The following is a 57,671-nucleotide window of genomic DNA, read 5'->3' as shown; positions in this document are numbered from 1 at the left end:
GCACCTTCCGTGCCGATAACGACCTTTTCGCCATCTGCCATGGCAGATCCAGCCATGAGCACGAAAACGGCAGCCGATGCGGCGGCTGCCAGCCGTCTGGAAATACGCATGATAGTCCTCTCTGTTGGCCGACATCCGGTTTCTTGTTCTTCACGGATGCCTATCTTGACCGGGGCGCTTGCCTCCGGTTGGGGCGATATTCGTACTGTTTTCCCGCAAAAATCAACTGGAAAGCGACGGTGCCCACCGGGAAAAGGATTTCGACCGGAGATTGCAGCGGTCATGCTCGCGACGAACATGAACGGCACGTTCAGCGGCGGTTAATCTTGCTTTGGCTAGGCCTATTGCGGGAACCGATCAGAGGTTCGGGCGTTGCGTTGGCGGCTCTTGAAGCGGGCAACACAAAAAAGCCGGAACCTTGGAACAAAGCCCTTGAGAATTCACGCCTGTCTCTGTTGCCGAACCGGCTGTCCGGTGGGTAACAGTGGCGGGTAAGGGACCTCCCAGGACGAGGAAGGAAGATAATGTCGATTCGATCCAGACTATTCGCGACCGTGGCGCTGCCGGTGCTCTCGGTGTCGCTTGCGGTGCAACCAGCCCTTGCCGACAGCCTGATGAAGCCGTTCGAGGTGGCGCAGGAAGGGAGTGGCCAGCCGTCCGAGGAAGAGCTGCTTCTGCAGCAGCGCCAGGCCGAAGAGCAGCAGCGCGCAGCCGAAGAACAACAGCGGGCCGCAGAGGAGCAGCAGCGCGCGGCAGAAGCCGAAGCGCAGCGCCAGCAGCAAGAGCAGCAGGCTGCCGAACAACAGCGTGCCGCCGAAGAAGAGGCTGCCCGCCAGGCGGCCGAGCAGCAGCGTGCTGCCGAGGAAGAGGCCGCACGCCAGGCCGCCGAACAGGAGAAAGCTGCCGAAGCGCAGCGGGCTGCAGAAGAGGAAGCCGCACGGAAACAGCAGGAACAGCAAGCGGCAGAGCAGCAGAAGGCGGCCGAAGAAGAGGCTGCCCGCCAGGCCGCTGAACAGGAAAAGGCTGCTGAAGCCCAGAAGGCTGCGGAACAGGAAGCCGCCCGGCAGGCTGCCGAGCAGCAGAAGGCCGCTGAAGACGAGGCCGCACGACAGGCCGCCGAACAGGAAAAGGCTGCAGAAGCTCAGAAGGCAGCCGAGGGCGAAGCCCAGCAGAAGGCCGCCGACGAGCAGAAGGCCGCTGAAGACGAAGCCGCCCGCCAGGCTGCCGAACAGCAGAAGGCTGCCGAAGCAGAAGCTGCACGCCTGGCGGAGGAAGCCAAGAAGGCTCAGGCTGGCGAATGCGTCGTGCCGGAAGGCCAGGACCCGACGACCGCTTGCCCGCCGGCTGGTGGCGAAGCAACGACCGGCCAGCAGCCAGCAACCGAAGGTCAGAATGCCGGCGAACAGCCTGCTGTGACCGAGGAACAGAAGGCAGGCGAACAGCCGCCGGCAACCGACGGCCAGAATGCCGGCGAAGCCGTGGCACCCGCTGTCGAACCGCAGACGGGCGAGGGTCAGCCGGTTCCGGGTGCCGAGCAGCCGGCGACGGCTGAACAGCAGCCTGCGGTCCAGCCTGTCCCGGAAATTGTCGAGACCCGGACCGAGGAAGAAAAGCAGAAGATCGCCGACGATCCGGCCGCGAGCGACGAGACCGTGGTCCTTCCGGTTGAAAACGGCGCCGCCGTTCTCGACAGCGACAAGGACGCCGACAATGCCGGCGGCAACAAGTCGCGCGAAGACCGCCAGAAGCAGCGCGAAGAACTGCGCGCGCAGGAGGAAGCCGTGCCGGCGCCGACCGACGACGCCTCTTCCCAGGCGCAGATGCCGGCCGCAATCCAGGCAGACCTGCCGCAGAAGATCGAGGCGAACCTGGCCGAGAAGGGCACACGCGTCGAGGAAGTGCCGGTGTTCGCCGTTCCCGAGACGACCAACATCGTCAACAACACCATCATCAACAACACGGTGATCAACAACAATACGACGGTCAACAACGTCACGAACAATGTCACCAATGTGAAAGTGGTGGAGGAGATCGACAACCGGATCATCCTCGGTGTCGGCGACCAGATCTTCGTTCGAGGCGACGACCGTCCGCGCCTTCGTCGTGACGCGGAAGAGACCTTCTACGACCAGCTGCCGCGCGGCCGGACCCGCGAAACCATCGTGCGCCCGGGCGGCTACCGGATCGTGACGATCTATAACCGCTATGGCGACATCCTGCAGCGTTCGCGCGTCGATCGTGACGGCAACGAATACCTGATGATCTACGCGCCCGAGCGTGACGAAGGTCCGCGTCCGGCGATCATCGACGTCGGTTACGAATTGCCGCCGATGCGCCTGCGCATCCCGGTTCGCGAATACATCGCCGATGTCTCCGACGACCCGGGCCGCGACTATTACGATTTCCTGGCCGAGCCGCCGGTGGAGCGCGTCGAGCGTGTCTATTCGATCGACGAGGTCCGTCACTCCGCGCGTCTGCGTGACAAGGTCCGTCGCATCGACCTCGACACCATCACCTTCCCGACGGGCAGCGCCGAAGTGTCGATGTCCCAAGCCAAGACCATGCGCGGCGTTGCTGCTGCCATGGAAAAGGTGCTGGCCAAGGATCCGGGCGAAACCTTCTTCATCGAAGGTCATACGGATGCCGTCGGCTCCGACCGGTCGAACCTGGTGCTTTCAGACCAGCGCGCCGAATCGGTTGCCTCTTTGCTCACCGAGGTCTACGGCATTCCTGCCGAAAACCTGGTGACCCAGGGCTATGGCGAGCGCTTCCTCAAGGTGCGCACCGATGTCGCCGAGCAGCAGAACCGCCGCGTGACCATCCGCCGCGTTACGCCGCTGGTTCGTCCGGTCGCCCAGCGCTAACAGGTTCGAGCCAGGCTCGAGCGCCTGCGTAAAATGCACGAAACCCGCCTTTCAAAGGGCGGGTTTCTGCCGTTTCATCCTTAGACTTCTTTACCGGATTGCCATGAAAACCGTCTCGATTCTGTTCGCCTCGCTTGTCCTGCTTGCCCCGACTGCCCATGCGGCGCCGGCGCTCGTGGAGCCGGACCTACGGCTTCCGAGCAACCCCGCCGGCAAGGACCAGCCGCCGCGCGTGGCGTTGACGCTCGATGCCTGCAGCGGTGCCACCGACATGCGCATCCTCGGAACGCTGATCGAAAACCGCATCCCGGCGACGATCTTCGTGACCGCGCGCTGGTTGAAACGCAACGGGCTGGTGGTCGAGGTGATGAAGGCGCATCCGGATCTCTTCGAGATCGAGGATCACGGCGCGATGCACGTGCCGCCGATCGACATCAAGGTTTCCGTCTATGGGCTGGCGGCTGCCGGCTCGAGTGCTGCCGTTGCAGCTGAAGTCGAGGGCGGGGCGGCGGCGATCAAGGCGCATGGTCTTGCGGCACCGCGCTGGTTCCGTGGCGCGACGGCGAAATACACCCATACCTCGATGAGCCAGATCCGCGAGATGGGCTACCGCATCGCCGGCTATTCCGTAAACGGTGACGGCGGCTCGCTGCTGGGCGCGGCCATGGCCGAGAAGCGTATCCGCAACGCCCGGGATGGCGACGTGATCATCGCCCACATCAACCAGCCGACGCACGCCGCCGGCGCCGGCGTCGCGCGCGGCATTCTCGACCTCAAGGCCAAGGGCTACAGCTTCGTCCGCCTCAACGACATTCCCGATGAGATGACGGTCGGCGCCACCAACTGACGCCGACCAATACGACCTCCACCGCTACGGTTGGAGGCGCGCGCCGCTCTCAGTTGCCACTCCCGTTGCGCTGCAAGCCGGTCACGCGCTCGACAAAATCGGCAATCGAATTGGTATCGTCGAGGCCGAAGACCGGCAGGATACTGTCCGTGACCGGATGATCGGTAGCGATGGCACAGATGTGCGGATCGCTCGGAGCCAGCGGCTCACGGTTTGCCGATTCCAGGCGGCGCGCCTCGATCTTCGGGATCGGCTCGCGCTTGTAGCCCTCGACCAGAACCAGATCGCAAGGTGCGAGCCGGGCGATGATGTCCTCGAAGCTCGGCTCGGGGGCGCCACGCAGCTCATGCATGATCGCAAAACGGGTGCCGGAAACGATGGTGACCTCGTGGGCGCCTGCTTCCCGATGACGGAAACTGTCGGCGCCGACCTTGTCGATATCGAAGTCATGGTGGGCGTGCTTGACGGTCGAGACGACGAAGCCCCGTTGCGTCAGTTCGGTGACGAGGCGCACCATCAGGCCGGTCTTGCCGGAATTCTTCCAGCCAGCGATGCCAAATAATCTCGTCGCAGTCATCCGCCATTCTCCCCAAGGACACGCAGCCATTCTTCCGCCTGCAGCAGGTCATCCGGTGTGTTGATGTTGAAGAATGGGTCGAACGATCCACCGGCTGTGTCTGCCATCGGGAAATCGACCGTGACAGATGGATGGCGCTCGATGAAGGCACGCACGCGGCGTTTCGGATCCGTCGTGACCCATTGTTCGAGATCGTCGGCGAGCGAGACGGGCCAGAGCGCAAAGAGCGGATGCAGGGCGCCACCGGATGACGCCACGGCAATCTGATCGCGCGTCGTCATCGCCTCGGTCAATCGCTGGCTGAGGTCTTGCGGAAAGAACGGTGTATCCGTTGGCACCACGAGAACATGGGTTGCCGCGGGCGTCGTTGCCGCAACGTGACGCATGGCCGCCAGGACGCCGGCAAGCGGCCCGAGAAAGCCGGGGACGGTATCGCCGATCACCGGATTGCCGTCGATCGTTGCCTGGCCTGCGCCGTTGAGATTGACTGCGATATGACCGGCCTGGGGCTCAAGCCTCCCGATGATCCGCGCAAGCATCGTTTGTCCGCCAAGGTGCAGCGCGGGTTTCGGCCGACCCATGCGACGGGATAGTCCGCCGGCAAGGATAACGGCCGGCCATGCCGGGTGTGTATGCTCTTCCGTCTCTGCTTGTGGCATCACGGTGCGATCACTCCTATTCGAGCGGCCCCGTCACCGCGCTTCGGGCGACGGGCGTCTTTCCTCGCCGGCTCTCGCGGTAGAACGTGTAGAGGCCCGAGCCGACGATGACGGCGACACCGACCAGCATCCATGCATCCGGCTTTTCCGAGAAGAAGAAAATTCCGATTGCGATCGCAAAGAGCAGGCTGGTGTAGCGGAAAGGCGCGATGACGGAGATGTCACCGCCACGCATGGCGAGCACGATCGTCTGGTACCCGACCATCAGAAGCAGGCTGGCGGCGGCAACGTGGATGATTGTGGTCGAGGACATCGGCTGCCAGCCGCCGAGCGGCACGATCAATGCCGCGCCGACCAGGGTCGTCACCAATGCCGTGGTCACGGTGATGTAGAGGGAGGGAATGTCATAGTCGATGCGGCGGGTGCAGAGATCGCGCGTCGCGGTGCAGAAGACGCAGGCGACCACCGTGAGTGCGGCCGGCGTGAAGCCTTCCGGTCCGGGACGAAGCACGATCAGCACGCCGATGAAGCCGGCGAAGATGGCGGTCCAGCGTCGCCAGCCGACGGGTTCGCCGAGAAACACGGCGGCGCCGAGCGTGACCGCAAGCGGAAGCGCCTGCATGATCGCCGAGGCATTGGCGAGCGGGATCTGGCCAAGTGCGGAGATATAGGTGATGGACGCCAGCGCCTCCATGACGATGCGCAGGATGATGACCGGCTTCATGATGGTGCGAAGTGGACGAAATGCGCGGAAGTGCCTGGCGATGACGATCACCATCAAGGTGGTCAACAGCCCGCGCACGAACATGATCTGGCCGACATTCATCGCCCCGGTCACCGATTTCACAAGGGCGTCGTTGCAGGAAAAGGCGACCATCGCCAAGCACATGAAGACGATGCCGCGGAAATTGCTGGAGGATTGCATGCTGGCTGTCCTGCGGCGCCGGATCGGGCGGGAACCTGACGGCGGATGGGGAAGGCGAATCCGTTGCCGGATGTCGCATACCGTTTAAGCATCGGCTGTCATTTTGTGCAAACACCAACCCGCCGAGAGGCGATTTTTCTTCCATCGCAAGTAAAACAGTGTCTTGCCGGTCAGATCAACCGATCGAAGACTATGGCGGCCTCGAAAGCGGGGCTATTAGGCGCCGCTTCTATTCGCTGAATCTTAAGTTTCGCTGCCTATCGTCCCGATGATTCCGCTTCCAATCGCATGATGCGATCGGTAGATGGCGTGCGCCAAAACCTTGGTGGTGCGCCATTCCAGAGGTGTCGGTCGAGGCCTGGGAGGTGCTTCTGCCGATATTTCACCATGCTTCCAGCAAGAAGAAGCCACCGCGCGGACATGTCTCTCATAAGAATAATCTGGGGTCCGCAATGTCTTTCATCGATCGTCTGCTACAGCGCCTGCGCATCGTCACCAAGGTTCTGCTCTTCGTGGTTCCGCTGGTGGCGCTGATTGCCGGTATCGGTCTCGTCGGCTTCTTCACTGCGCGAACGCTCAACGGTCATATGACCGTGACGCGCGAAACCATCAACAATCTCTCGGATTTCCAGGCTCTGCGCAGCGCGCTCCAGGGCTTTGCCGATGCGCCGAGCGAGGAGACGAGAGGGACCCTCAGTGCCCAGGTCGACGAGCAGGAGAGCGGGGTTCGTGCGCTTGACGGGCTGCTGACGCGTGAGGCAGACAAAACAGAAATCGTCTCGGTGCTGTCGCTCGGTGATGCGATGCGCGCCCAGACCGACAAACTGTGGTCGATCAAGGTCGAACAGGATCAGGTGACGGCTTCGCTCGAGGCGGCGCTCACCGAAATGACGGCGCAGGGCAACAGCGCCTACAAGCAGATCGATATCATCCGCAAGGAATCGGGCGAGAAGGAAGCCTTCGCGAAGGCGCTGCTCTTCGACGCTGCCGCCTACCAGGGCGTTGCCGAGCGGATCAAGAAGTTCCGCCTGCCGGTAACGATGGCGGCCAGTGCCGACGCCAAGATCGATCAGGCCGGCAAGCTTTTGCCGCACCTCATCAAGCAGATCGAAGAAGCGGAAAAGATCGCCTCCGAGAAAGTTCAAAAGCCGATCGCCGAGCTGAAGGAACTGGCGCTCAAGGTCCAGGCGATCCTTGCCGGCGCTGACGACAGCGAAACCAAGAAGAACGCGCTGGTGCCGATCCTCAGCAAATTCTCAAAATACGAAGCCGATTTTGGCAAGGAAGCCGCCAAGAATTCCGACACGGCCGCCAAGCGCTTCGTCGGCATGGATAGCGAAATCTCACAGCTGAAGACGCTGATCGCGCTGATGGGCGACACCTTCAAGGGGCTCGACAGCACCCGACTGCACATCAGCGAACTGCACCGGAAGCTCGACGCGGAAAGCCGCGATCTGGTGATGGCCGATATCAATGCCGTCCGCGACAGCGCCGGCAAATTGTCCGAACTCGGCGGCAAGAATGCAGCGCTTCGCGACCTGCCGGCCAAGCTCAAGCCCTCGCTCGATAACATCGACAAGGGTACGGCGGCCCTCATCGACGTCGGCGGGCGATGGCAGGAAGCCAAGGCCGAGGCATCGACGCTGGTGGCTGGCGCGAGCGCGACACTCGAAAGCTTCGTCAGCAGCGCCCAGGAAGCCGGCAAGGCGGACAGCCAGCGTTCGGCCGACATGTCGATCGTGGCGATGGTGGCGGGCACGCTGCTGGCGATCATCGGCGGCCTGATGCTGGTCGAAACCCTGCGTGGTCCGCTGAAGCGCGTCACCGAGACGATGACCCGGCTTGCCAATGGCGATCTCGATGTGGCGATCGAAGGCCGCAATCGCGGCGACGAGATCGGCGACATGGTGCGTTCGGTGGCGGTGTTCCGCGACAATGCGGTCGAAAACGTCCGGCTGGGACGCGAGGCAGAAGCCGCCCGCACGCTTTCGGCAGAGGAGGAAGCCCGCCGGGCCGAGGAACGCGCACGGATCGAAGCCGAGCAGATGCAGGCGCTGAACGCGCTTTCAGACGTGCTGGCGGAGCTTGCCGCCGGCAACCTCGAGGAAGGCATGGCGGAGGACCTGCCGGCCGACTACGTCATCATGGCGCGCACCTACAACAATGCGGTCGAGGCGCTGCGCGCCACGCTGAGCGACGTGCGTATGGTCACCGGCGAGATCACCGGTGGCACCAGCAACCTTTCTGCCTCGGCCGACGATCTGGCTCGGCGTACGGAGCAGCAGGCAGCCGCTCTTGAGGAAAGCTCGCGTGCGCTTCGCCAACTCACCGAGATCGTCCGCTCGACGGCCGACAGCGCACGCAAGACAACGGTTTCGGTCGACGAGACCAACTCCTATGCCAAGCATTCCGGCCAGGTGGTCGCCAAGGCGATCGACGCCATGGCGGAGATCAACCGCTCGTCCGAGAAGATCAGCACGATCATCAGCGTCATCGACGAGATCGCCTTCCAGACGAACCTTTTGGCGCTCAATGCTGGCGTCGAGGCGGCGCGGGCAGGCGAAGCGGGTCGCGGCTTTGCCGTCGTCGCGCAGGAGGTGCGGGAACTCGCCCAGCGGTGCGCGGGTGCGGCGCGCGAGATCAAGGGGCTCATCTCCGAAAGCTCGGCACAGGTCAGAAGCGGTGTGGCGCTGGTGCAGGAAACCGGCAATGCGCTCACCGTCATCAATGACCACATCGACACCATTCACCAACTCGTCAGCAACATCGAGGCTGCGGCTGCCGATCAGTATACCGGCCTCAACGAGGTCAACTCGGCGGTGCACGAGGTGGAACTGATCACCCAGCAGAATGCGGCGATGGTGGAGGAAAACACCGCCGAGATCCACGGTCTGCGTCGGCAGGTCGAGGCACTCAACGAGAAGATCGAGCGCTTTAAGACGGGTACTTCGACGGTGGGCAGCCATGGTTATGGGCGTGGTTACGGGGCGCATTACGCCGCTTGAAGTGGCTCCGGCGCATCACGCGTCGGCAGCCCCTCACCCTAGCCCTCTCCCCGCAGGCGGGGAGAGGGGACGTGCCCCGCGAGGGGTCTTGGGTGATCTTGGGTCATTTTCTACTCCGCCGATCACACGGCCTCTTCCGTCGCGCTGTTCGCGCTTGACCGACATCTCGCCTCCTTGCCATCAAGGGCTCAGGGCTCAGGGCTCAGGGCTCAGGGCTCAGGGCTCAGGGCTCAGGGCTCAGGGCTCAGGGCTTAGGGCTCAGGGCTCAGGGCTCAGGGCTCAGGGTGGAGCGGCAGCGCTGCCACAGGCGTCCTTCGCCCCGCTGGCGGGGAGAAGGTGCCGGCAGGCGGATGAGGGGCAATCACAGATCGAGTGCATAATGGCCGCTCAGCCGCCGGTGACGCTCATGTGGCGGGCAACGGCCGGGCGGTTGTGCTCGCGGTCGATGATGAAATCGTGGCCCTTGGGCTTGCGGCCGATCGCTTCGTCGATCACCTGGCCGAGATAGGCGTCGTCGTCCGAGGACCGAAGTGCCGTGCGCAGGTCTGCGGCATCGTTCTGGCCGAGGCACATGTAGAGCGTGCCGGTGCAGGTCAGCCGGACGCGATTGCAGCTTTCGCAGAAATTATGGGTCATCGGCGTGATCAGCCCAAGCCGGCCACCGGTCTCTGCGACCTCGAGATAACGGGCAGGCCCGCCGGTCTTGTAGGCGATGTCGGACAGCGTGAACTGCTCTTCGAGCTTTCGGCGCATGTCCGATAGCGGCATGTAGTGATCGGTGCGATCTTCCTCGATCTCGCCCATCGGCATGGTCTCGATCAGGGTCAGGTCCATGTCGCGCCCATGCGCCCAGCGCATCAGATCGGGGATCTCCGCGTCGTTGAAGCCCTTGAGCGCCACAGCGTTGATCTTGACCTTGATGCCGGCGGCTTGCGCAGCGTCGATACCTTCGATCACCTTGCCGAGATCGCCCCAGCGGGTGATCTGGTGGAATTTTGCGGGGTCGAGCGTGTCGAGCGAGACGTTGATGCGGCGCACACCACATTCGGCCAATTCGGCGGCGTGTTTCGCGAGCTGCGAACCATTGGTCGTCAGCGTCAACTCATCAAGCCGCCCGGCCTCGATCTCGCGGCCGAGTTCGCGCACCAGAAACATGATGTTCTTGCGCACCAGCGGTTCGCCGCCCGTCAGCCTCAGCTTGCGCACGCCCTTGGCGATGAAGGCGGAACAGAGCCGGTGCAGCTCTTCCAACGTCAGAAGGTCCTTCTTCGGGAGGAAGGTCATGTGTTCCGCCATGCAGTAGGTGCAGCGGAAATCGCAGCGGTCGGTTACGGATACGCGCAGATAGGTGATCGCCCGGCCGAACGGATCGATCATCAGGGCGCTTCTGTCGACGAGCGCCGTAGCGCCGCTTCTCACTATCGCTGCAGTGTTCACACGTCTTTCTCCCAGCGCCTTCAATGTCGTCACCAAACGTGGTCGCGTCAAGGCGCATCCTGTCGCAAAGTGTTGATTGCAAAAGCCGGGTAATTCTCGGCAAGCGATTCTTCCGATAAGCGTGGCTTGAAAACAGGAGCAGACACCATGAGCGACATCTGGCCGACGGAACTGCGCGTATCGAAAGATCGCCATCGCCTCGTCGTCGCCTTCAACGACGGCGCATCCTTCGATCTTTCGGCGGAGATGCTGCGCGTGCTTTCGCCGTCGGCCGAGGTGCAGGGCCACGGCCCGGGCCAGCGGGTGACCGTGCCCGGCAAGCGCAATGTGCAGATCATCTCGATGCAGCCGACGGGGAACTACGCGGTGCGCATCGGCTTTGACGATTTTCACGACACCGGCATCTTTACCTGGACCTACCTGCGCGAACTCGGGGAGAAGGGCGAAGAGCTGTTTGCCGCCTATGAACAGGAGCTGGCCGACAAGGGCATGTCGCGCGATAAGACCGAAAAGCCGCGCTGAACCACTTGAAAAGGAGACGGTCTGTTGGCTGGTGCATCTGAAGCGAATGACCTGACACAAGTGGTCGTGCTGTTGACTGCCGGCGTCATCGCAGTGCCGCTGTTCAAGCGCATCGGGCTCGGGTCAGTGCTCGGCTACCTCTTTGCCGGACTTGTGATCGGTCCATTCGGGCTGCGCTTCTTCACCGAGCCGCAGGCGATCCTGCATGTGGCCGAACTCGGCGTGGTGATGTTCCTGTTCATCATCGGGCTCGAGATGCAGCCGTCAAAACTCTGGAGCATGCGCAAGGACATTTTTGGACTTGGCGCAGCGCAGGTGCTCGCCTGCATCGCCGGCTTGACGATGGTCGGCCTGGCGCTCGGGTTCCAGCCCATTCCCTCCTTCATCGCGGGCACCGGCTTCGTGCTGACGTCGACCGCGATCGTCATGCAGATGCTGCAGGAGCGTAATGAGATCTCGACGCTGAAGGGCCAGCGCATGATCGCGATCCTTTTGTTCGAAGACCTGGCGATCGTGCCGCTGCTGGTGATTGTCACCCTGCTTGGCGGCAGCGGTGCTGCCACCGACGCTTCGGAGCGCTGGATGGCCGTCGCCATCGCATTTGCTGCGCTCCTCGCACTCGTGATTGCCGGTCGCTACCTGCTCAATCCGCTCTTCCGGCTGTTGGCGGCCGCAGGCGCGCGCGAAGTGATGACTGCGGCGGCGCTGCTCGTTGTCCTTGGCTCGGCGCTGGCGATGCAGCAGAGCGGGCTGTCGATGGCGATGGGCGCCTTCCTTGCCGGCGTTCTGCTTTCCGAGTCCGCTTTCCGCCACCAGCTCGAGGCCGATATCGAGCCGTTTCGCGGCATTCTGCTCGGCCTGTTCTTCCTTGGTGCCGGTATGGCGATCGACCTTTCGGTGATTGCCGCCAACTGGCAGATTGTGGTGATTTCGGTGCTCGCCTATATGGCGCTGAAGGGCGTGCTGATCTATGCGGTCGCCCGTCTGCTGCGCGCCTGCCACAGCGAAAGCCTGGAGAGGGCGGTGCTGATGGCGCAGGGCGGTGAGTTTGCCTTCGTGCTCTATGCGGCTGCCGTCTCTGCCGGCATCATCGATGCGGAAGCCAACGCGACACTGACGGCAACGATCATCCTGTCGATGATGCTCACCCCGGTCGCGATCTTCATCCATGGCCGGCTGGCCAAGCCGGAAGCGCCGAGGACGGACGACCTCGAAGTGCCTGAAAATGTCGAGGGCACGGTGCTGATGATCGGCTTTGGCAGGTTCGGGCAGATCGTCAGCCAGCCGCTGCTGGCGCGCGGCTACAAGCTGTCTCTGATCGACAAGGATGCGGACTTCGTGCGCGACGCCTCCAACTTCGGCTTCCGGGTCTTTTACGGCGACGGATCGCGCAGCGACATCCTGCATGCGGCGGGCGCGGCCACGGCAAGGGCAATCCTCATCTGCGTCGACGACAAGGCGGCGGCGATCAAGATCGCCCACACCGCGAAGCAAGAGTTTCCGTTGGTGCCGGTGCTGGCGCGCGCGTTCGACCGCGGCCATGCCATCGACCTCCTGCATGCAGGCGTCGACTTCGAGATCCGCGAGACATTCGAATCGGCGCTCGTCTTCGGCACTGAGGTGCTGAACGTGTTGGGCGAGGATGCGCAAACCGCAGCGGATGTGATCGAAGAGTTTCGCGACCTCGACAAGGAACGCTTCGCGCTCGAAACCATCGGCGGCATCTATGCCGGGCGGCAGCTGATCCGCGGCAACGCACAACCGTCGGACATCATCGCCTCAAGGACCGCGCGCGTGCGGGCCGAGGCGGAGGCGCGTGAAGAGCAGGAAGGCTCGCCCGGCTAACCAGCCGGGTTGACGTCAAGCGAGCTCGCTTTCGTCCTTCAAGAGGAGGGAGATCAGCCGCTCCATCGATTGCGCCACGACCTCGCATTCCTCGATCGGCGCGTCCTCCATCAGCTTATGGATGAGGCCGGTCTGAACCTCCATCGCCTCTTCGGTCAAGGTGCGCCCTGATGGCGTCAGTGACAGTCGCAGGACGCGCTTGTCCTTGTCGTCGCCACGGCGCTCGATCAGGCCGCGCTTCTCCAACTGCGGCAGCAGCATGCTCATGTTCGACCGCCCCACCAGAAGCTTGCGGGCAAGCTCCTGCTGCGAGATCCCATCGAAGCGATAGAGGTTGATCAGAATGTCGAGATGCGGCGTCTTGATGTCGAGATGCGCGAGCGAGCGCGTCATCGTCTGCTGCATCAGCTGACAGGCGCGGGCAACGGCAATCCAGCTGCGAAAACGCGGGTGGTCCCAGGGGAAATGATGCTGTTCGTTCGTCACTTGATTTTTGTTCATCGTTGTACAATAATGTTCAGCATTGAACATATTAAGAGATTCTCACTATGGCATCCTTTGCGATCAAGGTCATCCGCCATGCACTTGCCGGCGTGTCGGCCATTTCACCCGAGGCAGCCGGCCGGCTGGCCTTCAAGCTGTTCACCGTGACGCCAGGGCGCAAGCCGAAGAATGCCAAGGAACGTGCGGCGCTGGCCGCTGCTGCCCCCGTGATCGCCAAGGGCAAGCCGGTGACGCTGTCCTATGCCGGCGGGTGGGTCATGGCCCGACATTTTGTGGGCCCGCGCAATACCAAGCGCGTACTGCTTGTCCACGGCTGGGGATCGCGCAGCGACTATCTTGCAGCGATGATCGAAGGGCTGGTTGCCGGCGGCGCCGAAGTGGTGACGCTCGACTGGCCGGGGCATGGCGCTTCGCCGGGCCGTACGCTGACGATGGTGGCAGCGGTGCGCGCCATTGACGCCGCCTGGCGGCATTTTGGTGTGTTTGATGTGAGCGTCGGCCATTCCTTCGGCGGCGGCAGCCTGGCTTGCGCGGCGGGTGGTGTCGTCTGCGACGTGCCGAGCCACGTCGCAAAGAAGCTTGTGCTCATCGGTGCGCCGAGCGAGATGACTTGGCTTTTCAAGGGGTTTGGCAAGATTCTTCGCCTTTCGCCGAAAACGCAGCAAGCGTTCGAAGGCGTCGTCGAGCGGTTGGCTGGGCGCCGGCTGGACGATTTCGATGCGGCCAAGATCCTTGCAGCCAGGGCCGTGCCGACATTGATCATTCATGCGGAAGACGACAAGGAGGTTTCGGCCGACCATGCGCGCCGTTACGCGGCGGCCGGCCCCAATGTCGAACTTTACTGGGCCAACGGCTATGGCCATCGCCGCATCGTCTCCGCAGCGCCCGTCATCGACAGGATCAATGCCTTTGTCCATGGAGAGGATCGAAAGGCCGCCGCCTGAGGCCATCCCGCGCGTCATTCCACTCTCGCGCGAGGCTGCTCTTACAACTTCGCATATTCCGTCATATGCCCGTCATGCTATCGGTCGAAAGGATCACTTGGATCTGCAGCGTCGCGTGCCTTTTCGGTGGCGCGAGGCTTGCGGCTGCTATTGGATTGGCGGCATGATTCCGCGCATCGATTTCGACGCGCGGATAATCGTGCATGAGCGGGAGGACGGCATGTCGATTATCACTTCGGTCGAGGAATTGAACGCGCTTTACGGCGGTGTCAGCGAGGCATCGGTCGCAAAGGTGACCAAGGCGCTGACCGCGGAATACCGGCAGATGATCGAGGCTTCACCTTTTGCCGCCCTTGCCACTGTCGGTCCCGAGGGGCTCGACTGTTCTCCGCGCGGCGACGACGATTGTGTCGTCAGGATCGCCGACGACAAAACGATTCTGATGCCCGATTGGCGCGGCAACAACCGCATCGATTCGCTCGCCAATATCGTGCGTGACCCGCGCGTGGCGCTGATGTTGCTGGTGCCCGGATCCAACACCACCATGCGCATCAATGGCACAGCGGCGGTCAGCATCGACCCGGCGCTGACGGGCTCCTTCGAGGTGGATGGCAAGAACCCGCGCAGCGTCATCGTCGTCACCATCGGCGAGGTCTACTTTCAATGCGCTCGCGCGTTGATGCGGTCGCAGATCTGGAATCCCGAACGCTTCATCGATCCTGCCACGCTTCCTACGCCCGGTGCGCTGCTGAAGGCCGCGAAGGCGGATTTCGACCGGGAAACCTATGATCGCGAATGGCCGGAGCGCGCCGCCAAAACCATGTGGTAGGCTGGACCGATCGGCCGTGCCCTCCTGCGTGCGGTCTTGGGCCTGAGCGGGACATCAGGAGATGGGGACGTGATGCGATGTGGTTCTATGTGTGCCTGTCTCGGGCTGGCCATCCTGTTCCTGCCGGTGTGCGTCGGCGATAGCCTTGCCGCCGATCTGACACTGCGAGAGAAACTCGAAGTGCTCGCCAGGGCTTATCCCGAAGGCATCGCCGAGGTTGGCACGGAAACGTTGACACTGCGCGACGGCGGCGTGGCGCTACCGATCGATGACGGCAGACGGAAGAGCCACGCCCAAAAGCTCGCGACCGGCGACATCGAAGACAGTCTTTCGCAGATCTACCCGCTTGGCGCCTGCGCAAAACCGCCCGCCAGGGATTTCGATCCGGGGCGCATCCGCAGTGAGGTCCTGATGAAACGTCTCTATGGCGGCAGCGCGGCCAGCGTCAGGCGCGATCTCGTCACGGTGGATTGGTTCGGGGAAGGCCTCAAGGTGACCAGCAGGCATGGTGTGGCCAAGGCGTTGCAGGCGGTCGAGGCCGAACTCGCCTCACGACCGAAGCTGAAGCGGTACCTTGTTCCCAGTGCCGGCACTTTCAATTGGCGCAACATCGCCGGTGCGCGCACGCTCTCGGTGCACAGCTTTGGCGCCGCGATCGATCTCAATACCAGCTTTGCCGACTACTGGCGCTGGGCCGGCGGTGCCAAGGGCGTGGCAGCGCCCTACCGAAACCGCTATCCGCTCGAAATCGTCGAGATCTTCGAAAAGCACGGGTTCATCTGGGGCGGGCGCTGGTATCATTTCGACACCATGCACTTCGAATATCGGCCGGAACTGATCGCCATCGCTAAACAGGCGGGCGCCTCCGCCTGTCGCTAGCAGTCGATGCGCGCCAGTTTCTCTTGGGAAACCGATAGGTCAGTCGCGAACGACCACCGTCGCGCCGATCTCGACATTGGCATAGAGGTGCTCGACGTCCTCGTTGGCCATGCGGATGCAGCCCGACGACATTGCCTTGCCGATCGACAGGGGCTGGTTCGTTCCGTGAATGCGGTAGATTGTCGAGCCCAGATACATGGCGCGGGCGCCGAGCGGATTGTCTATGCCGCCTTCCATGCTGGCCGGCAGCACCTTGCCCTTCTTTGCTTCACGAACGCGCATGTCCTCCGGCGGGACCCAGGTCGGCCATTCGGCCTTGCGGCTGACGGTGTTGGTGCCTGTCCAGAGAAACCCTTTGCGCCCGACGCTGACGGCGTACTTGACGGCGATGCCGCGGCCAACGACGTGGTAGAGCCGGCGCTCGGAGTTGTCGATGATGATGGTGCCTGGCGCTACGGCTGCCGGGAAGGCCACGAGTTCGCGGGCGATCGGCGACTGGTTGATGTCGCGGCGTTTTGCCTTCTGCCTCGTGCCGCCCTGGGACAGCACCTGAAGCCAGCCAGTGTTTGCGGCGGCACTGTCGAGCGAGGCAACGGTAGTCGGGTCCTGCCTAGCGTCCTTCGCGTGGGCGGATGCCGCTGTTCCGGCCATCAGGGCGGTTGCTATCAATGCTGCGAAAATGCGCTTCATGTCGGTTTCCCCCCTCGGACTGTGGGAACCGATCGCGCTGTTCGTAGCCGTTGTTCCCTGTTGTCAGGGTTGTAGCGGGTGCAATCCGACCTCGCTGTTTCCAAGGGAACCGGGGAGGCGACACAAAAACGGCGCCCATCGGGCGCCATTTAACGACGGGATTGGCGATATCTCGCTAGCGCCTGTAGATCAGCCAGTTGCGGCCGGATTCCTTGCGCATGCCGTCTTCGAACAGCATCGTCTTGTTGCGGCCGGCATTCTTGGCCGAGTAGAGCGCGATATCCGCCTTGTTGTAGAGGTCGACCGCATCTTCGGCAGCGGTCGCCATGCAGACGCCGACCGACAGGGTGATCGGGCCGTAATTGACGCCGGTCTTGGAGTTGCGAAACGGCGTTCCCGCCAGAACCGTTCGAATGCGATCGGCGATCTGCAGGCATTCTTCCTGGCTGCTGTCGTTGAGGATCACGGCGAATTCTTCACCGCCGGTCCGCGCCACGAAAGCATCGCGCCGGACATTGGCGCGAATGACGCTGCCGACCGTCGCCAGGATCTTGTCGCCCACGGGGTGCCCGAACGTGTCGTTCACCTTCTTGAAGTGGTCGATATCGGCGACGAGCAGGCCGGTGAAATTCTTCTCGTGGTCGTTGTTGTAGACGGCTGCGAGATTGTCGTCGAAGGCGCGGCGGTTTGCGAGCCGCGTCAGCGAGTCGGTATTGGCGATCCGCTTGTATTCGTCGAGTTCCTGGCGGATGACCTCCATCTCGAAGGACTTCTGTACAACGGTCTGGACGCGTTCCTTGCCCTGGCTCATCGTGTCGGCTGTTGCTTCGGTCAGGATGCCGATGGCGTGGCGCAGGATGTCAGCGCTGGAAGCACTCTTGCTGGTAATGTTGACATAGGCTTCGTCGAGAACCTTGTTGTAGTTCTCGAGCGCATATTGCTCGTCCTTCAAGAGGTTGACGAGTTCGGCCAACTTGGCGGCAAGACTGGTATGGGCGCGTTCGATGCCGGTCGAACGGTGGATATGGCTGAAATATTGCGCGCCGATCGCGTCCAGTTCTTCCTGGGTCGCACGGCTGCCAAGGGCTGCGAGCTCCTTGGACAGTTGCGGGTTCGAACCGAGATAGGCTTCGTAATATAGCTCGTAATTGCGCGGTATCGGCGAAACGCCCATCATGCGCATCGCATGGGTCACCTGCGCTGCGATATCCGGAGCCTGCGTTTTTCCAGGTGTGGCCGTTTGCATCCGCAAACCCTCAATATTACTCATTGCTTACGGGTACTGATTTTTAGGGGCAAATGATTTGCGAAGTCTTAATATTTACTTCTGCGAACGAAGACAATTCGACCTAAAGCAGACAATCCGGTGTCCCGGTCATATGGGTCGTTTGGCTGCCGCGATACCGGTCATGGCGTCGCGGCAGCGATAAGTCGATCATGCCGGGCTGATCTGCCGATCATGCCGGGCTGATCTACGGATCATGCCGGGCTGATCTACGGATCATGCCGGGCTGATCATCGTTTCCGGGCGGACGACCGCGTCGAACTCTTCGTTGGTGACGTAGCCGCCGCCGACCGCTTCTTCGCGCAGCGTCGTGCCGTTCTTGTGTGCTGTCTTGGCGATCTTTGCCGCGTTGTCGTAGCCGATCTTCGGCGCCAGCGCCGTCACCAGCATCAGCGAGCGGTCAAGGGCTGCCTTGATGTTGTCTTCGCGTGCTTCAATGCCAACGACGCAATTGTCGGTGAAGGAGACCGCGGCATCAGCGAGCAACTGCACAGACTGCAGGAAGTTGTAGGCCATCAGCGGGTTGAAGACGTTGAGTTCGAAATGGCCCTGGCTGCCGGCAAAGGTCAGCGCCGCGTTGTTGCCGAACACCTGGATGCAGACCTGGGTCAGCGCTTCGCACTGGGTTGGGTTGACCTTGCCCGGCATGATCGACGAGCCCGGCTCGTTTTCCGGCAGCGACAGTTCGCCAAGGCCCGAGCGCGGGCCGGAGCCGAGGAAGCGGATGTCGTTGGCGATCTTGAAGAGGGCGGCGGCAGCCGCATTGATCGCGCCGTGGCTGAAGACCATGGAATCGTGGGCGGCAAGCGCCTCGAACTTGTTCGGTGCGGTGGTGAAGGCAATGCCGGTGATCTTGGCGATTTCGTCAGCAACCTGTTCGGCAAAGCCGATGGGGGCGTTGAGGCCCGTACCGACGGCCGTGCCGCCCTGGGCCAACTCGCAAAGGCCGGGCAGCGTCATCTCGATGCGCTTGATCGAGGAGGCGACCTGGGCGGCATAACCGGAGAACTCCTGGCCAAGCGTCAGCGGGGTTGCATCCTGGGTATGGGTGCGGCCGATCTTGATGATGTGGTCGAACGCCTTGACCTTGGCTTCCAGCGCCTTGTGCAGGTGCTTCAGCGCCGGCAAGAGGTCGTGGATCACGCGCTCGGCGCAGGCGATGTGCATGGCCGTCGGGTAGGTGTCGTTGGACGACTGGCTCATGTTGACGTGGTCGTTGGGGTGCACCGGCTTCTTCGAGCCCATGACGCCGCCGAGCAGCTCGATCGCGCGGTTCGAGATCACCTCGTTGGCGTTCATGTTCGACTGCGTGCCGGAGCCGGTCTGCCAGACGACGAGCGGGAAATGGTCGTTGAGCTTGCCCTCGATGACTTCCTGCGATGCCTTGACGATCGCATCGGCGACGGTCGCATCGAGGCGGCCGAGCGCCATGTTGGTGCGGGCTGCAGCCTGCTTGACGATGCCGAGCGCGCGCACGATCGAGGCCGGCTGCTTTTCCCAGCCGATCTTGAAGTTGCCTAGGGATCGCTGGGCCTGGGCGCCCCAATAGCGATCGTTTGCCACTTCGATGGGGCCGAACGTATCTGTTTCCGTGCGCGTCGATGTCATCGTGATCCCTGCCTTCGTCATGCGGTTCATGAAGTCTGGGCGAGGGGACGCGGTCGCAACCGGCTGTCCCTCCCCAAGGTGCCGGGCCTCTCTCTGCCCCGGCTGGCAAAGCTTGTAAAGAGGCGCCCCCGGCGCTGGCAATGCTACAATCGTTTGAAAGGCAGGCTTGCGACGAAGTGCGGCTTTGACGCCTGGCCGGCGGGCGATTCGCATCGCATGAAGCGCGCCGGTTTCGTTGTGGCGTTTCAGTCACATTCGTTTGCTTCGTTGATGGCCTGCTGTGCCCGTTCGGGTGGTGTGAAGCTGTCAGTGGCGCATGAATGTCGATGTGAATCAAATTTTTAGGTCCGCTCGAACGTTCTGGAAATGAAGCGGTTTTTCGACCGCGCAGAGGTGGTTTCATGCGAGTTCGGGCTGGCGCGTTTCCTTTTCATTCACCATCCTTTTCTATAAGTTTTGGAGCACGAGGGCGTGGCGAGGAATTGGCTAAAGCCGAGGTCGGCGACAACGCGATACGGGGACGCAGTTTCACATGAGAATTTTTAAGACGGCAGCGATTGTAGCGCTCATGAGCGGCTGTGCGATCGCAACCTTGGATGCGCGGCCGGCATCGGCCTTTTCGCTGGGTGACTTCATCCGCGCAGGCAGAAAGAAGCCGGAACCTCAGCCGTCGCAGCCGCAGTCGCTTCCGGGCGTCGACGTTATGGTCGAGCCGCAGCAGAATACGGCCTCCAAGCCGCTGCCGAAGGTCACAGGTCCGCAGTACTACACCTACAAGGCCGAGCCGCTGCGCCGGATCGCCACCGACAAGTTGCTTGATCCTGTTGTCACCGGTTCGGTGAGAAACGGCGCGCTGCCGCCGATGCTGCGAGCGCCGCTTGCAGACGCTCGCCAGTTCATGCCTGACGTCGATGTGCGCGCGACCTCGAATGTGGCGAAAGCCATCGAGACTCACTACGGCTCGCGTTCGGATTTTGTCTGGATCGATGGCACGGGCGTCAATGCGCGGGCGAAAGCGGCGATGGCCGTTCTTGCCGATGCGGCAAAGGTCGGTCTCGATCCGCAGGATTACGCCGTTCAGGTGCCTTCCGACGACTTCGACCGCGGCGATATGATCGCGCGCGAAAAGGAACTCGTTCAGTTCGAACTCGCGTTGTCTGCAGCCACGCTGTCCTATGTGCAGGACACGGTGCGCGGCCGCATCGATCCGAACAAGATTTCCGGCTATCACGATTTCCAGCGCAAGACGGTCGATCTCGGCGCCTTCCTCGACAAGATGTCGGCAAGCGCCGATGTCGCCACGTTGCTCAACGACCAGAACCCGAAAAGCGAACAGTTTGCCGCACTGTCGGTGGAGCTTGAGCGTCTGCGTGCGGAAAAGGGTGTGGAGCAGCGCGTCGAAATTGCGCCGGGCACCCTCTTGAAGCCGGGGCAGAGCAATCCCGAACTGGCCAACATTGTCGCCGGCATCCGCATCAAGGGCTCCGAGACGCTGAAGACGGACCACGCCGCGGCCCTTGCGGCCTACCAGGGAACGCCGGAGTATACCCCGGAACTGGTTGCGCTGGTTGAAGCGTTCCAGAAGGAACATGGCCTGAAGGCTGATGGGGTGGTGGGGCAGGCCTCTCTGCGCATCCTGACCGGCGGCGACAGCACCGCAGCCAGGATCAACAAGCTCGAAGTTGCAATGGAACAGGCGCGCTGGCTTCCGGATGGCCTCGGCAACCGCTACGTCTTCATCAATCAGCCCGCCTTTACCGCGTCCTACACCGACAATGGCGCGGAACAGTTTTCCATGCGCGTCGTCGTCGGCTCCAAGGCGAACCAGACTTATTTCTTCCAGGACGAGATCCAGACCGTCGAGGTCAACCCATACTGGGGCGTGCCGCAGTCGATCATCATCAACGAGATGCTGCCGAAGCTGCGCAACGATCCCAATTATCTCGATCGGATGGGCTATCAAGTGGAGGTCGGCGGCCGTTCGGTGCCGTCGTCGTCGGTCAACTGGAACGGATCGACTGCGTCCGTTGCGGTGCGCCAACCGCCGAGCAGCGACAACGCGCTCGGTGAACTGAAGATCCTGTTCCCGAATGCACACGCCATCTACATGCACGACACGCCGTCGAAGAGCTTCTTCAAGCGCGATCAGCGCGCGCTCAGCCACGGCTGCGTCCGGCTTGCCGATCCGCGCCGGATGGCAGCAGCCGTGCTTGGCACCAGCATCGAAGACGTCGGCAAGGAAATCGGCGGCGGTCGCAACAAGGCGCTGCAGGTGCCACAGAAGGTTCCTGTTTACGTCGCCTATTTCACCGCTTGGCCGAACAAGGACGGTGTCGTGGAGTATTTCGACGACGTGTATGAGCGCGACATGTACATGAACCGTGCGTTCGACGCGACACGCGACGCGCGCCGGGCCGAGGGATAAACCCTCGGCTGCAAGTGGCACGAGGTGCCATCGACGCCATTCTCGATCATGGATTGCGAGACCCCGTGGAACATGCCTCCATGGGGTCTTTTTATTGCGGCGGTGGATGTGCGAGCTGAAACAAGCTCGCGGCTGCGCAGGACGCTGCGGCACTTCGCGCATGAGGGCCCTTGAGCCCGGCGGGATTGATCTTGGATCAGGGATGCGGTCAATGCAGGCTCGATCAGGCGAAGCCGTGAGGTGCGCCGGGCCTTATTTGCCGTTAAAAAGTCCTGTGACCAGTTCCGGCGTCAGTTCGTCGAAGTGACGGATGATCAGCGTCGGCTCCAGGCTTTCGATCGGAACGTCGGAATAGCCGAACGGGACAGCGATCGACGGGATCACCGCGTTGCGGGCGACCAGGATATCGTTGAGGCTGTCACCGACCATCACCGAGTGCTGGGCGCTGCCGCCGGCGTTGGCGATCGTGCGAAGCAGATGGTCGGCGTGGGGCTTTCGGATTTCGAACGTGTCGCCGCCCGACACCGCGGCGAAGCGATCGATAAGGCCAAGGCGCTCTAGCAGCCGATTTGCGAGCATCTCGGGCTTGTTGGTGCAGACGGCGAGCTTGAACCCGGCCGCTGTCAGCCGGTCGAGCGCATCGAGCATGCCCGGGTAAGGCAGAGAATCACCCGGCATCGAGCCATGATAGAAGTCGACGAACTCCTTCATCTGCCAGGTGAGCGCGTCTTCATCGAGCGGCTTGTTGCGCAGCGCGAAAGTGCGTTCGATCATCGCCCGGGCGCCATGGCCGACGAGATGTGTGAGGTCCCGGTATGTGACCGGCTCGACACCCGCCTGGGTCACCGCATGGTTGAGGCTCGCCACCAGATCCGGCGCCGTATCGACAAGAGTTCCGTCGAGATCAAAGACGACAATGGGGGAAGACAAGGGGAGAACCTCGCGTAGCGGAAAAGAGTTGCCGTTCGGGTAGGCGAAGTTGCGCCGGAATGCAATGGCAAGTGTGCGTGGGAAGGGCGCCGGAATCCGGGTGGGGCTTTTGAATTTGGCTTTTGTTTGCAGCTTTTGGCGTGTAAGTGTCTCAGCGGAAAACGGATGGCAAAGGTGGGTTTACCACATCAGCATCCGGTGAACGAAAGGGAGCGACTGGCGCATGGACGCCCGCCAAATGAAAATCAAAGCCGCGGCAGCGGCGCTCGAACATGTCGAAGACGGCATGCGGCTTGGCATCGGCACGGGGTCGACGGCGGAAGAATTCGTTCGGCTGCTGGCCGAAAAGGTCGCCGCAGGCTTTCGCATCGAGGGTGTTCCGACCTCCGAGCGCACGGCACGGCTCTGCCTGGAACTCGGCGTGCAACTGAAGTCGCTGGACGAGCTTCCCGAACTCGATCTGACGATCGACGGCGCCGACGAGGTCGATGGTCAGTTACGGCTGATCAAGGGCGGCGGCGGGGCGCTGCTGCGTGAAAAGATCGTCGCGGCTGCTTCCAGGCGCATGATCGTCATTGCCGACGAATCGAAAGTCGTCGACGTTCTCGGCGCGTTCAAGCTGCCGATCGAGGTCAATCCCTTCGGCCAGGTGGCAACGCGGATCGCCATTGAAAAGGTGGCTTCGCGGCTTGGCCTTACCGGCGATATTTCCGTCCGCAATTCAGGCGACGGGCCTTTCAAGACCGATGGTGGACACCTCATTCTTGATGCATCTTTTGGCCGTATTCCTGATGCAGATGCGCTCGCGGGAGAGCTGAATGCCATTCCCGGCGTCGTCGAGCATGGACTTTTCATCGGCATCGCTTCGCTGGCAATTATTGCCGGACCGGAAGAGGCACGCATTCTGACCGCGTCTTGAGCCGGTTCCCGTGGCTCCGCAAGGAGCCGGGAACGGTGAAGAAAACAGGTTACCACACATGCGGGCCTGGCGGCGGCAATCGCCCGGGCAGCATGCGACCAACACAGGAGCATGGATAAAAATGAACAAACTCGCAGGTCTTGTCCGCACTTTCGCAGCCACCGCGGTTCTCCTTTCTGCATCCATTCCGGCAGTCCAGGCTCAGGACGTGTCCGAAGAACAGATCAAGGCCGCTCGTGCGACCATCGCGGCACTCGGTGTCACCAACAACTTCGACAACATCCTGCCGAACCTCGCCGAGCGTCTTAAGAACACGCTGATCCAGGCTTCGCCGAACTTCCAGGAACTGATCACCGCGACCGTCGACGAGAAGGCGCTGACCCTGGCTGCACGTCGCGCCGACCTCGAGCACGAAGCGGCGACGATCTATGCCAAAACCTTCACGCTCGAAGAGCTGAACGCCATCACCGAGTTCTACAACTCGACCGCCGGCAAGAAACTGCTCAATGATGGCCCGATCGCCTCGCGCGAAATCCTGAAGGCGGCGGACATCTGGGCGGCTGGCGTGTCGCGCGACCTCAACACCGAAGCGACGAAGTCGCTCGACGCCAAGGTCGGCACCTCGGCTCCGGCGCTTGTTGAAGGCACGCCTGCGACGCCGGCGCAATAATCCCGCGTCCGTTGAGCTGACATCGGGTCAACGCAACACGATCATCACGTTTTGAAGAGCCCGGAGCGATCCGGGCTTTTCTTTTTCTGCAGTGCAACACTATATGTGCCTGCGACGGGGCTCCCACCCCGGGCGGGGCATGCCGTCGGCGAAATGCCGACCGGACGGTGCTCCCATGATCCCAATTGCAGTCTGCACGACCTTCAGGAGTTCGCCCATGCCCGCTTTCGACTATGACCTCTTCGTAATCGGTGGCGGCTCCGGTGGCGTCAGAAGCGGTCGGCTGGCGGCGAGCCTGGGCAAGAAGGTGGCGATCGCCGAAGAGTTTCGTTACGGCGGCACCTGCGTCATCCGCGGCTGCGTGCCGAAGAAGCTCTACGTCTACGCATCGCAATACGCCGAGCACTTCGAGGATGCGGCCGGGTTTGGCTGGACCGTCGGTGAAAGCCGCTTCGACTGGCAGAAGCTTGTCGCTGCCAAGGAGCAGGAGATCACCCGGCTTGAAGGTCTCTACCAGAAGGGGCTCGCCAATGCCGGCGCCGAGATCCTGCGCACCCGGGCGGAGCTCGTCGGTCCGAACACCGTTCGTCTGCTCGACACCGGCAAGACCGTGACCGCCGAGCGCATCGTCATTGCCGTCGGTGGCCATCCGACGCCGCACGACGCGCTGCCGGGGCACGAACTCTGCATCTCTTCCAACGAGGCCTTCGATCTTGCGGAACTGCCGAAGTCGATCCTGATCGCCGGTGGCGGCTATATCGCTGTCGAGTTCGCCAATATCTTCCACGGTCTCGGCGTCGAGACGACGCTGATCTATCGCGGCAAGGAAATCCTGTCGCGTTTCGACCAGGATCTTCGCCGTGGCCTGCATGCGGCGATGGAAGAGAAGGGCATCCGGATCCTTTGCGAAGACATCATTCAGTCCGTGGCGACGGATGCCGATGGCAGGCGTGTGGCGCAGACGATGAAGCATGGCGAGATCGTCGTGGACCAGGTGATGCTGGCACTCGGCCGCGTGCCGAACACCAAGGGGCTGGGGCTTGAGACCGCCGGAGTCAACACGGACGAGCGCGGCGCGATCGTCGTTGACGCGTTCTCGCGCACCAGTGCGCCTGGCATCTATGCGCTCGGCGACGTAACCGACCGCGTTCAGCTGACGCCGGTCGCAATCCACGAGGCGATGTGCTTCATCCAGACCGAATACAAGAACAACCCTGTCTCCCCCGATCATGACCTGATCGCGACGGCGGTCTTCTCCCAGCCGGAAATCGGCACGGTCGGCCTCAGCGAGGAGCAGGCTGGACGCCAGTTCGAGGACCTGGAAGTCTATCGCGCCGAGTTCCGGCCGATGAAGGCGACGCTTTCCGGTCGCAAGGAAAAGACGATCATGAAGCTGATCGTCAACGCTGCCGACCGCAAGGTGCTGGGCGCGCACATCCTCGGCCACGACGCCGGAGAGATGGCGCAGTTGCTTGGCATTTCGCTCAAAGCCGGATGCACCAAGGACGATTTCGACCGGACAATGGCCGTTCACCCGACCGCATCGGAAGAACTGGTGACGATGTATGCGCCGTCCTATCGCGTGCACAAGGGCGAGCGGGTCAGCTGAGCCCGCAGCCGCTTCGCTTTCCCTGGCGCTGAAAGCCATGAATTCTGGTAGGATGTCTTTCCAAGCCATCGCTTAACGTCTATAAGCCCGCATCCGCGAAGTGACCGGCTTCGGGCGGGCGCCAGGGCTTGGCCCAAGCGCTGGAGCAGGGCGCGGACGCAGTGAAATTTCCGAATACCGGGCGGCATCAAAACCGTCAGGGCGTGACCCGCGCGGACCGCAGTCCGCGGCAGACAACAGGTGATCGAAATGGCACAGACTTGGACTCCGAATAGCTGGCGGCAGAAACCCATCCAGCAGGTGCCGGACTATCCGGACCTCGCTGCATTGGCGGCAACGGAAGCGAAACTCGCTAAGTATCCGCCGCTGGTGTTTGCCGGTGAAGCGCGGCGTCTGAAGAGCGCGCTTGCCAATGTTGCCGAGGGCCGAGGCTTCCTGCTGCAGGGCGGTGATTGCGCCGAAAGCTTTGCCGAGCACGGCGCCGACACGATCCGCGACTTCTTCCGCGCGTTCCTGCAGATGGCCGTCGTCCTGACGTTCGGCGCCCAGCAGCCGGTGGTGAAGGTCGGCCGTATCGCCGGTCAGTTCGCCAAGCCGCGCTCGTCCAACATCGAGAAGCAGGGTGACGTCGAGCTGCCGAGCTACCGTGGCGACATCATCAACGGCATCGAATTCACGGAAGCCGAACGCGTTCCGGATCCTGAGCGGCAGATCATGGCCTACCGCCAGTCTGCGGCCACGCTCAACCTCCTGCGTGCCTTCGCTATGGGTGGCTATGCCAACCTAGACAACGTGCACCAGTGGATGCTTGGCTTCGTCAAGGATAGCCCGCAGGCAGAGCGCTACCGCAAGCTCGCCGACCGGATCTCCGAGACCATGGATTTCATGAAGGCGATCGGCATCACCTCGGAAAACCACCCGAGCCTGCGCGAGACCGATTTCTTCACCAGCCACGAGGCGCTGCTGCTCGGCTACGAGCAGGCGTTGACGCGCGTCGATTCCACGTCCGGCGACTGGTACGCGACATCGGGCCACATGATCTGGATCGGCGACCGGACCCGCCAGCCCGATCACGCCCATATCGAATACTGCCGTGGCATCAAGAACCCGCTTGGCCTGAAGTGCGGTCCGTCGCTGACGGCCGACGGCCTGCTGGAGCTGATCGATCTGCTCAACCCGGCCAACGAAGCCGGCCGCCTGACGCTGATTTGCCGGTTTGGTCACGACAAGGTTGCCGAGCACCTGCCGCGCCTCATTCGCGCCGTCGAGCGCGAAGGCAAGAAGGTCGTCTGGTCCTGCGATCCCATGCACGGCAATACGATCACGCTCAACAACTACAAGACCCGTCCGTTCGAGCGTATCCTGTCGGAAGTCGAAAGCTTCTTCCAGATCCACCGTGCTGAAGGTTCGCATCCGGGCGGCATCCATATCGAGATGACCGGCAACGACGTGACCGAATGCACCGGTGGCGCGCGCGCGCTTTCGGGCGACGATCTGGCCGATCGCTACCACACCCATTGCGATCCGCGCCTCAATGCGGACCAGGCTCTGGAACTGGCGTTCCTGCTGGCCGAGCGCATGAAGGGCGGCCGCGACGAGAAGAAGCTGGTCGTCAACGGCTGATCCTGACGGAACGCTGCACGGTTCAGTTTTTCTGACTGTCGGGCGACTGCTATGAAATTGACAATGCCGGGCCCGCTCGCAAAGCTGACCCGGCATTTTTCATTGAAGGAGGTCGGGGGACCATGTCGGAGATCCACAGCGGCAGCTGTCTTTGCACTGCGGTGCGCTTCAAGACGCGAGGAGAGCTGCGCAAACTGATCTTTTGCCATTGCACGCAATGCCGCAAGCAGACGGGCCTCTACTATGCCGCGACCAATGTACTGGACCGCGACCTGGAGTTGGAAGGCGCCGAGGATGTCACCTGGTATCGCTCGAGCGACGGCGCACAACGGGGTTTCTGCCGTCATTGCGGGTCGGCGCTGTTCTGGAAAGCCGATGGGCTCGACTACACTTCGATCATGGCCGGTGCCTTTGAAAAGCCGACGGACCTTAAGCCCGGCTACCACATCTATTGCGCCGACAAGGGCGATTTCTACGGCATCGACGACGGCCTGCCGAAGTTTGACGCAGGGCGGCCGTAAAAGCCATCAGGCCGCTTCCGGCGGCCAGGCGATGACGCCTTGCGTTCGGGTGCGCACGTCCGGCGACGCCAAGCAGTTGGCGACAGTCTCGTAGCCCGGGGCGCCCGGATAGGGCGCGACCTCGGTCGGCGGGCTATGATTGGCGGGACACAGAATGATCGTCTCCTCCGGTCCGAGAACATCAAGGTCAAGGACGGCATTGGATCGGGTCAACATGAAGATCGGCCGTCTGTCGGTACGGCGGTGACGCAGGTGCGTTAGCAAAGCGGATTGCGAAGCGGCATCGAGGTCCTGTTCGATCATATCGACAACGAACGCCTTGGCGTCCGCTTCCAATGCCACCAACAGAGCAGTCAACGGTGGCGATGCCACGGCGCCGTCGTCCACCAATCGCGCAAGAACGGCTTCTATGCGTGACTTCAATCGAGGTTCCACCTCGATCCGTCGGAGTGAGGCCGCGCTGTTTTTCTCCTCCAACCGATCGAGGCCCACGAAAACCGCGCCGGGCAGGGCCGTCGCAATAGCTTTGGCCAACCGTGTCTTGCCGCTTCCGAGCGGTCCGATGATGTAGGTTAGCGGATGTATACTGTGAAGCTTGAACGCCTCGCCGCCCCATGGCCATGGCAGGTCGAATGCGACCTCGGGAGTGTCGGATGGGGGCTGACCTTGCACCCGTTGCGGCAGGAAGGGCGCATCGACAGCATAGCTGGCCAGGTCACGGCGCAGACGCCGCACCTTCGCGACGGTCTCATGAAGGTCTTTGGCTCGCGCCTGCAGCAGCCCCTGCTGCGCCGCCAGGGTGGGTGCCAATTCTCGCGCACCGCCATCGAGCACGCGGTGGATCTGTGCCAGGGGTAGGCCGAGCGAGCGCAGGGCGGCGATCTCGCCCGCGCGCCTCATCTGCTCCGGGCCATAGGTCCGCCATCCCGCCGACGTTCGCACAGGCTTGATCAACCCTTGTTGCTCATAGAAGCGCAAAGCCTTGACCGAGACGCCAAGACGCTTGGCGGCCTCGGTTGCAGTCAAGAAACACGCGGAGTCGCTCACGAATCACCTCTTCCTTTTCGCCGCAATTGTTATCGGTCCTGCCCCCCGGGACGGGTCAACCGGCTGCCAAAAAAATAGCGGCAAGTGAAGTTCGGGCTCGGCCGAGGCAGGCGCCAACGTCAACGACAAGCGATGGTACCGCTCTGACTGGCCGGTGGTGAACGGCGGAGGATGATTAATGCTGGCAACGTTTGCCCGGCGAAGGGCGCCCCGCTAAAGTGCTTTCACCGTGTCCACTTTTGCCTATGCTGGGCGCGGCCGTGGAAAGGGTTTGTGGTCGGAATTCAACATTTTGCAGGTTCGCTGCGACGCAGTTTTGCCAGAAGAGAGGACGTGCGACTGCCATGTCGGATGATGAATTTGCGGAGAACATGGTCTGTGCCACGATCAATGCGCCACATCGCGCGCTGTCCGATACGCTGCTGGCATATCTTGCTGCCCACCGCCCTGAGCGCGTGGTCGCATTCGTGTTCCTGGCCGATACCTCGGCCACAAGCGAGCGATGGAAGAGCCGGCTGATCGCCGAGGTTCGTGTGCGCGATGACGGGGCCCGCGCGACGAATTTTGTCGGAATTGCCGATGTGGCGACCTGGAGCAGGGTCTTTCGCGAGCACGGGCCCGAACTGGAGCGCCATGGGGTCGAAATCGTGCCGACCAGGCCGGGCGTGTTCACAGGGCCAACAGCCGCGATCGCGATCGGTCCAGGGGAAACCTAAGACAGGTTCAGGCAGGGGCAGCACGTCGATTTCACTGCAAGAACGACGCGGACTATTTTGCCAGCCGCACCGCGCCGTCCGTAGCTTGCTCATAGGCGTTGGCGAGCGCGGCAAGCTTTACGGCCTGCCAACGACAGTATTCGTCGACCAGCCGGGTGCTCATCCAGAAGCGACCGCGCGAACCGTCGTTCGACCGGCCGATGTAACCGGTGTCCTGCGCCTTGGTAAACAGTCTGCGGACATGGGTGTTGGAGATGGTATAATGGTTGGCAAGCTCGGCCAGGTTGAGTTCGAGCCAAACCTTCCCGTCTACAGGCGTCAGGCTTTTCGGCCGCGCCATCAGGTCATCGAGCAGCAAGCCTCCGCATTCCGTCCAGGCGAAGATGGCGACACCTTCGGGAGGCTCGCTCCAATTCTTGTCGGACAGGAGCATCCTTGCCGCGATCGGCTGGGTGCGTACAAGGACGGAGGTGTCCGCCTCAACGTGTTCCAGGCGATTGCCACCATCGAGGCGATCGAGCGTACCCATCTGGCTCATGAACCAGCGCATCATGGCGCTCTCGCTGACTTCCGTCGGCTCAAGCGGGCGAACCTTCTTGTTCGTCCGTTCGCCGCTGACATCGCGCAGCAATTTGTAAGCGAGCAGTTCGGCCAGGAATGCGGCTGCGGTGTTTCGGCTTGCACCGCCGGTATCACGCATGAACTTCAGCAACCGTGCGGCTGTGACCCCGGAATCGGGATGGGACGGATCGCGCTCGAGATGAAGTGCGTAGGCGGCCTGGCTCAAGATCCATTTCTGATGCGAGGCAACCAGCCGAGCGACACGCGGAAAGATGTCATAGACCGCCATCAGATCGCGGGCGCTGATCTGCAGCGTTTCGCGCAGCAGCGGGTTGCGCAAAATTCCATCCGCCGTAAAGGCGGGCGGTTTTTCCGGTGCAGCATCCCCCTGTTTTGCCACCAAATGCATCTGTCGTGCACGTCTCCCGACGATCTTCGCCTACGCTTCGGGGGCCCATCCCTCGCCACGCCTGCCTCGATACTACTCAACTCTACTGCTTTTAGCAGCTTTACCTTGCTCATAACGTGCGAAGCCGCCATTTTGTTCGAAAGGGCCGGCAACGGATTTTTCCGTGGCCGGCCCCATTGCCTTTCTAAGGTGCGGCTACTGCACGAGCACTGGCGGCTGGCACTTGACCCCCGTGACGCGGACATCGGCTTCGCCCACCCGCACCCCGACCAAGAGCAAGAGGTTGTAGAGCAGATCGTCCACTGGTTTTGTGACGGCGCCCAGGGTTTGGGCGAGCGCCTGCTGCAGGACCGTCGGGCTGCCAAGCGTCAGGAACAAGACCTGTATGTTCAGATCCAGATTGTTGAGCAGGGTTTTCGTCGTCGATGACAGGATGTCCCTGGTCGATACGCTCTTGATCGAACGCGCGGCCACTTCGGCAGGGCTGAAGGTGAGGCGGGACGCCTGAAGGTTTTGCGCCTCAACGTGGGCGATCGCGTCAATCTTGACCACCAGCGCGTCGACGATGCGGGCGCGCTCGACGCGGGCGTCCGTCGAAAAGCTCGAAAGCACCTTTGGATTGACGTCGCCGATCGCGATTTCGGCGACGCCCGGAACCGCATCGACGATGACTGCCGCGTTCTCCGGCCTGCCGCCGTAGCAGCGGATATCGGAGAGTTTGGCTTCGGCGTGGGCGAGCTCGACATAGATCGGCAAACGAATACGGATACCGGCAAGGGCGGCCAGCCCGTCGATGCCCACTTCGACGGCAAGGCGGGTCTGAGCCGTGCGGACCGCAGCACCTGGGGTGCCGAGGCGATGGCTTGGCGTCTCGACCGGCGGTTCGCCGATCGCGAGTTTCACGGTCGCCGACGCTATTCCCGGCAACCCGGCGACCGCATTCAGCGCGATCTGGTTCTGGCCGTTGGCAATAGCGGCCGCCGCGGAGACAATCTGCAGGGCGCTGACCTTCATCGTCCAGTCGGAACCAGCATCGATCCTCAGGTCTTTCTTGGGATCGAGATTGAGTATCTGCGCCAGAGTAAAGGTCTTCTTGTTGTTGGCCGTCGCCAGCTCGATGCTCTTGAGTGCGGAGTTGACGGTGCCGGACAGACCCTGGAACAGCCGCATGGACGAAAGCAGCTGTGGCATCGTCAGTTTGGCGTCGAGCACGTCTTCATAGGAAGCGGTCGTCAGGCTGAGCTTGGTGGCAATGATCTTAAGGAACGGCTGGATGTCGATATCCGCGTCGATCAGGGCGTTGTAGTCCATCACCTTCAACGAGATGTTGGTGCCAAGCATCTGGCCGAGAATGGCATTGAGGAGACCATCATTCAGGCTGGCAAGACGGGAACCGACAGAGAAGGCGGCAATCTTCGAGCTTGCGGCGGTTCCGACGACATTGAGTTCCGGTGGTTCGGCGAAGACAGAGGCAAGAAAGATCTGCCCCTTCTTTTCCAGGTGAACCTGGACAGCATCCGAAGGGGCCGCGTTCTTGACGAAGCGCTGGCCGGCGGAAACGTTGGGATCGGGCACATAACGCCCGCGCGTGACCGTTGCCACGCCGTCGACCTTTGCCGTGGCAACGTCGCCCGGCTTCAGAACCTTGCCATCAACGGTCAGCAGCCCGGCGGGTGACGCGACCGCGAAGTTGAGGCTGTTGTTGGAAAAGTACTTGAGGACGGCCTGCTCTGCGGAAGAGACGTTTGATGCGGCGGCGATGGCGGCGAGATCGACCGTTTGCTGCATCTCCCGCTTTTGAACGGTGAGATAGCCGTAGTCGATGCCAAGCCCCATCGACGCAATAACGAGGGGCATCACAAGTGCGGCGGACATGCCGATATTGCCATGCCTGGATTGGGCGAGCGCTCGCAATGCCGTTGTTTTATGAACCATTTCAGATGCCTCCCAAGCGGATGGTGGCGAAGCGCTCGATCTGCTCGCTTGGCATCGCGAAGGTGAACATGTTGTAGATCGGGAGGTCGCTGGCGTCGTACTTGATCCTCACCGTGAATTGGTTGGCATTGCTCGCGTCGGCCTTGACCGTGACGGTCATGTGGGACGGCTTGATGAAGGATTGATCCATCGTGGTGCGCTGGATGTAGTCGGTGGCAAGACGTTCGCGCTCGCCTTCCGAAAGCCCTGCAATGGCGGTACGCGCGGCATCGGCAGCGATCTGCTGGATGGAATGGGCGGCGCTGAGGTAGATGCCGTAGGCAATCAACGTCAGCACGCATAGAAAGAAGAGAGGGGCGATGATTGCAAATTCAATTGCGGCAGCGCCATCGCGGCTGCCAAACAGGCGCGCTATTCTGGACATTTCAGCAACTCCGACCGAACCGTGACTGCTTTTTCTCTGTCCCTGCACCTTCAGGCTGCGCCTCAAGTGTTAATTTTTTGATACCCGAATAGGTTGTTTCAATGGCTAGAAATAGCCTATTGGTGCAAAATGCTTATCTGTGATTGAATTAGAAATTGCGTAGATTCTGGCTGGTTTTAGCCGCGACCGACACGGCTATTCGTTGTCGGGTATGTGCCGATATTGGGCAAGCTGGCGATTGAGAGTGGCGAGATCTGCCCGCAACTCGGCAATTTCGCGCAGCAGCACGTCATCCACCTTGTGATGCAGCGAGATCAACTCGACTTCCGATTTCAGATTGACCTCATAGTCCTTTGCCGCGGCGAAGCGATCACGCTCGGCCTGCCGGTTCTGGGACATCATGATGACCGGCGCCTGCAATGCCGCCAGCATCGAGAGCAGCAGGTTCAGGAAGATGAAGGGGTAGGGGTCGAACGCCCCGGTCATGAGCAAGATGGTGTTGACGACCACCCAGACAACGAGAAAGCCGCAAAAGCTGAGAATGAAAGCCCAGGAGCCGCCAACCCTGGCGATGGAGTCGGCAAGCCGATCTCCGACGGAAAGCTCGGCGCTGAACTCGGCGTTGGTGTCCGTCGCAACTGTGCGCCTCTCCTTGGCGCGGGTGAGGATGCGGCGCTCTATCTCGCCGAGTTCGGCGAGCGGTTTGCCAAACAGGTGCTGTGACAGGTCGTTGAAATGCGGCATGGCTAGCTCCTGAAATGGATCGGACGATATCTAGCGCACCACTTCGGTAGGAAAATCAACGGGACACCTCACATGAAAAGAGCCGGACGGGTAACCGTCCGGCTCTGTGCTGTCATGTCAGGCTCTCAAGCACCCTGCGCAAGAGCTGGTGATACGAACTAGAAACCTGCGGCGTAAAGATCCGCGTGCGACTTGAAGAATCGGTCCGTCGAGTAGCGCTTACCGAACATCATGTCATGCTGAAGGAAGCGATAGTCACGCAGCAGCGCCGGCACCTTCGGCTGACGAGACCACTCGGCGACGTCCTTGCCGTTCTTGCGGATCAACATGTAACGGTCGACGACCCGGTACTGATCGTGCACCTTGCCGAGGAAACCGGTGTAATAAGGATGCTCGTAGCCGGACTGCTTCAGGATCTGGTAGGAGAGGAAGGCCGGGCTGATCGTGCCGACATTCTTCTTCGGACCGGTCTTGTTCGACCAGACGACGAGCGGCGTTTCGTGCTGCGCTTTCATCTGGTCCTTTGGACCTTTACGCTCGGCCGTCACGCCCTTCATGAAACCGGTGTTGGTATAGACGGTGTTCAGCGGCGGCAGATGATCGCCGAACAGCACGATGATGGTCTCGCGGTCGCGCTCCTTCGCCCAGTCCATCAGCTTCTTCAGGCTCTCGTCGGCTTCCTTGATGCCCTGGGCATATGTCGCCAGCACCTGGCGATCGCTTTCGGGCAGGTTGCCTTCAACCTTGATGGTGTTCTTGGCGTAGCGGTTGGCCTCATAGGGGCCATGGCCCTGCAAGGTGACCGCGAAGAAGAAGAACGGGTCATCCATGGCATCGGCCTGGCGGATGATCTCGTTGGTCAGGGATTCGTCTGAGGCGAAGATGCCGCGCTTCTGCATCGGCGGCATGTTTTCCTCCGACTTGAAGGTGTCGAAACCGAAGGCCTTGTAGACCGCTGTCCGGTTCCAGAACCAGCTCTGGAATGGATGGATTGCACGCGACACGTAGCCTTCGCCACGGAAGAAAGTGGCAAGCGAGGGGATCGGGTTGCGGATGTACTGCTGGTACGGGATGCTGCCATAGGGCAGGAATGCATTGGAAAAGCCGGTCAGTGCTTCGAATTCGACATTGGCGGTCATGCCGCCGAACTCCGGCGAGAAGACGTTGCCGGACTGCATCTCGCGGATCGTCGGCATCGGGTCGGGCGAAAGCTTGACGTTCGGCAGACGGGTCGGATCCCAGAAGGATTCGCTCATCAGCACGATGACGTCGGGCTTGCTGCGATGGGACGTGCCAGCCGGCAGCGGCTTGACCGGGATGCGGTCGATCGCATCGGCCATGTAGCCGGCAGGTGCGCTGACATTGGCCATCGGCAGGTTGATCGCGAACGCCAGCGCAAAGCCGTTGTGACGATAGTTTTCGGTCTGATCCCACATGATGGGGATGACCTTCAGGCGATCACGGATCCAGGAAAACTGGTTGTAGTCCATGATGTTCCAGAAGGCGAAGAGCAGCGGCAGCGCAAAGGCCGCACGGGCGATACGCTCGCGGCGCGTCAGCTTGGGGAAGTTGCGCCAGGCGTAGCGCAGCAGAAGGCCGATGGCGACAACGGCTGCGAGAAGGCCGACGGCAATGCCGACGGCGGTCCAGGGACGGTCCTTGACCAGAACCGGCATCAGTTCGAGAATCTGGCGACCAAAGAGGAAATCGGTCGGGTAGAGCGGGTCGGAGAGGAAGACCTGCTTCTGCTGGCAGATGATGGCCGGGATGATCGCCAGCGGCGCGAGCACCACGGCGGACTTGTGTTCACGGCCGAAAACGCCATCGATGGCGAGCAGAATGAGGAAGAATGCGCCGATTGTGGTCCAGGCGGGGCGCGTCGGATCGAGGAAATAGGCAACCGTGTCGGCCATGGACTGGCGCACGATCAACTCGACAGCAAAAACGAGCGCTGCGGCAATCGACAGCGAGAACAATGCACTGCGTGCGGAGGTCAGCGTCTTGGCGTGCCGCGCGGCAAATCCGGGTCTATCGGTGTAGACTCGTGATCTCCTCGCTACGGCTGAATCGATACTAGCCAACATCTTCTCCAATTTCATCTATGTGTCGTGTAACTGTCATACGACTGTCATTTTGAACAGGGGATGAATGGCTTGTTCAGGGTGTTTGGAAACAGGTTTTCGTGACGTGAGGGTGTGCGAACCGGAGCCGATAACAACGCGGAATAGCAGAATTTTTTTGGAATTTTTCGCTTCGCCGCGATTGGCTGTGGGTATTTTGGCGCGGATTGCGCTAAAGATCGGGGCGAAAGTCAGACGCATTCGTTCGAGAACAGACCGACAGGCCCGCTCATGACCGCTCATAAAGCCGCTCCCACCCTGCTTCGCATCGCCGTCGCCCAGCTTAATCCGACCGTCGGCGATATCGCCGGAAACCTGGCGAAAGCGCGTGAGGCACGCGCCGATGCGGCGCGCCAGGGCGCCGACCTTCTTCTCCTCACCGAGCTTTTTATTTCCGGTTATCCGCCGGAGGATCTGGTTCTGAAGCCGGCATTCCTCAACGCCTGCCTTCAGGCGGTGGAAAAGCTGGCGGGCGAGACCGCCGATGGCGGTCCGGGTGTCATCATCGGCTTCCCGCGGCTCGCCAAAACCGGTCGCCACAATGCCGTCGCTGTTCTCGACGGCGGCAAGATCATTGCGGTGCGCGACAAGGTCGATCTGCCGAATTATGGCGAGTTCGACGAGAAGCGGGTGTTCGACCAGGGAGAAATGCCCGGGCCGGTCAATTTCCGCGGCATCCGCATCGGAATTCCGATCTGCGAGGATATCTGGGGCGATCTCGGCGTATGCGAGACGCTGGCCGAAAGTGGTGCTGAAATCCTCCTGTCGCCCAACGGTTCGCCCTATTATCGCGACAAGGTGGATGTGCGCCATCAGGTGGTGCTGAAACAGGTGATCGAGACCGGTCTGCCAATGATCTACGCCAACCAGCTCGGCGGGCAGGATGAACTGGTGTTCGACGGCGCGAGCTTCGCGTTCAACACCGACAAGTCGCTCGCTTTCCAGATGAGCCAGTTCGAGGAAGCGCTGTCGATCGTCGAGTGGAAGAAGGGCGACAATGGCTGGCATTGTGCCGGCGGCCTGCAGTCGCGCCTGCCGGAGCAGGAGGAGGCGGACTATCGTGCCTGCATGCTCGGTTTCCGCGATTATGTGAACAAGAACGGCTTCAAGAATGTCGTGCTCGGCCTTTCCGGCGGTATCGACTCGGCGATCTGTGCGGCCCTTGCCGTCGATGCGCTCGGCGAGGAGCGGGTGCGCACGATCATGCTGCCTTATCGCTACACCTCGAAGGATTCGCTCAAGGACGCCAAGGACTGCGCTGAAGCGCTCGGCTGCCGCTACGATATCGTGCCGATCGAGGAGCCGGTGCAGGGCTTTCTCGGCGCACTCGCCGATATGTTCGAAGGCACCGAATCGGGCATCACCGAGGAGAACCTGCAGAGCCGCACACGAGGCACCATTCTGATGGCGGTTTCCAACAAGTTCGGCTCGATGGTGGTGACAACCGGCAACAAGTCGGAAATGTCGGTCGGTTATGCCACCCTCTACGGCGATATGAACGGCGGCTTCAATCCGATCAAAGACTTGTACAAGATGCAGGTCTACGGCATCTCGCGCTGGCGCAACACCACCGTGCCGCCCGGCGCGCTCGGCCCCTCCGGTGTGGTCATCCCGCAAAACATCATCGACAAGGCGCCCTCGGCCGAGCTTCGCCCCAACCAGACGGACCAGGATTCGCTGCCGCCCTATCCGGTGCTCGACGACATTCTCGAGTGCCTGGTCGAAAAGGAGATGAGCACGGAGGAGATCGTCGCGCGCGGCCATGACGAGGCGACAGTGCACCGCATCGAGCACCTGCTCTATATCGCCGAGTATAAGCGCCGGCAGTCGGCACCCGGCGTCAAGATCACCAAGAAGAATTTTGGTCGCGACCGGCGCTATCCGATCACAAACCGGTTCCGCGACCGGGGCTAGACGATGCGCAGTTCGGTCGAGACCTACGACATCATGACCGGCCAGACGCATGTCGTCTGGCAGACCGACAGGCTTGTGGAGGCGCCGAACTGGTCGCCGGACGGGCAGTCTCTCGTTATCAACGGCGACGGGCGGCTTTACCGGCTGGCCCTGGACGGTTCGGCTCCTGATGAGATCGACACCGGCTTTGCCCACCTCTGCAACAACGACCATGGGATTTCGCCCGATGGCAGCACGATCGCGATCAGCGACAAGACCGAGTTCGGCAAGTCGGCGATCTATCTGTTGCCGGCTTCGGGCGGCAGTCCGCGACTGGTGACCCCGACCCTGCCGTCCTACTGGCATGGCTGGTCTCCCGATGGCCAGACGCTCACCTATTGCGGCATTCGCGATCAGATTTTCGATATCTATACGATCCCGGTCGTGGGTGGCGAGGAGCGGCGGCTGACACAGGGAGAAGGCCGCAACGATGGGCCGGACTGGTCGCCCGATGGAGCGTGGATCTATTTCAATTCCAGCCGCACCGGGCGCATGCAGATCTGGCGCGTTCGGCCTGATGGCACCGACATCGAGCGAATCAGCGACAGCCCTTATGGCGATTGGTTCCCGCATCCGTCGCCTGATGGAAGACACCTGCTGGTTCTCTCCTACGACGGCGATGTCTTCGATCATCCGCGAGACTTGAACGTTCGACTTCGGCTGATGGATATGGATGGCGGCAATGCGCGCGACCTGTTCGAACTCTTCGGCGGGCAGGGTACGATGAACGTTCCCAACTGGTCGCCTGGGGGAGATCGCTTCGCCTTCGTTCGCTACCAACCGGAAAGATGAGAAGACTGGACAAGAATACGGACTGCGTGCTAGCGATCGTCTCGCTTGCAGGGCGCACCCGATCCGCGGGAAGGGCTAGTCCCACCTGTTTCACTGAATTTGGTTGCCACACCTCTTTTCAGTCTGTGGGCGCGGATACCGGACGTGAATGAAAGGAGGTCTTTCATGATCACGCGCGATCTTCCCGCGAATGCTACCCTCGAATCCATCCGTAAGCAGGCCAAGGCTTTTCTGAAAGCCCTGAAGGCGGGGGATGCCGCTGCACGCCAGCGAACGTTGCCCTATTTCAACGAACCGGCCGCTATCGGCCTGCAGGATGCCCAACTGGTCATTGCCCGAGAGCTCGGCTTCTCCAGCTGGACCCGACTGAAAACGCATCTCGAACGCGCCCAGTCGGGCAAACCTGCGACCGAGCAACTTGCGAACCGTTTCCTGGCGCTCGCGACTGTGTCTTACTTCGGCGACATAGCCGCCGATCCTGAGCGGTACGCCCAGGCGAAAGCTCTGCTCGAAGAGCATCCTGAAATCGCCAGCGAGAGCATTCATGTCGCCGCGGCGCTGGGCGATGGCGACGCCATAGACCGCTGGCTCGACAAGGATCCGAAGCTCGCCAGCAAGCGTGGAGGCCCTTACGACTGGGAGCCTCTGCTGTATGCAGCCTATGCGCGCATTCCCGGACGGTCTTCGCTTGCTGCTGGTGAGCGGCTTATTGCGCGCGGCGCGGATGCCGATGCCTTCTGGTTGGATGACGGACAGTATCGCTTTACCGCGCTGACGGGTGTCTTCGGCCAAGGCGAAGCGGGCAAGGAGCGGCAACCGGAACACCCGGATTGCACCGCCTTTGCCGAATTGCTGCTCAAGGCCGGCGCCAAGGCTAACGACAGTCAGGCGCTCTACAATCGCATGTTCGAGCCAGACAATACCTGCCTCAGACTGTTGCTGCGCCATGGGTTGAGCGCCAAGGACAGGAACAATTGGCTGGTGCGCGAGGATGGAGAGCTGATCGAAAACAGCCAGAGTGTTTTCGACTATCAGCTCGCCTGGGCGCTGGAAAAGCGAATGGCCGATCGTGTTCGATTGCTCGTCGAACATGGAGCGGACGTCAACCGGACCGTAAAGGGACGCACACCCTACCAATGGGCGGAGCTTGGCGGCGATGCGTCCCTTGCAGAATATCTGGTTGCTCATGGCGCCACGGCTGCCGAACTCACTGATGCCGACCGGCTGGCGCGCGCGATTGCCGAGGGCAAGGGCGAACAGGCGAAGGCGCTGGTGGCTTGGGATGCAACGCTCGTTTCGCGCACGCAGTCGGCACATCCTGCGATCCTGCATGAGGCTGCGGGCGAAAACCAGGAGGACAGGGCGGCGCTGATGCTGTCGCTCGGCTTCGACGTCAACCGCATGACGTCGCGCACGCCGCTGCACGAGGCGGCGTTGCATGGGCATATCGAGATGGCAAAGCTTCTGCTCGAGCACGGCGCCAACGCCATGGCGCGTGACCCGTACCATCACGCGCCGCCGATCGGCTGGGCCGAGTACAACGGCAAGAGTGATATGGTGCGATTCCTCGAAAGCCAGCCGCTCGACCTGTTTGCCGCCGCCGCCTTCGGCAAGAGCGAACAGGTGATGGCGATCGTCGATGAAAAACCGGAACTGCTCGACATACCCTTCGGCCAATTCCGCGGGCGCGGGCGGCCAAACCCGCAAAGCGACTGGATGACACCGCTTGCCATCGCCGTCGTCAACAGAAGGTCCTCCGTGGTCAAGCTGCTCATCGAAAAAGGTGCCGATGCCAATCGGCGTGATGGCAGCGGCATGCGGTCGATCCGGGATCTTGCCCGCGACGAAGGCGACGAGGAAATCGTCTCGCTGTTGAGTCGATCTTCTTCGCCCAACTAGTGGTCGCACGACTACTGATTGTTGATTTATACTAGGCGGTTGAAGTCTTTAAGGCTTTCAATACCAGCTTGCTTAAACTAAATTTCTGCTTTGATCTTTAGGGTGGCGTCTGATCGGTGCCACCCTTCGCCATTGACGGCTGGTCCGGTCAGGGGGCGTTGGCGTGATCGAGCAAAAGTTTCGGCAACCGAAGCAGAACAGGGCGGTCTGGGCAATTCATGCTGCCTGTACCTTGGTTGCGATCCTGACAATCGCCAGCCTCATCTTCGTTCTCAATCGTTCCGTCGTCGAGGCGGACCGTTTCGGCCGTTCTGCAGAGCGCAGGCTGGTGACAAACGAATTGCGCCACCAGATGGAAGCCGCCGTGCAATTCCAGGCGCAGGTCTCTTTCTGGGACGACACTTACGACGAACTTGCGACCGGACGGCTGAGTGACGCCTTCGTGGCAGAACAATTGGCCGGATGGCTCTGGGAGGACTACGGTTTCTCCTGGCTGATCTTCAGTGATGCCGATGGACATGTTTCGACAGCATTGAAGGACGGACTGGCCATCCCCGCGCAGGCGGCCGAAGGCCCGCTTCGCGATGCCGCCGATCTAGTCGACGAGGCACGTCGCCGCTATGACAATGCGCTGAGAAACAATGGCGGCACCTATACGCTCGATATCCCCCAGCCGAACCGGCAATCGGTAACGCCGATCGTACCCGGCATCCACGCTGTGGATATGCGTGAGGTTCAAGGGCAGATGAGCATCGCGGTCGTCCAGGCGGTGATCCCGGAAACGCTGCAGCTTGCCGCCAATCGCCGCAAACCGGTGTTCATGGTTTCTGTTCGCCCGCTGACGGCGTAGTCGCTGCGGGAGATCGAAGCAAAGCTTGGGGTGTCTGGCCTTGCCTTCGTGCCGCTGTCTCAACTTCCGGCCGATAGCGTGCACGTGTCCGTCGGCCGGTGCTTGGACGCCTCCTGCCTGGTCGTTGCCTGGACGCCGAAATCGCCCGGCGGTTTCGTGCGGGCGGAGATCCTGCCGAGCGTGATCGCCATCGCGATCCTGGCAATGCTTTTGATGGCCTTCGTAGCCCTCAGGTTCTCAAGCGTCTTTGCTGCCCTGCAGCAGAGCGAGGCGCGAAACCTCTACATGGCAAAACATGACCGGCTCACCGGGCTTCTCAATCGCAGCGGTTTCGACGATGCGCTGGCCGCCGCGCTCCTCGACGCGACAAACCGCCCATTCGCGCTGATCCTTGCCGATCTGGACGAGTTCAAGGCCGTCAACGACCGGCATGGGCACGCGGCGGGTGACGCGGTATTGATGGCCATTGCCGAACGGTACCGCCGGCGGGTCGGGGCGCGTGGAACCGTTGCCCGCCTGGGCGGTGACGAATTTGCGGTCATCCATCGTTCGCCAGGCAAGGATGCGGACGTATCGGCGATGGCTGCGGGCCTTGTCATCGATGCGCAGACGCCGATCGAGTTTGAGGGGCAGATGTTGCGCGTCGGCAGCAGCGTCGGCCTGGCCTTTGCGCCAAAGCACGGCAGCACCGCCCGCGCGCTGCTCGCCGCTGCCGACGAGGCGCTCTATCTCGCCAAAAGACGCGGGCGCAACCGTGTCCAGACGGCTGACGACCTTTCCCCGGAAGACAAGATTGCGCTCAAAGCGGAGGCGTCAAGGCGCCACGCCGGCTGAGTCTTCAGGCCGGTATCGTTGCATCGCCTTGGCCTTCGTCCGAGCGGCTGAAGCGTCCACCGAGCGGAGCGGTCACCCACAAAAGCCGGGCGTCGCCGTCGCTGGTTGAAATACAGGCATGGCCGAGGCGTGCATCGAAATAGACGGCATCGCCGCTCTTCAGCACCGCCGGTGCGTAGTGCTCGGTGTAGAGGGTGATTTCGCCGTCGAGGACATACATGAAGTCCTCGTCATCGTGCCGGTCCCAATCGGGAAACTGGTCGAGCCCCCGTGCCCTGACCAGCACTTCGACCACCATGAAGGCCGTGTTGCGCACCTCTTCCATCAAGAGCCGCAAGCCATAGTTCGGCGTTTCATGGCGGGTGCCATCGTCCTGCCGCGTGATGCTGCGCCGACCGGCCGGCGGGCTCGATTCGCCCGAGGCGAGAAAGCTCAGGAGGTCGAGCGAGAAGCCGGCTGCCAGCTTCTGCATGGCGTGGAATGTCGGCGACATCTCGTTGCGCTCGATCTTTGATAACGCCGAACGGGACAGGCCGATGCGCTGGCTTGCCTCATCGAGCGTCCAGTCGCGTGCGATCCTGAGCTCCTTGACCCGGGCTCCGAGCTCGGTCGGACGCTCCTCGCTCGAGCGCAATCGCTGTTCGGCGGGGCGGCGGGTAATGGTCAGATTCGGCATGGCGTCTCCTCGATCCCTACATACGGACAAAACTCACGATTCTCAATTCTGTTGACGTAATCCACTATAGTGGATATTTCCTGATTGTGAAACTTAACGGGAGGACGAACTGTGATCAACATTCAGGAAAGCAGATACGGGGTCGACGAATTGCTGGTTGCCGATGCGGAGGCCGATGAGCGGCGATGGCTGCCCTTCGGCGACAGCGCCTTTACACTGCCCTTGCTGTTCGACGTGCGCGGCGGTAGCTGGGTCAGCATCTTCAAGGCAAAGGGAGCCGGCACGATCGAGCGGCATCGCCATTCCAATCCGGTCACCGGTTGGACGCTTGAGGGCACCTGGGGGTATCGTGAACGCGATTGGATCGCGCGACCCGGCACCTTCATCTTCGAGCCGGCAGGCGATATCCATACGCTCTACGTGCATCCGGAGGCCGGCCACATGAAGGCGCTGTTCCATGTGTTTGGCCCCTTGGTCTATCTCGATGACGACGGCAATGCCGAAGGTTATGACGACGTGCTCGTCAGGCTCGACCGTTATGCAGCTCACTGTAAGGCGGTCGGGCTCGGCGAAGATTTCGTCCGCACTCTGATCCGATAGGGGAGGCAACGATGCATGCATTGGTATTCGACACGTTCGGCGGGCCGGAGGTCTTAAGCTACCGCGAGGTTGCCGACCCGGCCGTGCCCCTCGGGCATATCCAACTGGCAATGCGGGCGATCGGGCTGAACTTCGCCGACATCTACCGGCGCAAGGGCAACTATACGCTTGCGGGCAAGGCGCCACACATCGCCGGATACGAAGGGGCAGGTGAGGTCGTGGCCATCGGTGAAGGCGTCGAAGGCGTCGCCATCGGTGACCGGATCGGGTTTGCCGACGTGCCGTTTGCCAATGCAACGCGGGTGACGGTGCCACTGGAGCGGGCAATCCCGCTTCCTGACGACATCGACTTTGAGGCTGCCGCCGCACTCCTGCTGCAAGGGCTGACGGCACAGTATCTGGTGGAGGACAGCTACAGCGTTCGTGCAGGCGACACGGTTCTCGTCCAGGCGGCAGGCGGTGGCGTAGGGCAATTGCTGATCCGGCTCGCGATCGCGCGGGGGGCAAGCGTCATCGCCATGGCGTCGACGCTGGAGAAGCAGGCGCTTGCCAAGGCTGCCGGAGCTGCCTACGCGCTCGGCTATGACGAGGGCTGGCCGGACAAGGTGCGGGCGCTGAGCGACCGCGGTGTCAATGTCGCCTACGATTCTGTCGGCATTACCTTGCTCGACAGTCTCGCAGCGGTGCGCTCGCGCGGCACGCTGGTGACATTCGGCATGGCCGGTGGGCCGGCACCCCTGGTCGACCCGCGCTACCTGATGGAGCATTCGAAAACTGTCGTCGGTGGCGATCTCTGGGATTTTCTCACAGATCGGCAGCAACGGCTGAGCCGGGCCGGGCGGCTTTTCCAGGCCTTGCGGGACGGCGTCATCGAGCGGCCCCGCATCGAGACCTTCGCGCTGTCGGACGGGGCCGCGGCCCATGCGCGGCTCGAGGACCGGCGCTTTTCCGGGAAGATCGTGCTTTTGCCCGAATGAAAGACAGGCCCCGCGTCGTCGCGGGGTCTGTTGCCTTCACCCCCGCCGATCAGACAGCAGGCACATTGTAGGGGGTGATGACCTCGACGGCCGACAGACGGCTGCCGCCCAGTTTTTGGTCGGCACCGTTTTGTCGTGCGAGAATTGCGCGAAAGGTCATGCGGGCGTCACTGCGCAGATCATGATGGAGGACGAAATGGATCCGGCGTTGGCGTAGCAGCGCCAGGTTGTCGTGATCGAGGTCATGGGCGATGAACAGCGCGCAGTCGCGACCAACGCGCTCGAACGCCTCGAGCACAGCACGGTTACCGCCGCCAATCGAATAGGCGGCATTGATGTCGGCGTGCGCTGCAAGCGCCTTTGCCGCAAGTGCGCCTGTCTCGGTATCCTTGCCATGGCCTTCGCTGATCTCGATGATGCGGATCGCCGGATATTGTTCGCGCAGCACGCGGCGAAAACCGATTTCGCGTTCCTCCTCACCACGGAAACGGCTGCTGGAAATCGTCACGAGTACTGTTGCGGAGCTTTCGGCGAAACGTTCGCCGATGAGATAGGCCGCCGTTTCGCCGGCCGCACGGTTGTCAGCGCCGGCATAGGCGGTGCGCGCCGAGTTCGGCAGATCGGTGACGAGCGTGACGACGGCAATTCCCGCCTGTTCGAGGCGGGCGACCGCACCGACGATTTCGGGAACGTCCGGTGCCTTCAACACGACGCCGTCGGTTCCGCGCAGGCGAATGCGGTCCAGCAATTGCGCGATGTCGTGCGGGCGCATGGTCTCGGCGAAATGAAAGCGACAACGGAATGTCGTGGGCATGAAGGTGGGCGCTTCGGTTTCGAAGGCCTGCCTGACCGCTTCGGTGAAGCGCTCCGGCGCCTCCATCACCACATCGATCGTCCGCTTCTGGCCCTGGATCTCCAGTCCGTTCTGCTGCTTTTCCAACTCGCGGATGGCGGCTTTCACCCGCGCTTCGGTCTGCTGGCGCACGCCGGCTCGGCCGTTCAGGACCCGATCGACGGTAGCGGTGCTCAAGCCCGCCTGAAAAGCGATGTCCTTGACCAGAAACGGATGAGCCACCGGTGATCCCTCCTGATGGTTTTTTGATGGATTCCTGCTCTATATCACGTTCGGATGGCGCCTATAGTCGGGGCATCGAAAGTTTCTGAGGAGGAACGGGATGAAGACCGACAACAAAGCGCGCCAGCGCCTCGACCGCGTCTGGCTGAGCGAAGATGGCTGCGACATCGAGGAATTTCGTGTCGAGGTGGAGCGCCAGACGAACCTGGCGGACTATCCGCATGCGCTCGCCTGCGAGAAGAATGTACTGATCTACGACAGCGCCAGCCTTGTATCCGCCTGCGCCACGACCGAGGGGCGGCGCGCCGTACTGGCCGAGATTTGTGAATCGCTTTCGACCGGGCCGGGCGTCGCGGTGTTCAAGCACGCTTATGCCGACACCACCGTGATCGATGCCGCCAGCGGCATATTTGACGCCATCATCGAGGAGCAGCACCGCACCAACAGCGGTGGTGGCGACCATTTCGCCAAGCCCGGCGCCAACGACCGAATCTGGAACTCGCTCGAAAAGCACTGCCTGAAAAGCCCCGAAAATTTCGCGGCCTATTATGCCAACGCCATGATCGCGCTTGTCAGCGAGGCCTGGTTGGGTCCGAACTATCAGATGACGGCGCAGGTCAACCGCGTCAATCCGGGCGGTGCGTCCCAGGCTGCCCATCGCGATTACCACCTCGGTTTCCAGACCTCTGCTGTCATCGAACAGTATCCCGCGCATGTGCACCGGCTCTCACCGGTTCTGACGCTGCAAGGGGCGGTTGCCCATTGCGACATGCCGCTCGAAAGCGGTCCGACGCTTTTCCTTCCCTATAGCCAGACCTTTGTGCCCGGCTATCTCGCCTTGAAGCGTCCGGAGTTCCGCGCCTATTTCGATGAGCACCATGTGCAGTTGCCGCTCGAAAACGGCGATGTCGTCTTCTTCAATCCGGCGCTCTTCCACGCGGCCGGCAGCAATCGCTCGGTCGATATCAAGCGCGTCGCCAACCTGCTTCAGGTGTCCTCGGCTTTCGGGCGGGCGATGGAGACGGTCGATCGCGTGAAGATGAGCGCAGCGCTTTACCCGGCGCTCGCGACCCTTACGGCATCCGGCGCGCTTTCGACGGCCGAAGCGGCGAACGCGATTGCCTCCTGCGCGGAGGGCTATTCCTTCCCGACCAATCTCGACCGCGATCCGCCGATCGGCGGGCTTGCGCCGAAAACCCAGGCACAACTGATGCATGAGGCGCTGGCGGGCAGGTGGAGCGAGGCGGATTTCCGTAGCGCGCTTGACGAGCAGGCGCAGCGCAAGCTGAGCTGAACGGCAGATATCGATATGTCAGGTCCCCGGTGCTGAGCGCCGGGGGCTGTTTCCTGTTTCCTGTGACTTTCACTTCTGGGAGGAATTTCATGACCGAGCAATACGGCCGTCTCGATGGCAAGATCGCCATCGTCACCGGTGGGACGCAAGGGCTGGGGGCAACGATCGCCGGCCTGTTTGCCGAACGGGGGGCTGAAGGCATCGTCATCTGCGGGCGCAACACAGCCAAGGGTGAGGCGAAGGCCGCTGAGATCCGCAAGGCGAGCGGCGCGCAGGTGCACTATGTCGAAGCCGATCTCGAAAAGGTCGAGGATGCCCGCAAGGTCGTCAACGCCTGCGACGCCACCTTCGGGCGCGTCGATGCGCTGGTTAATGCGGCGGCGATCACCGACCGTGGTACCATTCTCGATACCAGCCCCGAACTGTTCGACCGGATGTTCGCGATCAATGTGCGCGCGCCGTTCTTCCTGATGCAGGAGGCGGTCAAGGTCATGCGAAGGGTGGGAACGCAGGGCACGATCGTCAATATCGGTTCCATGTCGGCCATGGCCGGGCAGCCGTTCATTGCCGCCTATTGCTCGTCCAAGGGCGCCCTCGAGACGCTGACCAAGAACACTGCCTACGCGCTCTTGCGCAACCGCATTCGCGTCAACGGCCTCAACATCGGCTGGATGGCGTCGGAGGGGGAAGATCGTATCCAACGCGAGTTCCACGGCGCTGCGGCCGACTGGCTGGAAAGGGCGGCCGCCAGCCAGCCCTTCGGCCGGCTTGTCGACCCCAAGGAAGTCGCGCGCGCCTGCGCCTATCTGTCCTCGAGCGAATCCGGCCTGATGACCGGGGCCGTCATCTGCTTCGACCAGTCGGTCTGGGGCGGTTACGACGGTTCGCCACATCCCGTCGCGCCGCTTTGATACCAAGCCGCAAGGGCAGCGGTCGAAAGGTCACAGATGTCGACCGCAGCCGAAAGCCTCGCACAGTGGCGGCAGGCGCTCATGGAGTTGCTTGTCATTCCCGTATCGCTGTGCACTTATGGCGTGGTCAGGTGCCCGCGACGCGGGAGAATCGGGAATCCGGTGTCATTCCGGAACGTGCCCAACGCTGTGACGGGGACGATTTCCTCTAACGATCTTGAGTTTTCTCACGATCTTGCCACTGGATCTTCATGTGATCTGGGAAGGTGAGGTGATCGGATGATCCGAAGTCAGAAGACCGGCCTGGCAAGATAGACCGAACCCCGCGCGGACGGCGGAAGGTTGTGCATTGTTGGGGATCGAACGATGCTGACTGATTCGAATGGCGGCCTTGCGGCTGCCGAAGCCTTTTCGCTGGACGAGCGCGAAGCCGTCTACCGAGCCATCGAGACACGTCGGGACGTGCGGGATCAGTTCCTGCCCGAACCCTTGCCCGGCGATCTGGTGATGCGCCTTCTCAATGCCGCGCACCGCGCGCCATCGGTCGGGTTCATGCAGCCATGGAATTTTGTCGTCGTGCGCCAGACGGAAACCCGCGAGCGGGTCTGGCAGGCTTTCTCAAGGGCCAACGACGAGGCTGCGTTGATGTTCGATGGTGATCAGCGGACGAAATACCGTTCGCTGAAACTGGAGGGTATCCGCAAGGCACCCTTGAGCATCTGCGTGACCTGCGACCGCACGCGCGGCGGGTCGGTCATTCTCGGGCGGACCCACAACCCTGACATGGATGTCTATTCCACCGTCTGCGCGGTGCAGAACCTCTGGCTCGCCGCGCGCGCCGAAGGCGTCGGCGTCGGCTGGGTCAGCATTTTTCATGAGAATGAGATCAAGTCGATCCTCGGCATACCCGATCATGTCGTGATCGTTGCCTGGCTTTGCCTCGGATATGTCGATCAACTCTATCAGGAGCCCGAGCTGGCGGCGAAGGGCTGGCGCCAGCGCCTGCCGCTGGAGGAGCTGGTGTTCGAGGAAGGTTGGGGAGCCTGCCGAAAGGCAGACGCTGTGATCAGTTGCTCTGAACCGGCTGGTAGCCCGGACCCTTCGGGTGGCGAAGGTCGATCGACGTTTCCTCCTGGGGCAGGAACGTCGGCCCGATGACCCGCACCTTGCTCTTGGCGGGGTCGTATGGGCGCTCTTCAGCGGGAACGGCCGCCTTGTTGGCAGGAGCCGTTGCTTGCTTTTTGCCTTCGATGACGACGATCGACGACTGGCTGTCGCCGGCATTGCCATTGCCTGCTTTGGGAGTGGTTACCGCCGTCTTCGGGATCTGGCAGCCGCAAATACCGGGCGTGCCGACGCCGCGTGTCCGGTATACAAAAGCGTTCGGCAGTTCGGTGTAGGGGCGCCCCGTCGAGGCTGAGACCATCTGGTCGCTCTCTTCGGTCGCCAGCTCGTGGAAGAAGAGTTCCGTTTCCGCACCCGGGCAGCGGGCACGACAGGCCTGCTCGTCGCGGGGAAAGTCGGCCGGGCTCGCTTCGGACGAGATCGGGAAGTAGGCACCGTCGCAGGTGCGCACGCACATGGTGCGAAGCGTGCCGGAATAGACACCGCTTTCCGGTGGGTATCCGGCCGCGTCACCATCACGCAACAACGGCCCGTCGGATTCGTCCGGCGGCAGATCGCGCAGGATATTGCGATGCGTTTCCGGAGCCTCTGGATCAGCGCTGGCAAATTCCTCGCGGTCGCCATAACAACCGTTGATCTCGAGAGCGGCCAGGATACGCCGACGCGTGTCGCCGCCATCACCTGACATGAGCTGCTGGCGTTCCGATTTGAGGATATCGAGATTGTCTTCCATCTCGGCGATCAGGCTGTTGATATCGGAGCAGATATCCGGGTCGCCGCCATTGAACACGACGACGCTGCCTGAGCCGCAGCCGGCACGGCGACGGTCATTGCGCGCCCGACGCAGTTCGATGTTCTGCCTCGATATGGCGCTGGCATAGTCACGCGTATCGGCCGTGGTGGTCATAGCTGCCGGCAGTTCGGCAAGCCTTGTGTTCAGGCGGTCGCATACGCTGGAGGCCAGCGCCGGATCGGCAAGAACCAGAAGCAGCGGCAAAGTTGCCGCCGCAAGGGTTTTCATGTTCCGGAACAAGGGCGAACGTCCATTCCTGCAACCGGTTGGCGCCACCCTTGTTGTCCGGGATCGGTCGCCGTCGGCATTTCCTGTTTCAGCCCTATCATAAGGCTTGTCGCCGCGTGTGCAACGACAAGCCTCGTATTGCGTTAACAGTTGCGTCCTCATGGACGAGTGGACGGTACCGATCCGATGTCAGGCTGCGCGTGCGGTTTCCAGCGACATCGGCCGTTCGAGAACCGTACCTTCGATCGCGGCGACGGCCTTCATGGCGCTTAGCAGTGACGGCGTCACCTCCCAGGCGACCGCCACGGCAAAGACCGAGCCGATCCGGTGAGGTTCACCGATGCGCTCGCCGGGGCAACCCATGCGCCGGAACATCCGCTCAAGGAAGACGTCGGTCACCGTGACGATATGGCCGATGCCGGAGGCAAGCCCGAGTTCGCCGACACCGCACATCAGTTCTGCGGCGGCAACCGTGACCTGATTGGAAGCGCGATCCTGGGAAATTTCGGGGTCGATGCAGAAGCGGCTCGATTCCCAGATCGAGGCGCTGCGAATCTCCGGGTTGTCGCCCAGCAGGATCGGGAAGGTATCGTCCAGCATGTTTGGGCCAAGCGTCGGCAGCAGTCTCAGCGATCCGCGCAGCTTTCCGGTGTCCGGCGAGTAGGACAGGATGTAGAGGGGATTCGACTTGTCGTAGTTGTCGATCTCCCATTCCCCTTCGGTCTGAACGTCCCATTTCAGGAAGTCGTGAAAGACGCGCTTGCGCAACTTGAACATCTCGTCGATGGCCTGTGGGTGCTGTCCGCGTGTCCTGCCGTTGAGGATCCTGATCATCGTTCTCTCCATCCTTGTCTTTGGGGGATGGCGTAATGCTGTCAGTCCGGCGGCGGAGAAGAAACTGGCACTAGTGACAGTACCGATAACGGATTTTTTACTCTAAATTTCGATGGGTTTCCGGAGGAGCGCAGGGGGAGCGGCTTTAACCCGGATCAAACCGTGGGGATCAGTGCGTGGCGAACCGCCTGGGCCACAGCCTGCGTATTGGAGACGACATTGAGCTTGCGGCGGGCGTTGGTCATGAAGAAGCGTACGGTGCGTTCGGAAATGCCGAGAATGGTGGCGATCTCCCAATAGCTCTTGCCGGCTGCCGACCAGGTGAGAACCTCGGTTTCACGGCCGGTCAGGCGCATATCGCGCGCCGCCGCCCCACTCGTCATGGCCGCGTTCTCGAGCATGCCGGCATGAAACAGGTTGGCGGCGAGCTGGAAGTCGCGCAGATGATTGCGCCGATAGATCGACCATTCGGCCTGGGACATGTTGACGTTGATGGCCAGCAACGCCATCCGCCCGGCCGGCGAGGGCAGCGGAAGCGCGACGCCTTCGCTGGAAAGCCCGATCTCTTCGGCGGTCTTGAACAACGGCTCGCATTCGGGAAAGCGATGGCGCGCCGTCGTCCATTCCACCGGCCTGACGCCGCCGAGCGCGAGCTTCAGGATCGGGTCGATGCGATAGAGCCCGCGCGTCAGATAGAGCTCCGCCGCATAGGCACCGAACGTGTGGTGCAGGCGGCAGATCTTGAGCTCGTCGGCATAGGGCTCTGCTTCCAGATAAAGGAGATGAGCGATGCGAAAGGTACGTCGCATCAACGTAAAGAAATGGGCCGGCTCGACACAGCCTCCGCATTCCAGGATTTCCAGCATGTCGAGGACAGCCTGTTGTTCAGTCATGCCACAACACCGATTCTTGCCCTGAACCCCACAATGGTTGGGGGTTCACCTTTTGTCCAGAACAGTCATCCGTATTTGCTGTGGATTGTCGATCCTGCAAACAAAGGTTGTTGGCAGGATCGCCTGGGAAACACAGGGCCGCCGGGGACGACGGCCCTGCGAAAAGGATCAACCCGGATGGCTGCCTTCAACGACAGCGAGTGCCGCCATGTTTACCACGCCGCGCGAGGTCACGGACGGCGACAGGATGTGCGCCGGCAGCGCCGAGCCGAGCAGGATCGGTCCGACATGCAGGCTGTCCGTCATCGTCTTGACGACGCCGAGCGTGATGTTGGCGGCATCGAGGTTCGGGAAGACCAGCAGATTGGCTTCGCCCGAAAGCGTGCTGTTGGGCATGACGCGCTGGCGCAGCACTTCGGAGATGGCCGAATCACCATGCATTTCGCCATCGACTTCGAGCTCGGGCGCTAGTTCGCGCACGAGCTGCAATGCGTGGCGCATCTTCGTGGCGCTTTCGGAATCGCGCGAGCCGAAGTTCGAGTGCGAGACCAGGGCCGCATGCGGTGTGATGCCGAAGCGGCGGATTTCCTGTGCGGCCATGACCGTCGTCTGGGCGATTTCTTCGGCACTCGGGCAATAGCTGACATAGGTGTCGGTGAAGAAGGTTGCGCCGCGCTGCGAGATCAAGAGGCTGAGCGCCGAGAAATCGAGAACGCCTTCGCGCTTGCCGATGATCTGCGAGACGTCGCGCAGGTGCTTGCTGTAGCGCCCTTCGACACCGCAGATCAAAGCGTCGGCTTCGCCGCGCTTGACCGCAAGCGCGCCAATCACAGTCGTGTTGGTGCGAACGATCGTCCGGGCGGCTTCCGGAATGACGCCGAGACGGCCGACAAGGGCGAAATAGTCCTCGACATAGTCGCGATAACGCGGGTCGCCCTCTGGGTTGACCACTTCGAAATCGACGTCGGGCCGAATGCGCAGGCCGTAGCGACGCAGGCGTGTTTCAATGATCTGCGGACGGCCGATCAGGATCGGGCGAGCCGTGCCCTCTTCGAGCAGCACCTGGGCTGCGCGCAGCACGCGCTCGTCTTCGCCTTCGGCAAAGATCACGCGGTTCTTCTGCGCGTTCTTGGCGGCGGCAAAGACCGGCTTCATGATGAAGCCCGAGCGGAAGACGAAGCGGTTCAGCTTGTCGAGATAGGCGTCATAGTCCTGGATCGGACGCGTCGCGACACCGCTCTCCTCGGCAGCCTTGGCGACGGCTGGCGCGATCCGGAGGATCAGGCGCTGGTCGAAGGGCGATGGGATCAGGTAATCGGGGCCGAAGACCGGCGTCTCGCCGGAATAGGCGCGGGCAGCGACATCCGATGGCTCCTCGCGGGCAAGGCCGGCGATGGCGCGGACAGCCGCCATCTTCATTTCTTCGTTGATCGTGCTTGCACCGCAGTCGAGTGCACCGCGGAAGATGTGCGGGAAGCAGAGCACGTTGTTGACCTGGTTGGGGAAATCCGAACGGCCGGTGCAGATCATTGCATCCGGGCGCGCCGCACGGGCAGCTTCCGGCATGATCTCGGGCGTCGGGTTGGCGAGCGCCATGATCAGCGGCTTTTCGGCCATCTGCACCAGCAGTTCCGGCTTCAGCACGCCGGCCGCGGACAGGCCTAGGAAGACGTCGGCGCCGCCGATGCTGTCGGCAAGCACCCGGTTGTCGCTTTCCTGGGCGTAGACCGACTTCCATTCGTCCATCAGAACTTCGCGGCCCTTGTAGACGAGGCCTTCGAGGTCGTGCACCCATATGTTTTCAGTCTTGGCGCCGAGTGTCACGAGCAGGTTGAGGCAGGCGAGCGCTGCGGCACCGGCACCCGAGGTGACGATCTTGGCCTTGGCGATGTCCTTGCCGGCCAGCTCCAGGCCGTTGAGGATCGCAGCCGCAACGATGATCGCGGTGCCATGCTGGTCGTCATGGAAGACGGGGATCTGCATCTTTTCGCGCAGCTGGCGCTCGACCTCGAAGCATTCCGGCGCCTTGATGTCTTCCAGGTTAATGCCGCCGAAGGTCGGCTCCAGCGCCGAGATGACGTCGACCATGCGTTCGATGCTGGAAGCATCGATCTCGATGTCGAAGACGTCGATGCCGGCGAATTTCTTGAACAGGACAGCCTTGCCTTCCATCACGGGCTTGGAGGCAAGCGGACCGATATTGCCGAGGCCGAGAACGGCCGTGCCGTTGGAAATGACCGCGACAAGGTTGGCGCGCGCCGTGTAGTCGGCTGCCGTTTCCGGATTGTCGCGGATGGCGATGCAGGGGGCAGCCACGCCGGGCGAATAGGCGAGCGCGAGGTCGCGCTGGTTGCCGAGCGGCTTGGTGGGCTGGATTTCGAGCTTCCCCGGGCGCGGGTAACGGTGGAAGAAAAGGGCCTGCTGGTCGATGTCGCCGCTGGCCGGACCGGTGTGGGATTTGGTTTTGTCGCCCGTGCTCATAGTCTGCATTCCTCTTTTTTGGACGTGGCCTTGTGGCACGAATTGCGAACCGCGTACAGTTTTTGCGCGGTTCTTTTCGGCCGGTGCGACGAAGCGGCCGGCGTCCGTGTCATCTTCCTGAAACACGAGTCTGGTTTTGACGGGCCCCAGAAGGCTCAATCAAGACGAGGCTGGTATGATGGCGGCGCCGCAAGACAACTCCGTAAGGCATCTCAGGACGTTGTTCATCTCCGACGTCCACCTCGGCTCCAAGGCGGCCAAGACCGACTTTCTCATTGATTTTCTTCGGTATCACGAGGCGGAAACCATCGTTCTCGTCGGCGACATCGTCGATGGCTGGCGGTTGAAGCGCAGCTGGTACTGGCCACAGAATTGCAACGACGTCGTCCAGAAGCTGCTGCGTAAGGCGCGCAAGGGCACGCGCATCATCTATATCCCCGGCAACCACGACGAGTTCATGCGCGATTTTCCGGGCGTTCACTTCGGCGGCATCGAGGTGGCGCAGCGCCACATGCACAAGGGTGCCGACGGCCGCAATTATCTGGTACTGCATGGCGACGAGTTCGACGTCGTCGTGCGCAACGCCCGCATCCTCGCCTATCTCGGCGACTGGGCCTACGACACGGCAATCGCCATCAATATCGGCCTCGCCGCCATTCGTCGCCGGCTCGGCATGCCCTATTGGTCGTTCTCGTCCTGGGCGAAGCTGCAGGTGAAACACGCGGTCAACTTCATCGGCGAGTTCCAGAAGGTGGTTGCCGACGAGGCAAGGCGCCACGACGCGCAAGGGGTGATCTGCGGCCATATCCATCACGCTGTAATCGAAGACATCGGCGACATCCGCTACATCAACACCGGCGACTGGGTCGAAAGCTGCACGGCGATTGCCGAGCACCACGACGGCACCATGGAACTGATCACCTGGCATCAGATGCGCGGCGGCGTCGTCGAAGCCGAGGGCACGGCCGAAGCCGAACGTCTGCTGGCGCAATTGCTGACGCAGCGGGCCGCCTGACGAGACTGCCGGGAACATACGGGCGGCGCTTGTAGCGAAATCTAGGTTATAGCGATCCTGCGGTGGGCTATGCTATTGCTGGCCCATAGCCATCAGGTCCTCCCATGATTCCCTCCCAAGCGCCCGCTGCCGTGGGCCCTCCGCCGCGTTATTTTACGCTTCGCACAGCCTTGCTCTTCTGCGCTCCGTTGATCGTCAACGGTTTCGCCATGCCGTATTTTCCGGTCTGGCTGACGACGCTTTCCATGAGCGATTTCGAGATCGGCGTCGTGCTGGCCTTGCCGATGTTCGTGCGCGTGTTCACGGCGCCAATCGCGGGCGTGATCGCCGATCGGCTCGGCGAGCGCACGATCGTCCTGATCTGGTCGGGGTTCCTGTCGCTGGCAACGGCTTTCGTGCTGTTTTACGCCCGAGAGTTCTGGCCGATCCTGATCATCTACACGCTGCAGTCGGCCGTCTATTCACCCTATGTGCCGATCGTCGAGGCGATCGCGCTTTCCGGGGTCAGGCGTTGGGGATTTGACTATGCCCAGATGCGGCTCTGGGGATCCGTTGCCTTCATCGGCGCAACCATGCTTGGTGGCTGGATGATCGGCATCTTCGGCGGCGACACGGTGCTGCCGGCGATGGCGATCGGATTCGGCTTGACGATCGTGATGGCCTTTGCTGCGCCCAAGGTCGGCCGGCCGCGACGTCCATCACCGATCACGGCCTTGACGGAACCTCCGCCGAAATCGTTGCGCCAACTCGATCTGCAACTGCTGCTGATCGGCGTCACGCTGGTCAACGCCAGCCACGCGATGCTGTTCGCCTTCTCGGCGATCTACTGGCAGCATATCGGCTATAGCGGCACGGAGATCGGCATTCTCTGGAGCGCGGGCGTTGCTGCCGAAGTGACCATGTTCATCTTCGCCAAGGCGATCATTCGGCGTTTCAGCGTCTGGACGATGATCCTGTCCGGCTGTTTCCTGGCCGTGCTGCGCTGGATCATCTTCCCGATGGATCTTGGCTTTTCCGGATATTTCGTGCTGCAGTGCTTTCACGCCTTCACTTATGCGATCATGCACACCGGCATGCAGAACAAGCTGGTGGAGCGCGTGGTCGAGGAGCAGGAGGCATCGGCGCAGGGCCTCTACTTCTTTTACACCGGCATCTTCACGGCGATCTTCACATTCCTGTCCGGCTATCTCTATGCCTGGTACGGGGTGAACGGGTTCTATTCGATGTCGGTCGTCGCCTTTGCCGGCTGCTGCTTTGCCCTGACCGCCCGGTACCTTCAGCCCCAGAGACGCGGCTCGGGCGGAAAGACCAGCGAGGCCTCGTAGCGCAAGCCCGGCGTACGATCGCGCGCCAGAAGCAGGGGCCCGTCGAGGTCGACGAAATCCGCGCCTTGGGCCGCCAGGATCGCCGGTGCCATGCCGAGCGAGGTTCCGACCATGCAACCGACCATCACCTTGAGGCCGAGGGACGCTGCCGCGTCGCGCATGCGAAGGGCTTCGGTCAGGCCGCCGGTCTTGTCGAGCTTGATGTTGACCGCGTCATAGCGGTCGACAAGGGCGGAGAGGTCGCCGGTCGCATGCACGCTCTCGTCGGCGCAAACCGGGACAGGGCGGCTGATCGTCGCGAGCGCCTGATCATGACCGGCGGGCAGCGGTTGTTCGATCAGGTCGATGCGCTGTTCGGCGCAGATGGCGAAATGGTAGGCGAGGCTGTCCGGCGTCCAGCCCTCATTGGCATCGAGAATGATGCGGCTCTCCGGCGCGCCTTCGCGCACGGCGCGGATGCGCGACGCATCGTCCGAAGTCCCGACTTTGATCTTGAGCAGGGTGCGGTGGGCATAGTGTACGGCCTGACTGCGCATAGCATCGGGTTCGGCCAACGAAAGCGTATAGGCCGTCGTCAGTATTCCAGGTGAAGAAAGATCGGCAAGTTCATGAACGGATTTGCCTTTCTTCTTTGCTTCCAAGTCCCAAAGTGCGCAGTCGACGGCGTTGCGCGCAGCACCCGGCTTCATCGCCGACTGCAATTGCTGACGCGTCAGGCCCTGTTCGATCTGTGGGCGAATGGCTTCGATCTCCGCGAGCACCGAGGCAATGGTTTCGTTGTAGCGGCCGTAGGGCACGCATTCGCCCCAGCCGCTGCTGCCGTCCGCGGTGATTCGGCAGGTCACCACGCTTGCGGTGGTCTTCGAGCCGCGTGAAATCGTGAAAGTGCCCGCAATCGGGAAGTCTTCGGTTGTCGCTTCGAGCACAGTTGACATGAAATCTTCTCCGGCGGGGGCTATCTGGCACATTGGTCGTGATGTTACCGGCTTCATCCGGATGACATCAAGGATGTGAGCCGTTATGACGGAGCAAGCTTTTACGAG

51 protein-coding genes and 1 riboswitch (1 of these 52 only partly in view) are annotated in these 57,671 nt (G+C 61.9%); of the genes, 27 read left to right on the top strand and 24 right to left on the bottom strand.

Annotated elements, in window-relative coordinates:
* A protein-coding gene (locus HT585_RS07780; protein ID WP_176352380.1) for an ABC transporter substrate-binding protein crosses the window boundary here: on the bottom strand, positions 1–110 show its 5' end (the start). Its footprint begins 673 nt before the window's first position; only the first 110 of its 783 coding nucleotides appear in the window; it begins with the start codon at positions 108–110; its stop codon lies beyond the left edge, outside the window.
* A gap of 414 nt (positions 111–524) precedes the next feature.
* On the opposite strand from HT585_RS07780, the gene HT585_RS07775 reads away from it, so the two are divergent.
* Together HT585_RS07775 and HT585_RS07770 are read left to right on the top strand one after the other, a co-directional pair.
* On the top strand, positions 525–2,864 hold the full coding sequence (locus HT585_RS07775; protein WP_176352379.1) for an OmpA family protein: 2,340 nt from the start codon (positions 525–527) through the stop codon (positions 2,862–2,864).
* A gap of 103 nt (positions 2,865–2,967) precedes the next feature.
* Positions 2,968–3,711, top strand: a complete 744-nt coding sequence (locus HT585_RS07770; RefSeq protein ID WP_176352378.1) for a polysaccharide deacetylase family protein — start codon at positions 2,968–2,970, stop codon at positions 3,709–3,711.
* A 49-nt stretch (positions 3,712–3,760) separates the two neighbouring features.
* Here the strand turns inward: HT585_RS07770 and mobB are convergent, their stop codons facing one another.
* The 3 genes from mobB to HT585_RS07755 are packed head-to-tail and all read right to left on the bottom strand — an operon-like array spanning position 3,761 to position 5,872.
* The gene (mobB, locus tag HT585_RS07765; protein WP_176352377.1) at positions 3,761–4,288 is read right to left on the bottom strand and encodes a molybdopterin-guanine dinucleotide biosynthesis protein B; all 528 of its coding nucleotides are present in this window, start codon (positions 4,286–4,288) and stop codon (positions 3,761–3,763) included.
* Positions 4,285–4,947, bottom strand: coding sequence for a molybdenum cofactor guanylyltransferase MobA (gene mobA / locus HT585_RS07760; protein WP_176353229.1), 663 nt, complete (start codon positions 4,945–4,947; stop codon positions 4,285–4,287). The genes mobB and mobA overlap by 4 nt, the downstream gene beginning before the upstream one ends.
* A gap of 16 nt (positions 4,948–4,963) precedes the next feature.
* A complete protein-coding gene (locus HT585_RS07755) occupies positions 4,964–5,872 on the bottom strand; it encodes a DMT family transporter (RefSeq protein ID WP_176352376.1) in 909 nt (302 codons plus the stop codon).
* Between the two features lie 452 nt (positions 5,873–6,324).
* On the opposite strand from HT585_RS07755, the gene HT585_RS07750 reads away from it, so the two are divergent.
* Complete coding sequence (locus HT585_RS07750) at positions 6,325–8,877, top strand: methyl-accepting chemotaxis protein (protein ID WP_176352375.1); 2,553 nt, start codon at positions 6,325–6,327, stop codon at positions 8,875–8,877.
* Positions 8,878–9,264: 387 nt separating this feature from the next.
* Here the strand turns inward: HT585_RS07750 and moaA are convergent, their stop codons facing one another.
* A complete protein-coding gene (gene moaA, locus HT585_RS07745; protein ID WP_176352374.1) occupies positions 9,265–10,314 on the bottom strand; it encodes a GTP 3',8-cyclase MoaA in 1,050 nt (349 codons plus the stop codon).
* A 147-nt stretch (positions 10,315–10,461) separates the two neighbouring features.
* Here moaA and HT585_RS07740 point away from each other — a divergent pair, with 147 nt between their 5' ends.
* Together HT585_RS07740 and HT585_RS07735 are read left to right on the top strand one after the other, a co-directional pair.
* Entirely contained in the window at positions 10,462–10,836 is a 375-nt protein-coding gene (locus HT585_RS07740; protein WP_176352373.1) for a gamma-butyrobetaine hydroxylase family protein, read from the top strand.
* Positions 10,837–10,860: 24 nt separating this feature from the next.
* Positions 10,861–12,681, top strand: a complete 1,821-nt coding sequence (locus tag HT585_RS07735) for a monovalent cation:proton antiporter-2 (CPA2) family protein (protein ID WP_246707600.1) — start codon at positions 10,861–10,863, stop codon at positions 12,679–12,681.
* Positions 12,682–12,696: 15 nt separating this feature from the next.
* Here the strand turns inward: HT585_RS07735 and HT585_RS07730 are convergent, their stop codons facing one another.
* Positions 12,697–13,182: a MarR family winged helix-turn-helix transcriptional regulator gene (locus tag HT585_RS07730; RefSeq protein ID WP_176352372.1), complete on the bottom strand. Its 486-nt coding sequence runs from the start codon at positions 13,180–13,182 to the stop codon at positions 12,697–12,699.
* A 47-nt stretch (positions 13,183–13,229) separates the two neighbouring features.
* Between HT585_RS07730 and HT585_RS07725 the strand changes: the two genes are divergently transcribed.
* From HT585_RS07725 to HT585_RS07715, 3 genes are all read left to right on the top strand, one after another.
* Positions 13,230–14,129: an alpha/beta fold hydrolase gene (locus HT585_RS07725; protein WP_176352371.1), complete on the top strand. Its 900-nt coding sequence runs from the start codon at positions 13,230–13,232 to the stop codon at positions 14,127–14,129.
* A 220-nt stretch (positions 14,130–14,349) separates the two neighbouring features.
* Positions 14,350–14,958 carry a pyridoxamine 5'-phosphate oxidase family protein gene (locus HT585_RS07720; protein WP_176352370.1) on the top strand — a complete coding sequence of 203 codons (609 nt, stop codon included), beginning with the start codon at positions 14,350–14,352 and terminating at the stop codon, positions 14,956–14,958.
* A gap of 87 nt (positions 14,959–15,045) precedes the next feature.
* On the top strand, positions 15,046–15,837 hold the full coding sequence (locus HT585_RS07715; protein ID WP_176352369.1) for a M15 family metallopeptidase: 792 nt from the start codon (positions 15,046–15,048) through the stop codon (positions 15,835–15,837).
* A gap of 39 nt (positions 15,838–15,876) precedes the next feature.
* Here HT585_RS07715 and HT585_RS07710 read toward each other — a convergent pair whose 3' ends face one another.
* The 3 genes from HT585_RS07710 to fumC all read right to left on the bottom strand — a co-directional run bounded on the left by HT585_RS07710 (position 15,877) and on the right by fumC (position 19,420).
* Positions 15,877–16,527 carry a L,D-transpeptidase gene (locus HT585_RS07710; protein ID WP_176352368.1) on the bottom strand — a complete coding sequence of 217 codons (651 nt, stop codon included), beginning with the start codon at positions 16,525–16,527 and terminating at the stop codon, positions 15,877–15,879.
* A 175-nt stretch (positions 16,528–16,702) separates the two neighbouring features.
* Complete coding sequence (locus tag HT585_RS07705; RefSeq protein WP_176352367.1) at positions 16,703–17,773, bottom strand: GGDEF domain-containing protein; 1,071 nt, start codon at positions 17,771–17,773, stop codon at positions 16,703–16,705.
* Between the two features lie 255 nt (positions 17,774–18,028).
* Positions 18,029–19,420: a class II fumarate hydratase gene (fumC, locus tag HT585_RS07700; RefSeq protein WP_176352366.1), complete on the bottom strand. Its 1,392-nt coding sequence runs from the start codon at positions 19,418–19,420 to the stop codon at positions 18,029–18,031.
* A 532-nt stretch (positions 19,421–19,952) separates the two neighbouring features.
* On the opposite strand from fumC, the gene HT585_RS07695 reads away from it, so the two are divergent.
* Positions 19,953–21,845, top strand: coding sequence for a L,D-transpeptidase family protein (locus tag HT585_RS07695; RefSeq protein WP_176352365.1), 1,893 nt, complete (start codon positions 19,953–19,955; stop codon positions 21,843–21,845).
* Positions 21,846–22,097: 252 nt separating this feature from the next.
* Here the strand turns inward: HT585_RS07695 and HT585_RS07690 are convergent, their stop codons facing one another.
* Entirely contained in the window at positions 22,098–22,775 is a 678-nt protein-coding gene (locus HT585_RS07690) for an HAD family hydrolase (protein WP_176352364.1), read from the bottom strand.
* Positions 22,776–22,998: 223 nt separating this feature from the next.
* Here HT585_RS07690 and rpiA point away from each other — a divergent pair, with 223 nt between their 5' ends.
* From rpiA to HT585_RS07665, 5 genes are all read left to right on the top strand, one after another.
* A complete protein-coding gene (gene rpiA / locus HT585_RS07685) occupies positions 22,999–23,694 on the top strand; it encodes a ribose-5-phosphate isomerase RpiA (RefSeq protein ID WP_176352363.1) in 696 nt (231 codons plus the stop codon).
* A 121-nt stretch (positions 23,695–23,815) separates the two neighbouring features.
* A complete protein-coding gene (locus tag HT585_RS07680; protein ID WP_176352362.1) occupies positions 23,816–24,364 on the top strand; it encodes a DUF2059 domain-containing protein in 549 nt (182 codons plus the stop codon).
* A gap of 217 nt (positions 24,365–24,581) precedes the next feature.
* On the top strand, positions 24,582–25,973 hold the full coding sequence (gene gor / locus HT585_RS07675; protein WP_176352361.1) for a glutathione-disulfide reductase: 1,392 nt from the start codon (positions 24,582–24,584) through the stop codon (positions 25,971–25,973).
* A 249-nt stretch (positions 25,974–26,222) separates the two neighbouring features.
* Positions 26,223–27,596 carry a class II 3-deoxy-7-phosphoheptulonate synthase gene (locus HT585_RS07670; RefSeq protein ID WP_176352360.1) on the top strand — a complete coding sequence of 458 codons (1,374 nt, stop codon included), beginning with the start codon at positions 26,223–26,225 and terminating at the stop codon, positions 27,594–27,596.
* 122 nt (positions 27,597–27,718) lie between these two features.
* Positions 27,719–28,117 carry a GFA family protein gene (locus HT585_RS07665; RefSeq protein ID WP_176352359.1) on the top strand — a complete coding sequence of 133 codons (399 nt, stop codon included), beginning with the start codon at positions 27,719–27,721 and terminating at the stop codon, positions 28,115–28,117.
* Positions 28,118–28,123: 6 nt separating this feature from the next.
* Here HT585_RS07665 and HT585_RS07660 read toward each other — a convergent pair whose 3' ends face one another.
* The gene (locus HT585_RS07660) at positions 28,124–29,164 is read right to left on the bottom strand and encodes a MerR family transcriptional regulator (RefSeq protein ID WP_176352358.1); all 1,041 of its coding nucleotides are present in this window, start codon (positions 29,162–29,164) and stop codon (positions 28,124–28,126) included.
* A gap of 344 nt (positions 29,165–29,508) precedes the next feature.
* Between HT585_RS07660 and HT585_RS07655 the strand changes: the two genes are divergently transcribed.
* Positions 29,509–29,880, top strand: coding sequence for a hypothetical protein (locus HT585_RS07655; protein ID WP_176352357.1), 372 nt, complete (start codon positions 29,509–29,511; stop codon positions 29,878–29,880).
* A 52-nt stretch (positions 29,881–29,932) separates the two neighbouring features.
* On the opposite strand, the gene HT585_RS07650 is transcribed toward HT585_RS07655, so the two are convergent.
* From HT585_RS07650 to HT585_RS07625, 6 genes are all read right to left on the bottom strand, one after another.
* Positions 29,933–30,850 carry a helix-turn-helix domain-containing protein gene (locus HT585_RS07650; protein WP_176352356.1) on the bottom strand — a complete coding sequence of 306 codons (918 nt, stop codon included), beginning with the start codon at positions 30,848–30,850 and terminating at the stop codon, positions 29,933–29,935.
* A 195-nt stretch (positions 30,851–31,045) separates the two neighbouring features.
* A complete protein-coding gene (locus HT585_RS07645; protein WP_176352355.1) occupies positions 31,046–32,785 on the bottom strand; it encodes a pilus assembly protein TadG-related protein in 1,740 nt (579 codons plus the stop codon).
* Between the two features lies 1 nt (position 32,786).
* Entirely contained in the window at positions 32,787–33,209 is a 423-nt protein-coding gene (locus HT585_RS07640; protein ID WP_176352354.1) for a TadE/TadG family type IV pilus assembly protein, read from the bottom strand.
* A 195-nt stretch (positions 33,210–33,404) separates the two neighbouring features.
* Positions 33,405–33,953 (bottom strand): DUF1003 domain-containing protein, encoded by a 549-nt coding sequence (locus HT585_RS07635; protein WP_176352353.1) that lies wholly within the window; start codon positions 33,951–33,953, stop codon positions 33,405–33,407.
* Positions 33,954–34,111: 158 nt separating this feature from the next.
* Entirely contained in the window at positions 34,112–36,034 is a 1,923-nt protein-coding gene (locus HT585_RS07630) for an LTA synthase family protein (protein ID WP_176352352.1), read from the bottom strand.
* A gap of 36 nt (positions 36,035–36,070) precedes the next feature.
* Positions 36,071–36,316, bottom strand: a complete 246-nt coding sequence (locus HT585_RS07625; protein ID WP_176352351.1) for a hypothetical protein — start codon at positions 36,314–36,316, stop codon at positions 36,071–36,073.
* Here HT585_RS07625 and HT585_RS07620 point away from each other — a divergent pair.
* The 5 genes from HT585_RS07620 to HT585_RS07600 all read left to right on the top strand — a co-directional run bounded on the left by HT585_RS07620 (position 36,305) and on the right by HT585_RS07600 (position 42,401).
* Positions 36,305–37,987 carry an NAD+ synthase gene (locus tag HT585_RS07620; protein ID WP_176352350.1) on the top strand — a complete coding sequence of 561 codons (1,683 nt, stop codon included), beginning with the start codon at positions 36,305–36,307 and terminating at the stop codon, positions 37,985–37,987. The two genes, HT585_RS07625 and HT585_RS07620, sit on opposite strands and share 12 nt — an antisense overlap.
* A 3-nt stretch (positions 37,988–37,990) precedes the next feature.
* A complete protein-coding gene (locus tag HT585_RS07615; RefSeq protein WP_176352349.1) occupies positions 37,991–38,818 on the top strand; it encodes a TolB family protein in 828 nt (275 codons plus the stop codon).
* Positions 38,819–38,983: 165 nt separating this feature from the next.
* Positions 38,984–40,717 carry an ankyrin repeat domain-containing protein gene (locus HT585_RS07610; protein WP_176352348.1) on the top strand — a complete coding sequence of 578 codons (1,734 nt, stop codon included), beginning with the start codon at positions 38,984–38,986 and terminating at the stop codon, positions 40,715–40,717.
* 163 nt (positions 40,718–40,880) lie between these two features.
* Entirely contained in the window at positions 40,881–41,567 is a 687-nt protein-coding gene (locus HT585_RS07605) for a CHASE4 domain-containing protein (protein WP_176352347.1), read from the top strand.
* 30 nt (positions 41,568–41,597) lie between these two features.
* Positions 41,598–42,401: a diguanylate cyclase domain-containing protein gene (locus HT585_RS07600; RefSeq protein ID WP_176352346.1), complete on the top strand. Its 804-nt coding sequence runs from the start codon at positions 41,598–41,600 to the stop codon at positions 42,399–42,401.
* A gap of 4 nt (positions 42,402–42,405) precedes the next feature.
* Here HT585_RS07600 and HT585_RS07595 read toward each other — a convergent pair whose 3' ends face one another.
* A complete protein-coding gene (locus HT585_RS07595; protein WP_176352345.1) occupies positions 42,406–43,077 on the bottom strand; it encodes a helix-turn-helix domain-containing protein in 672 nt (223 codons plus the stop codon).
* A gap of 111 nt (positions 43,078–43,188) precedes the next feature.
* Here HT585_RS07595 and HT585_RS07590 point away from each other — a divergent pair, with 111 nt between their 5' ends.
* Both HT585_RS07590 and HT585_RS07585 read left to right on the top strand, forming a co-directional pair.
* Positions 43,189–43,677 (top strand): cupin domain-containing protein, encoded by a 489-nt coding sequence (locus HT585_RS07590; protein WP_176352344.1) that lies wholly within the window; start codon positions 43,189–43,191, stop codon positions 43,675–43,677.
* An 11-nt stretch (positions 43,678–43,688) separates the two neighbouring features.
* Positions 43,689–44,654, top strand: a complete 966-nt coding sequence (locus HT585_RS07585; protein WP_176352343.1) for a quinone oxidoreductase family protein — start codon at positions 43,689–43,691, stop codon at positions 44,652–44,654.
* Between the two features lie 49 nt (positions 44,655–44,703).
* On the opposite strand, the gene HT585_RS07580 is transcribed toward HT585_RS07585, so the two are convergent.
* Positions 44,704–45,729, bottom strand: a complete 1,026-nt coding sequence (locus HT585_RS07580) for a substrate-binding domain-containing protein (protein WP_176352342.1) — start codon at positions 45,727–45,729, stop codon at positions 44,704–44,706.
* A gap of 100 nt (positions 45,730–45,829) precedes the next feature.
* Between HT585_RS07580 and HT585_RS07575 the strand changes: the two genes are divergently transcribed.
* The 3 genes from HT585_RS07575 to bluB all read left to right on the top strand — a co-directional run bounded on the left by HT585_RS07575 (position 45,830) and on the right by bluB (position 49,092).
* Positions 45,830–47,023: a phytanoyl-CoA dioxygenase family protein gene (locus HT585_RS07575; protein ID WP_176352341.1), complete on the top strand. Its 1,194-nt coding sequence runs from the start codon at positions 45,830–45,832 to the stop codon at positions 47,021–47,023.
* Positions 47,024–47,112: 89 nt separating this feature from the next.
* On the top strand, positions 47,113–47,934 hold the full coding sequence (locus HT585_RS07570; protein WP_176352340.1) for an SDR family oxidoreductase: 822 nt from the start codon (positions 47,113–47,115) through the stop codon (positions 47,932–47,934).
* Between the two features lie 112 nt (positions 47,935–48,046).
* Positions 48,047–48,255: riboswitch (cobalamin riboswitch) on the top strand.
* Between the two features lie 45 nt (positions 48,256–48,300).
* On the top strand, positions 48,301–49,092 hold the full coding sequence (bluB, locus tag HT585_RS07565) for a 5,6-dimethylbenzimidazole synthase (RefSeq protein ID WP_176352339.1): 792 nt from the start codon (positions 48,301–48,303) through the stop codon (positions 49,090–49,092).
* Here the strand turns inward: bluB and HT585_RS07560 are convergent.
* The 4 genes from HT585_RS07560 to HT585_RS07545 form a co-directional block, all read right to left on the bottom strand.
* A complete protein-coding gene (locus HT585_RS07560; RefSeq protein WP_176352338.1) occupies positions 49,001–50,080 on the bottom strand; it encodes a DUF2865 domain-containing protein in 1,080 nt (359 codons plus the stop codon). The genes bluB and HT585_RS07560 overlap by 92 nt on opposite strands.
* Before the next feature lie 189 nt (positions 50,081–50,269).
* Entirely contained in the window at positions 50,270–50,914 is a 645-nt protein-coding gene (locus HT585_RS07555) for an acyl-homoserine-lactone synthase (protein ID WP_176352337.1), read from the bottom strand.
* A gap of 155 nt (positions 50,915–51,069) precedes the next feature.
* Positions 51,070–51,807: a helix-turn-helix transcriptional regulator gene (locus HT585_RS07550; RefSeq protein ID WP_176352336.1), complete on the bottom strand. Its 738-nt coding sequence runs from the start codon at positions 51,805–51,807 to the stop codon at positions 51,070–51,072.
* 168 nt (positions 51,808–51,975) lie between these two features.
* On the bottom strand, positions 51,976–54,288 hold the full coding sequence (locus tag HT585_RS07545) for an NADP-dependent malic enzyme (RefSeq protein ID WP_176352335.1): 2,313 nt from the start codon (positions 54,286–54,288) through the stop codon (positions 51,976–51,978).
* A 175-nt stretch (positions 54,289–54,463) separates the two neighbouring features.
* Here HT585_RS07545 and HT585_RS07540 point away from each other — a divergent pair, with 175 nt between their 5' ends.
* Complete coding sequence (locus tag HT585_RS07540; RefSeq protein WP_176352334.1) at positions 54,464–55,303, top strand: UDP-2,3-diacylglucosamine diphosphatase; 840 nt, start codon at positions 54,464–54,466, stop codon at positions 55,301–55,303.
* A 104-nt stretch (positions 55,304–55,407) separates the two neighbouring features.
* Positions 55,408–56,628: an MFS transporter gene (locus tag HT585_RS07535; RefSeq protein WP_176352333.1), complete on the top strand. Its 1,221-nt coding sequence runs from the start codon at positions 55,408–55,410 to the stop codon at positions 56,626–56,628.
* Here HT585_RS07535 and dgcA read toward each other — a convergent pair.
* Positions 56,580–57,563, bottom strand: a complete 984-nt coding sequence (dgcA, locus tag HT585_RS07530) for an N-acetyl-D-Glu racemase DgcA (RefSeq protein ID WP_176352332.1) — start codon at positions 57,561–57,563, stop codon at positions 56,580–56,582. The genes HT585_RS07535 and dgcA overlap by 49 nt on opposite strands.
* Between the last annotated feature and the right edge of the window lie 108 nt (positions 57,564–57,671).

The sequence above is a fragment of the Ensifer oleiphilus genome (assembly GCF_013371465.1).
Lineage (GTDB): Bacteria > Pseudomonadota > Alphaproteobacteria > Rhizobiales > Rhizobiaceae > Ensifer > Ensifer oleiphilus.
The sequence above is the reverse complement of the archived record's forward strand: the minus strand, read 5'-3'. Positions and strand labels throughout refer to the sequence as shown.

Coding starts and splice junctions, on each gene's coding strand:
- HT585_RS07730 (WP_176352372.1), bottom strand. CDS start 13,182: ATGAACAAAAATCAAGTGACGAACGAACAGCATCATTTCCCCTGGGAC.
- rpiA (WP_176352363.1), top strand. CDS start 22,999: ATGGACGCCCGCCAAATGAAAATCAAAGCCGCGGCAGCGGCGCTCGAA.
- dgcA (WP_176352332.1), bottom strand. CDS start 57,563: ATGTCAACTGTGCTCGAAGCGACAACCGAAGACTTCCCGATTGCGGGC.
- HT585_RS07705 (WP_176352367.1), bottom strand. CDS start 17,773: ATGCAAACGGCCACACCTGGAAAAACGCAGGCTCCGGATATCGCAGCG.
- HT585_RS07665 (WP_176352359.1), top strand. CDS start 27,719: ATGTCGGAGATCCACAGCGGCAGCTGTCTTTGCACTGCGGTGCGCTTC.
- HT585_RS07645 (WP_176352355.1), bottom strand. CDS start 32,785: ATGGTTCATAAAACAACGGCATTGCGAGCGCTCGCCCAATCCAGGCAT.
- HT585_RS07545 (WP_176352335.1), bottom strand. CDS start 54,288: ATGAGCACGGGCGACAAAACCAAATCCCACACCGGTCCGGCCAGCGGC.
- HT585_RS07570 (WP_176352340.1), top strand. CDS start 47,113: ATGACCGAGCAATACGGCCGTCTCGATGGCAAGATCGCCATCGTCACC.
- bluB (WP_176352339.1), top strand. CDS start 48,301: ATGCTGACTGATTCGAATGGCGGCCTTGCGGCTGCCGAAGCCTTTTCG.
- HT585_RS07680 (WP_176352362.1), top strand. CDS start 23,816: ATGAACAAACTCGCAGGTCTTGTCCGCACTTTCGCAGCCACCGCGGTT.
- HT585_RS07650 (WP_176352356.1), bottom strand. CDS start 30,850: ATGCATTTGGTGGCAAAACAGGGGGATGCTGCACCGGAAAAACCGCCC.
- mobA (WP_176353229.1), bottom strand. CDS start 4,947: ATGCCACAAGCAGAGACGGAAGAGCATACACACCCGGCATGGCCGGCC.
- HT585_RS07595 (WP_176352345.1), bottom strand. CDS start 43,077: ATGCCGAATCTGACCATTACCCGCCGCCCCGCCGAACAGCGATTGCGC.
- HT585_RS07710 (WP_176352368.1), bottom strand. CDS start 16,527: ATGAAGCGCATTTTCGCAGCATTGATAGCAACCGCCCTGATGGCCGGA.
- HT585_RS07535 (WP_176352333.1), top strand. CDS start 55,408: ATGATTCCCTCCCAAGCGCCCGCTGCCGTGGGCCCTCCGCCGCGTTAT.
- HT585_RS07715 (WP_176352369.1), top strand. CDS start 15,046: ATGTGTGCCTGTCTCGGGCTGGCCATCCTGTTCCTGCCGGTGTGCGTC.
- HT585_RS07575 (WP_176352341.1), top strand. CDS start 45,830: ATGAAGACCGACAACAAAGCGCGCCAGCGCCTCGACCGCGTCTGGCTG.
- HT585_RS07750 (WP_176352375.1), top strand. CDS start 6,325: ATGTCTTTCATCGATCGTCTGCTACAGCGCCTGCGCATCGTCACCAAG.
- HT585_RS07740 (WP_176352373.1), top strand. CDS start 10,462: ATGAGCGACATCTGGCCGACGGAACTGCGCGTATCGAAAGATCGCCAT.
- HT585_RS07640 (WP_176352354.1), bottom strand. CDS start 33,209: ATGTCCAGAATAGCGCGCCTGTTTGGCAGCCGCGATGGCGCTGCCGCA.
- HT585_RS07720 (WP_176352370.1), top strand. CDS start 14,350: ATGTCGATTATCACTTCGGTCGAGGAATTGAACGCGCTTTACGGCGGT.
- HT585_RS07775 (WP_176352379.1), top strand. CDS start 525: ATGTCGATTCGATCCAGACTATTCGCGACCGTGGCGCTGCCGGTGCTC.
- HT585_RS07555 (WP_176352337.1), bottom strand. CDS start 50,914: ATGATCAGGATCCTCAACGGCAGGACACGCGGACAGCACCCACAGGCC.
- HT585_RS07585 (WP_176352343.1), top strand. CDS start 43,689: ATGCATGCATTGGTATTCGACACGTTCGGCGGGCCGGAGGTCTTAAGC.
- HT585_RS07770 (WP_176352378.1), top strand. CDS start 2,968: ATGAAAACCGTCTCGATTCTGTTCGCCTCGCTTGTCCTGCTTGCCCCG.
- HT585_RS07550 (WP_176352336.1), bottom strand. CDS start 51,807: ATGACTGAACAACAGGCTGTCCTCGACATGCTGGAAATCCTGGAATGC.
- HT585_RS07540 (WP_176352334.1), top strand. CDS start 54,464: ATGATGGCGGCGCCGCAAGACAACTCCGTAAGGCATCTCAGGACGTTG.
- HT585_RS07560 (WP_176352338.1), bottom strand. CDS start 50,080: ATGAAAACCCTTGCGGCGGCAACTTTGCCGCTGCTTCTGGTTCTTGCC.
- HT585_RS07625 (WP_176352351.1), bottom strand. CDS start 36,316: ATGAGCGGTCATGAGCGGGCCTGTCGGTCTGTTCTCGAACGAATGCGT.
- HT585_RS07755 (WP_176352376.1), bottom strand. CDS start 5,872: ATGCAATCCTCCAGCAATTTCCGCGGCATCGTCTTCATGTGCTTGGCG.
- fumC (WP_176352366.1), bottom strand. CDS start 19,420: ATGACATCGACGCGCACGGAAACAGATACGTTCGGCCCCATCGAAGTG.
- HT585_RS07655 (WP_176352357.1), top strand. CDS start 29,509: ATGTCGGATGATGAATTTGCGGAGAACATGGTCTGTGCCACGATCAAT.
- HT585_RS07670 (WP_176352360.1), top strand. CDS start 26,223: ATGGCACAGACTTGGACTCCGAATAGCTGGCGGCAGAAACCCATCCAG.
- mobB (WP_176352377.1), bottom strand. CDS start 4,288: ATGACTGCGACGAGATTATTTGGCATCGCTGGCTGGAAGAATTCCGGC.
- HT585_RS07635 (WP_176352353.1), bottom strand. CDS start 33,953: ATGCCGCATTTCAACGACCTGTCACAGCACCTGTTTGGCAAACCGCTC.
- HT585_RS07615 (WP_176352349.1), top strand. CDS start 37,991: ATGCGCAGTTCGGTCGAGACCTACGACATCATGACCGGCCAGACGCAT.
- HT585_RS07620 (WP_176352350.1), top strand. CDS start 36,305: ATGACCGCTCATAAAGCCGCTCCCACCCTGCTTCGCATCGCCGTCGCC.
- HT585_RS07610 (WP_176352348.1), top strand. CDS start 38,984: ATGATCACGCGCGATCTTCCCGCGAATGCTACCCTCGAATCCATCCGT.
- gor (WP_176352361.1), top strand. CDS start 24,582: ATGCCCGCTTTCGACTATGACCTCTTCGTAATCGGTGGCGGCTCCGGT.
- HT585_RS07695 (WP_176352365.1), top strand. CDS start 19,953: ATGAGAATTTTTAAGACGGCAGCGATTGTAGCGCTCATGAGCGGCTGT.
- HT585_RS07725 (WP_176352371.1), top strand. CDS start 13,230: ATGGCATCCTTTGCGATCAAGGTCATCCGCCATGCACTTGCCGGCGTG.